At 74.0% G+C, this 49,593-nt stretch carries 43 protein-coding genes (1 of these 43 running past the window's edge); 34 read left to right on the top strand and 9 right to left on the bottom strand.

Features of this window, described 5'->3' with window-relative positions:
• The first annotated feature begins 402 nt into the window (after nucleotides 1–402).
• The 7 genes from gatC (at nucleotide 403) to pucL (ending at nucleotide 6,409) form a co-directional block, all read left to right on the top strand.
• Nucleotides 403–699, top strand: coding sequence for an Asp-tRNA(Asn)/Glu-tRNA(Gln) amidotransferase subunit GatC (gatC, locus tag B9L22_RS16905; RefSeq protein ID WP_034652217.1), 297 nt, complete (start codon nucleotides 403–405; stop codon nucleotides 697–699).
• Between the two features lies 1 nt (nucleotide 700).
• Nucleotides 701–2,239, top strand: coding sequence for an Asp-tRNA(Asn)/Glu-tRNA(Gln) amidotransferase subunit GatA (gatA, locus tag B9L22_RS16900; RefSeq protein WP_086151234.1), 1,539 nt, complete (start codon nucleotides 701–703; stop codon nucleotides 2,237–2,239).
• Nucleotides 2,236–3,741: an Asp-tRNA(Asn)/Glu-tRNA(Gln) amidotransferase subunit GatB gene (gene gatB, locus B9L22_RS16895; protein ID WP_086151233.1), complete on the top strand. Its 1,506-nt coding sequence runs from the start codon at nucleotides 2,236–2,238 to the stop codon at nucleotides 3,739–3,741. The genes gatA and gatB overlap by 4 nt, the downstream gene beginning before the upstream one ends.
• 5 nt (nucleotides 3,742–3,746) lie before the next feature.
• The gene (locus B9L22_RS16890; protein WP_043654210.1) at nucleotides 3,747–4,352 is read left to right on the top strand and encodes a GNAT family N-acetyltransferase; all 606 of its coding nucleotides are present in this window, start codon (nucleotides 3,747–3,749) and stop codon (nucleotides 4,350–4,352) included.
• Nucleotides 4,353–4,606: 254 nt separating this feature from the next.
• Entirely contained in the window at nucleotides 4,607–5,104 is a 498-nt protein-coding gene (uraD, locus tag B9L22_RS16885) for a 2-oxo-4-hydroxy-4-carboxy-5-ureidoimidazoline decarboxylase (RefSeq protein ID WP_085387603.1), read from the top strand.
• Nucleotides 5,101–5,469 (top strand): hydroxyisourate hydrolase, encoded by a 369-nt coding sequence (gene uraH, locus B9L22_RS16880; protein ID WP_021480424.1) that lies wholly within the window; start codon nucleotides 5,101–5,103, stop codon nucleotides 5,467–5,469. Before uraD ends, uraH begins: the two co-directional genes overlap by 4 nt.
• A gap of 1 nt (nucleotide 5,470) precedes the next feature.
• On the top strand, nucleotides 5,471–6,409 hold the full coding sequence (gene pucL, locus B9L22_RS16875; RefSeq protein ID WP_021480425.1) for a factor-independent urate hydroxylase: 939 nt from the start codon (nucleotides 5,471–5,473) through the stop codon (nucleotides 6,407–6,409).
• 69 nt (nucleotides 6,410–6,478) lie between these two features.
• On the opposite strand, the gene B9L22_RS16870 is transcribed toward pucL, so the two are convergent.
• Nucleotides 6,479–7,291 carry an IclR family transcriptional regulator gene (locus B9L22_RS16870; protein ID WP_021480426.1) on the bottom strand — a complete coding sequence of 271 codons (813 nt, stop codon included), beginning with the start codon at nucleotides 7,289–7,291 and terminating at the stop codon, nucleotides 6,479–6,481.
• 129 nt (nucleotides 7,292–7,420) lie between these two features.
• On the opposite strand from B9L22_RS16870, the gene B9L22_RS16865 reads away from it, so the two are divergent.
• From B9L22_RS16865 to allB, 8 genes are all read left to right on the top strand, one after another.
• A complete protein-coding gene (locus B9L22_RS16865; RefSeq protein WP_086151232.1) occupies nucleotides 7,421–8,917 on the top strand; it encodes an NAD-dependent malic enzyme in 1,497 nt (498 codons plus the stop codon).
• A gap of 44 nt (nucleotides 8,918–8,961) precedes the next feature.
• Nucleotides 8,962–10,608: a malate synthase A gene (aceB, locus tag B9L22_RS16860; RefSeq protein ID WP_085387606.1), complete on the top strand. Its 1,647-nt coding sequence runs from the start codon at nucleotides 8,962–8,964 to the stop codon at nucleotides 10,606–10,608.
• Entirely contained in the window at nucleotides 10,608–11,957 is a 1,350-nt protein-coding gene (locus B9L22_RS16855; protein ID WP_086151231.1) for an aldolase/citrate lyase family protein, read from the top strand. The genes aceB and B9L22_RS16855 overlap by 1 nt, the downstream gene beginning before the upstream one ends.
• A 78-nt stretch (nucleotides 11,958–12,035) precedes the next feature.
• Nucleotides 12,036–12,866, top strand: a complete 831-nt coding sequence (locus B9L22_RS16850) for a bifunctional allantoicase/(S)-ureidoglycine aminohydrolase (RefSeq protein WP_021481128.1) — start codon at nucleotides 12,036–12,038, stop codon at nucleotides 12,864–12,866.
• 211 nt (nucleotides 12,867–13,077) lie between these two features.
• Complete coding sequence (locus B9L22_RS16845; protein WP_086151230.1) at nucleotides 13,078–13,884, top strand: hydroxypyruvate isomerase family protein; 807 nt, start codon at nucleotides 13,078–13,080, stop codon at nucleotides 13,882–13,884.
• Nucleotides 13,885–13,967: 83 nt separating this feature from the next.
• Entirely contained in the window at nucleotides 13,968–14,852 is an 885-nt protein-coding gene (locus B9L22_RS16840) for a 2-hydroxy-3-oxopropionate reductase (protein ID WP_086151229.1), read from the top strand.
• Between the two features lie 43 nt (nucleotides 14,853–14,895).
• On the top strand, nucleotides 14,896–16,671 hold the full coding sequence (gcl, locus tag B9L22_RS16835) for a glyoxylate carboligase (RefSeq protein ID WP_086151228.1): 1,776 nt from the start codon (nucleotides 14,896–14,898) through the stop codon (nucleotides 16,669–16,671).
• A gap of 28 nt (nucleotides 16,672–16,699) precedes the next feature.
• A complete protein-coding gene (allB, locus tag B9L22_RS16830; protein WP_086151227.1) occupies nucleotides 16,700–18,079 on the top strand; it encodes an allantoinase AllB in 1,380 nt (459 codons plus the stop codon).
• 128 nt (nucleotides 18,080–18,207) lie between these two features.
• On the opposite strand, the gene B9L22_RS16825 is transcribed toward allB, so the two are convergent.
• The 3 genes from B9L22_RS16825 to B9L22_RS16815 all read right to left on the bottom strand — a co-directional run bounded on the left by B9L22_RS16825 (nucleotide 18,208) and on the right by B9L22_RS16815 (nucleotide 20,553).
• Nucleotides 18,208–18,696: an SRPBCC family protein gene (locus B9L22_RS16825; RefSeq protein WP_074809869.1), complete on the bottom strand. Its 489-nt coding sequence runs from the start codon at nucleotides 18,694–18,696 to the stop codon at nucleotides 18,208–18,210.
• Complete coding sequence (locus B9L22_RS16820; protein ID WP_086151226.1) at nucleotides 18,693–19,061, bottom strand: helix-turn-helix transcriptional regulator; 369 nt, start codon at nucleotides 19,059–19,061, stop codon at nucleotides 18,693–18,695. The genes B9L22_RS16825 and B9L22_RS16820 overlap by 4 nt, the downstream gene beginning before the upstream one ends.
• 112 nt (nucleotides 19,062–19,173) lie before the next feature.
• Nucleotides 19,174–20,553 carry a deoxyribodipyrimidine photo-lyase gene (locus tag B9L22_RS16815; RefSeq protein WP_086151225.1) on the bottom strand — a complete coding sequence of 460 codons (1,380 nt, stop codon included), beginning with the start codon at nucleotides 20,551–20,553 and terminating at the stop codon, nucleotides 19,174–19,176.
• 51 nt (nucleotides 20,554–20,604) lie between these two features.
• Between B9L22_RS16815 and B9L22_RS16810 the strand changes: the two genes are divergently transcribed.
• On the top strand, nucleotides 20,605–22,236 hold the full coding sequence (locus tag B9L22_RS16810) for a peptide MFS transporter (RefSeq protein ID WP_086151224.1): 1,632 nt from the start codon (nucleotides 20,605–20,607) through the stop codon (nucleotides 22,234–22,236).
• A gap of 86 nt (nucleotides 22,237–22,322) precedes the next feature.
• Here B9L22_RS16810 and B9L22_RS16805 read toward each other — a convergent pair whose 3' ends face one another.
• Nucleotides 22,323–22,907 (bottom strand): DoxX family protein, encoded by a 585-nt coding sequence (locus tag B9L22_RS16805; RefSeq protein WP_086151223.1) that lies wholly within the window; start codon nucleotides 22,905–22,907, stop codon nucleotides 22,323–22,325.
• A gap of 320 nt (nucleotides 22,908–23,227) precedes the next feature.
• On the opposite strand from B9L22_RS16805, the gene ilvD (B9L22_RS16800) reads away from it, so the two are divergent.
• On the top strand, nucleotides 23,228–25,090 hold the full coding sequence (ilvD, locus tag B9L22_RS16800; protein ID WP_086151222.1) for a dihydroxy-acid dehydratase: 1,863 nt from the start codon (nucleotides 23,228–23,230) through the stop codon (nucleotides 25,088–25,090).
• Between the two features lie 78 nt (nucleotides 25,091–25,168).
• Here ilvD (B9L22_RS16800) and B9L22_RS16795 read toward each other — a convergent pair whose 3' ends face one another.
• Entirely contained in the window at nucleotides 25,169–25,729 is a 561-nt protein-coding gene (locus B9L22_RS16795) for a hypothetical protein (protein ID WP_143317359.1), read from the bottom strand.
• Between the two features lie 135 nt (nucleotides 25,730–25,864).
• On the opposite strand from B9L22_RS16795, the gene ilvD (B9L22_RS16790) reads away from it, so the two are divergent.
• The 3 genes from ilvD (B9L22_RS16790) to B9L22_RS16780 all read left to right on the top strand — a co-directional run bounded on the left by ilvD (B9L22_RS16790) (nucleotide 25,865) and on the right by B9L22_RS16780 (nucleotide 29,219).
• A complete protein-coding gene (gene ilvD / locus B9L22_RS16790; RefSeq protein WP_021482630.1) occupies nucleotides 25,865–27,583 on the top strand; it encodes a dihydroxy-acid dehydratase in 1,719 nt (572 codons plus the stop codon).
• Between the two features lie 80 nt (nucleotides 27,584–27,663).
• Nucleotides 27,664–28,338: a 4a-hydroxytetrahydrobiopterin dehydratase gene (locus B9L22_RS16785; protein ID WP_086151220.1), complete on the top strand. Its 675-nt coding sequence runs from the start codon at nucleotides 27,664–27,666 to the stop codon at nucleotides 28,336–28,338.
• A gap of 68 nt (nucleotides 28,339–28,406) precedes the next feature.
• Complete coding sequence (locus B9L22_RS16780; protein WP_143317357.1) at nucleotides 28,407–29,219, top strand: hypothetical protein; 813 nt, start codon at nucleotides 28,407–28,409, stop codon at nucleotides 29,217–29,219.
• Between the two features lie 36 nt (nucleotides 29,220–29,255).
• Here B9L22_RS16780 and B9L22_RS16775 read toward each other — a convergent pair whose 3' ends face one another.
• Nucleotides 29,256–30,596 carry a cytochrome P450 gene (locus B9L22_RS16775; RefSeq protein WP_233140203.1) on the bottom strand — a complete coding sequence of 447 codons (1,341 nt, stop codon included), beginning with the start codon at nucleotides 30,594–30,596 and terminating at the stop codon, nucleotides 29,256–29,258.
• A 128-nt stretch (nucleotides 30,597–30,724) separates the two neighbouring features.
• Between B9L22_RS16775 and B9L22_RS16770 the strand changes: the two genes are divergently transcribed.
• From B9L22_RS16770 to B9L22_RS16720, 11 genes are all read left to right on the top strand, one after another.
• A complete protein-coding gene (locus tag B9L22_RS16770) occupies nucleotides 30,725–31,819 on the top strand; it encodes a 3-oxoacyl-ACP synthase III family protein (protein WP_233140202.1) in 1,095 nt (364 codons plus the stop codon).
• On the top strand, nucleotides 31,816–32,328 hold the full coding sequence (locus B9L22_RS16765) for a diadenosine tetraphosphate hydrolase (RefSeq protein ID WP_086151217.1): 513 nt from the start codon (nucleotides 31,816–31,818) through the stop codon (nucleotides 32,326–32,328). Before B9L22_RS16770 ends, B9L22_RS16765 begins: the two co-directional genes overlap by 4 nt.
• A complete protein-coding gene (locus B9L22_RS16760; protein ID WP_233140201.1) occupies nucleotides 32,325–33,116 on the top strand; it encodes a glycosyltransferase family 2 protein in 792 nt (263 codons plus the stop codon). Before B9L22_RS16765 ends, B9L22_RS16760 begins: the two co-directional genes overlap by 4 nt.
• On the top strand, nucleotides 33,113–34,405 hold the full coding sequence (locus tag B9L22_RS16755) for a cytochrome P450 (protein ID WP_198947327.1): 1,293 nt from the start codon (nucleotides 33,113–33,115) through the stop codon (nucleotides 34,403–34,405). The genes B9L22_RS16760 and B9L22_RS16755 overlap by 4 nt, the downstream gene beginning before the upstream one ends.
• Nucleotides 34,402–36,255, top strand: a complete 1,854-nt coding sequence (locus B9L22_RS16750; RefSeq protein WP_086151215.1) for a class I adenylate-forming enzyme family protein — start codon at nucleotides 34,402–34,404, stop codon at nucleotides 36,253–36,255. Before B9L22_RS16755 ends, B9L22_RS16750 begins: the two co-directional genes overlap by 4 nt.
• Nucleotides 36,252–37,232 carry an NAD(P)-dependent oxidoreductase gene (locus B9L22_RS16745; RefSeq protein WP_086151214.1) on the top strand — a complete coding sequence of 327 codons (981 nt, stop codon included), beginning with the start codon at nucleotides 36,252–36,254 and terminating at the stop codon, nucleotides 37,230–37,232. Before B9L22_RS16750 ends, B9L22_RS16745 begins: the two co-directional genes overlap by 4 nt.
• A gap of 129 nt (nucleotides 37,233–37,361) precedes the next feature.
• On the top strand, nucleotides 37,362–39,233 hold the full coding sequence (locus B9L22_RS16740) for an alpha-glucosidase (protein WP_086151213.1): 1,872 nt from the start codon (nucleotides 37,362–37,364) through the stop codon (nucleotides 39,231–39,233).
• Nucleotides 39,234–39,609: 376 nt separating this feature from the next.
• On the top strand, nucleotides 39,610–41,523 hold the full coding sequence (locus tag B9L22_RS16735; RefSeq protein WP_034654410.1) for an acetolactate synthase large subunit: 1,914 nt from the start codon (nucleotides 39,610–39,612) through the stop codon (nucleotides 41,521–41,523).
• A gap of 98 nt (nucleotides 41,524–41,621) precedes the next feature.
• A complete protein-coding gene (gene ilvN, locus B9L22_RS16730) occupies nucleotides 41,622–42,146 on the top strand; it encodes an acetolactate synthase small subunit (RefSeq protein ID WP_021481958.1) in 525 nt (174 codons plus the stop codon).
• Nucleotides 42,147–42,260: 114 nt separating this feature from the next.
• Nucleotides 42,261–43,286, top strand: a complete 1,026-nt coding sequence (gene ilvC / locus B9L22_RS16725; RefSeq protein WP_021481959.1) for a ketol-acid reductoisomerase — start codon at nucleotides 42,261–42,263, stop codon at nucleotides 43,284–43,286.
• A gap of 272 nt (nucleotides 43,287–43,558) precedes the next feature.
• Nucleotides 43,559–44,098: an ASCH domain-containing protein gene (locus tag B9L22_RS16720; RefSeq protein ID WP_086151212.1), complete on the top strand. Its 540-nt coding sequence runs from the start codon at nucleotides 43,559–43,561 to the stop codon at nucleotides 44,096–44,098.
• A 73-nt stretch (nucleotides 44,099–44,171) separates the two neighbouring features.
• Here B9L22_RS16720 and B9L22_RS16715 read toward each other — a convergent pair whose 3' ends face one another.
• On the bottom strand, nucleotides 44,172–45,392 hold the full coding sequence (locus B9L22_RS16715) for an ROK family transcriptional regulator (protein ID WP_086151211.1): 1,221 nt from the start codon (nucleotides 45,390–45,392) through the stop codon (nucleotides 44,172–44,174).
• 132 nt (nucleotides 45,393–45,524) lie between these two features.
• On the opposite strand from B9L22_RS16715, the gene B9L22_RS16710 reads away from it, so the two are divergent.
• Both B9L22_RS16710 and B9L22_RS16705 read left to right on the top strand, forming a co-directional pair.
• The gene (locus tag B9L22_RS16710) at nucleotides 45,525–46,568 is read left to right on the top strand and encodes a 3-isopropylmalate dehydrogenase (RefSeq protein WP_034654425.1); all 1,044 of its coding nucleotides are present in this window, start codon (nucleotides 45,525–45,527) and stop codon (nucleotides 46,566–46,568) included.
• Between the two features lie 207 nt (nucleotides 46,569–46,775).
• Nucleotides 46,776–47,909: a branched-chain amino acid aminotransferase gene (locus tag B9L22_RS16705; protein ID WP_031317075.1), complete on the top strand. Its 1,134-nt coding sequence runs from the start codon at nucleotides 46,776–46,778 to the stop codon at nucleotides 47,907–47,909.
• 120 nt (nucleotides 47,910–48,029) lie between these two features.
• Here B9L22_RS16705 and B9L22_RS16700 read toward each other — a convergent pair whose 3' ends face one another.
• Entirely contained in the window at nucleotides 48,030–48,623 is a 594-nt protein-coding gene (locus tag B9L22_RS16700; RefSeq protein WP_051028087.1) for a hypothetical protein, read from the bottom strand.
• A 335-nt stretch (nucleotides 48,624–48,958) separates the two neighbouring features.
• Here B9L22_RS16700 and cimA point away from each other — a divergent pair, with 335 nt between their 5' ends.
• On the top strand, nucleotides 48,959–49,593 hold the 5' portion of the coding sequence (gene cimA / locus B9L22_RS16695) for a citramalate synthase (RefSeq protein ID WP_076405729.1). Its footprint extends 1,024 nt past the window's final position; only the first 635 of its 1,659 coding nucleotides appear in the window; it begins with the start codon at nucleotides 48,959–48,961; the stop codon falls past the right edge of the window.

Below are 49,593 nucleotides of genomic sequence, written 5' to 3'. Positions count from 1 at the left end.
ATACCGAACCCGGAAGCTAAGCCCTTCAGCGCCGATGGTACTGCCCTGGAGACGGGGTGGGAGAGTAGGACGCCGCCGGACAACCCTTCACCGAAGGCCCACCCCACACGGGGTGGGCCTTCGGCATATCCGCATACCCCCACACGACGCGACGGCGAACCCGTCGTGGCTGATGCCCCGCGTTGGCGTCGGTGCTGCCGCCGGCGGGCCCGGGCGGGCCGCAGAGCGGGGGGTGTGCCGCTGTCGGGCCGGAGCGGAGGCAGCGCCCCCGGGCGCGCACCTCGCACCACGCTTCTCCGGACGCCGCGCAGAGCGGCGAGCCTGCGGCACCGAGCGCAGGCTGATCAGGCTGCGGGCCGGCCGGAGGCGGGCCACGGCGCGTGTCCCCACTAGAATGGGGGCATGTCCACCATCTCCCGTGACGAGGTCGCGCGCGTCGCCGCGCTGGCCCGCATCGATCTGCGACCCGAGGAGCTGGACCGGCTCTCCGGCGAGCTCGACGTGATTGTCGACGCCATCGCCAAGGTCAGCGAGGTCGCGACGCCCGACGTCCCCGCGACGAGCCACCCGATCCCGATGTCGAACGTCTTCCGTGACGACATCCCCGAGCCGCCGCTGCCTGTCGAGGACGTCCTCGCGGCCGCGCCCGCGGCGGAGGACGGTCGGTTCTCCGTACCGCAGATCCTCGGGGAGGAGTGAGATGACGGACCTGACACGGCTCTCCGCGGCCGAGCTCGCCGAAGGGCTCGAGGCGCGCGACTTCTCGAGCGTCGAGGCCACCCAGGCGCACCTCGACCGGATCGGCGCGGTCGACGGCGCGGTCAACGCGTTCCTCCACGTCAACACCGACGAGGCGCTGGCGACGGCCCGCTCGGTCGACGACCGCCGCGTCGCGGGCGAGCCGGTGCACCGGCTCGCCGGTGTGCCGATCGCGGTCAAGGACGTCGTCGTGACCAAGGGCATGCCGACGACGGCCGGCTCCAAGATCCTCGAGGGCTGGGTGCCGCCGTACGACGCGACGCTCGTCGAGAAGATCCGCGCCGCCGGGCTGCCGATCCTCGGCAAGACGAACATGGACGAGTTCGCCATGGGCTCGTCGACCGAGCACTCCGCGTACGGCAACACCCGCAACCCGTGGGACCTCGACCGGATCCCCGGCGGGTCGGGCGGCGGCTCCGCCGCGGCGGTGGCGGCGTTCGAGGCCCCCCTCGCGATCGGCACGGACACGGGCGGCTCGATCCGTCAGCCCGGGGCCGTCACCGGCACCGTCGGCGTCAAGCCGACGTACGGCGGCGTCTCCCGGTACGGGCTCATCGCGATGGCGTCCTCGCTCGACCAGGCGGGCCCCGTCACGCGCACGGTGCTCGACGCCGCGCTGCTGCACGAGCTCATCGGCGGCTACGACCCGCGCGACTCCACGTCGATCCCCGGCCGCGGGCCGGCGCTCGTCGACGCCGCGGTCCAGGGCGCCACGGGCGACCTCTCGGGCCTGCGTGTCGGCGTCGTCAAGGAGCTCACGGGCGAGGGCTACCAGGAGGGCGTGAGCGCGCGCTTCGCGCAGTCGCTCGACCTCCTGCGCGGGCTCGGCGCCGAGATCGTCGAGGTCTCCTGCCCGCACTTCGAGTACGCGCTCGGCGCGTACTACCTGATCATGCCGTCGGAGGCGTCGAGCAACCTCGCGAAGTTCGACGGCATGCGCTTCGGCCTGCGCGTGGAGCCTGAGGAGGGCCCCGTGACCGCGGAGCGCGTCATGGCCGCCACGCGCGGCGCGGGCTTCGGCGACGAGGTGAAGCGTCGCATCATCCTCGGCACCTACGCGCTCTCGGCCGGCTACTACGACGCCTACTACGGCAGCGCGCAGAAGGTCCGCACGCTCATCCAGCGGGACTTCGCCGCCGCCTTCGAGCAGGCGGACGTCCTCGTCTCGCCGACGGCGCCGACCACGGCGTTCCGGTTCGGCGAGAAGCTCGACGACCCGCTCGCCATGTACCTCAACGACGTCGCGACGATCCCCGCGAACCTCGCGGGGGTCCCCGGCATGTCGGTGCCGTCGGGCCTGTCGGACGACGGCCTGCCCGTCGGGTTCCAGATCCTCGCGCCGGCCAAGGCCGACGACCGCATGTACCGGGTGGGCGCCGCGCTCGAGGCCGCCCTGGTCGGCTCGTGGGGCGGACCGCTGCTCGACCGCGCGCCCGCGCTGCCCACGGCCACGAACGCACAGGAGGGCCAGGTCGGATGACCGCCACGACCGTCGACCTCGTCGACTACGCCGACGCCACGCGCCGCTACGACCCCGTCATCGGGATCGAGGTGCACGTCGAGCTCGGCACGCTGACCAAGATGTTCTGCCCGGCCGAGGTGAGCTTCGGCGCCGCGCCGAACACCCAGGTGACCCCGGTCTCGCTCGGGCTCCCGGGCGCCCTGCCGGTCGTCAACGGCAAGGCCGTCGAGTACGCGATCCGCATCGGCCTCGCGCTCAACTGCCAGATCGCCGAGACGTGCCGGTTCGCGCGCAAGAACTACTTCTACCCGGACGTCCCGAAGAACTTCCAGACGTCCCAGTACGACGAGCCCATCGCCTACGACGGGTGGATCGACGTCGAGCTCGAGGACGGGACCGTGTTCCGCGTCGAGATCGAGCGCGCGCACATGGAGGAGGACGCCGGCAAGAACACCCACGTGGGTGGGGCGACCGGTCGCATCCACGGTGCCGAGTACTCGCTCGTCGACTACAACCGCGCCGGCATCCCGCTCGTCGAGATCGTCACGCGGCCGATCACGGGCGCGGGCGACCGCGCCCCCGAGGTCGCGCGCGCGTACGTGCAGACGCTGCGCGACATCTTCCGGGCGCTCGACGTGTCCGAGGCGCGCATGGAGCGCGGCAACGTCCGCGCCGACGTGAACCTCTCGCTGCGCCCGACGCCCGAGTCGCCGCTCGGCACGCGCACCGAGACGAAGAACGTCAACTCGTTCCGGTCCGTCGAGCGGGCCGTGCGCTACGAGGTCTCGCGCCAGGCCGCCGTGCTCGACGCGGGCGGCACGGTGATCCAGGAGACCCGGCACTGGCACGAGGACACCGGCATCACGACGTCGGGCCGCGTGAAGTCGGACGCCGAGGACTACCGGTACTTCCCGGAGCCCGACCTCGTCCCGATCGCGCCGCCGCGCGAGTGGATCGAGGAGATCCGTGCCGGGCTCCCCGAGCTCCCGGTCGCGCGCCGCCGTCGGCTCCAGGGCGAGTGGGGCTACGCGGACGCCGAGATGCGCGACGTCGTGAACGCGGGCGCGCTCGACCTCATCGAGGCCACCGTCGCGGCGGGCACCAGCCCGGCCGGTGCGCGCAAGTGGTGGATGGGCGAGCTCGCGCGCCGCGCCAAGCAGGACGAGGTGGCGCTCGAGGCGCTGTCCGTCACGCCCGCGCAGATCGCCGCCCTGCAGGGTCTCGTCGACGCGGGCCGGATCAACGACAAGCTCGCGCGCCAGGTGCTCGACGGCGTGCTCGCCGGCGAGGGGGACCCGGAGGCGGTCGTCACCGCCCGGGGCCTCGAGGTCGTCTCCGACGACGGTGCGCTGCTGGCCGCGATCGACGAGGCGCTCGCCGCGCAGCCGGACATCGTGGAGAAGGTCCGGGGCGGGAACCTCGGGCCCGTCGGGGCGATCATCGGCGCCGTGATGAAGGCGACCCGCGGTCAGGCGGACGCGGGCCGCGTGCGCGAGCTCGTCCTCGAGCGGATCGGCTGACCGCCGTGACGCGCGGACCGGTCGTCCTGGGGGAGATGGTGCGTCTGCGCCCGATCGAGGCGCGGGACGCGGACCGCATGTGGGAGTCGTTGCAGGACCCGGAGGCCAACCGGCTCACGGGGACGACGGCGACCTTCACGCGCGACCAGATCGACGAGTGGGTGGCGACCGTCAGCGACCGGGACGGCCGGTACGACTGGGCCATCACGCCGGGTGCGGTGCGTGACGGGCAGCCGGTGAGCGACGAGCTGATCGGCGAGATCGTGCTCAACGACCTCGACGAGCACGCGCGCTCGGCGAACCTGCGGCTCGCGCTGCTCCCGAACTACCGCGGGCGCGGCTATGGTCGCGAGGCCATCTTCGAGGTGCTGCGGTTCGCTTTCGACGGGTCGACGGACGTCGACGGCGTCCGGCACGAGGGACCGCGCCTGCACCGCGTGAGCCTCGACGTGCTGAGCATCAACCCCCGCGCCCGGATGCTCTACGAGTCGTTGGGCTTCCGCGAGGAGGGCCGGCTGCGCGACGTCTACCGCGACGGCGACGGGTGGGCGGACGCGACGGTCATGAGCATCCTCGAGGACGAGTTCCGGGCGGGCCTCGGCGCTTCCTGAGCCGTCCGCGGGCACGACCGCACGACCGCACGAAGGGCCCGGCAGCATCCGCTGCCGGGCCCTTCGTCGTCCTCCGTGGCCGGGGTGCTGGGGCGCGACGCTCGCCGCCCGAGCCCTGGAGCCGTGCCGTGGTTGACATCACCCCACCCGCGACGTACATTCATAAGACGGAAACAAAGTTCCGAGATGTGGAATCCACTCCGAAGGTTGGGCGGTCGTGCCGCCCGGCCCGGTCGTCGAGAGGGAACGCAGCGATGACGCTGGACGAGTTCAACCGGTGGTCGCCGGACGAGGCGCGGGACGCGCTCCTCGCGTGCGCCCACGTGGACCGCTGGGCCGAGGAGGTCGCGGCCGGGCGCCCGTACGCGACCGTGGAGGACGCCGTCGAGGCGGCGCTCACCACCGCCGACCCGTGGACGGACGACGAGGTCGACTCCGCGCTGGCGCGCCACCCCCGGATCGGCGAGCGTGCCGAGGGGGAGGCCGCGGACGCGAGCATGTCGCGCTCCGAGCAGGCCGGTGTCGACACCTCCGACGACGACGTGACGCGCCGGCTCGCCGAGGGGAACCGCGCGTACGAGCAGCGGTTCGGCCACGTGTTCCTCGTCCGGGCCGCCGGGCGCAGCGCCGAGGAGATCCTCGAGCAGCTCACCGAGCGGCTCGGCAACGACGCCGAGACCGAGCGGGCGAACGCCGCCCGCAACCTGCGCGAGATCGCCGCGCTGCGGCTGAAGGGAATGCTGACGGCATGAGCACCCACGCCAGCCACATCACCACGCACGTACTCGACGCGGCCAGCGGTAGGCCCGCCGAGGGGATCACCGTCCGCCTGGAGGCGGCTCCGGAGATCGCGGAGGGGACGACGGGGCAGGGCTGGTCCCTGGTGGCGTCCTCCCGCACGAACGACGACGGTCGCGTGCCCCAGCTCGGGCCCGAGACCCTCGTCCCCGGTACGTACCGGCTCGTGTTCGACACGGCCGAGTACTTCGACCGGCGAGACACCGTGTCCTTCTACCCGGAGGTCGTCATCGTCTTCCGGGTGGCGAGCGCTGAGCAGCACTACCACGTCCCCGTCCTGCTCAGCCCGTTCGCCTACTCGACCTATCGAGGGAGCTGACATGAGCACCACCACGACTGCCGAGCAGTCGGCGGCCACGCAGAGCAGCGGGGCCATCGTCCTGGGCGACAACCAGTGGGGCAAGGCCGAGGTGCGCCTCGTGCGCGTCGACCGCTCCACGCCCCGCCACGAGATCACTGACGTCAACGTCTCCTCACAGCTGAGGGGCGGGCAGGAGGCCACGCACCGCGAAGGGGACAACTCCCGCTGCGTCGCGACGGACACGCAGAAGAACACGATCTACGCGTTCGCCCGTGACGGCGTGGGCGCGATCGAGGACTTCGCGATCCGCCTCGGGCAGCACTTCGTCGAGGACTTCGAGTGGATCGAGGGCGGGCGCTGGGAGATCGAGCAGTACTCCTGGAACCGCATCGAGACCTCGGACGGCGAGCACGACCACGCGTTCGTCCGCAACAACCAGGAGACGCGCACCACGGTCGTGCAGCGCGACGGCGACGAGGTCTTCGTCGTCTCGGGCCTCACGGACCTCGTCGTCCTCAAGTCGACGGGCTCGGAGTTCCACGGGTTCCCGCGCGACCGCTACACGACGCTCGTCGAGACGGACGACCGCATCCTCGCGACGTCGGTCACCTCGCGCTGGCGCTACACGACCACCGACGTCGACTTCGACGCGGTGTACGCGAAGGTCCGCGCGATCCAGCTCGAGGCGTTCGCGACGACCCACTCGCTCGCGCTCCAGCAGACGCTCTTCGCGATGGGCAAGGCCGTCCTGGAGGCCGTCCCGGAGATCGCGGAGATCAAGTTCTCGATGCCGAACAAGCACCACTTCCTCGTGGACCTGGCGCCGTTCGGCCTCGACAACCCGAACGAGGTCTTCTACGCGGCCGACCGCCCGTACGGCCTCATCGAGGCGACCGTCCTGCGTGAGGACGTCCCGGCCGAGCCGCGTGCCTGGGCGACCGTCACCGGGTTCTGCTGAGCCGTCATGACGGACGGACGCGCCCTGCCCGGCCGCGGAGCCCCCGCGGCCCGGCAGGGCGCGCCCGCCTCAGGGCGCCGCGGTGATGAGCTCGCGCGTGAGCTCGCTCGCGACGCGGTGCAGCACCGGGACCGCGTGCTCGCCGAACTCGTACGTCACGCGGGCCGCGGGCCCGGAGACGGACAGCGCGGTGGGGGTCGGGGCGTCGGGCACCGCGACGGCGAAGCAGCGCACACCGAGCTCCTGCTCGCCGTCGTCGATCGCGTACCCGCGCTCGCGGGTCGCGGCGAGCTCCGCGAGGAGCGCGTCGACGTCGGTGATCGACTGGTCCGTCGCGGGCGGCATGCCGACGCGGCCCATGATCTCGCGCACCGTCTGGTCGGGGAGCTGGGCGAGGACCGCCTTGCCGACGCCCGTGCAGTGCGTGTAGACGCGCCGTCCGACCTCGGTGAACATGCGCATCGAGTGGCTCGACGACGCCTGGGCGACGTAGACCGCCATGTCGCGGTCGATCATCGCGAGGTTGGCCGACTCGCCGAGGTCGTGGGCGAGGCGCTCCAGGTAGGGGCGCGCGCCGGCGCCGAGCTGGCGGCCCGCCGACTCGCCGAGCCGGATGAGGCGCGGGCCGAGGGTGTACCGCCGCGACGGCGTCTGGCGCACGTAGCCCTGGGCGAGCAGCGTGCGCAGCAGGCGGTGGATCGTGGGCAGGGGGAGCCCCGCGTGCTGCGCGAGCTCGCTCAGGCCGGACTCGCCGCCGAAGTCGGCGAGCAGCTCGAGCAGCTCGATCGCGCGGTCCACGGACTGCACGCCCCCGGCCGGCTTCGCCGCCCGCGTGCCCGGCGCGGTCTCCGTCGGCTCCGTCGCCGCCGGTGTCTCGGCCATCTCACCATCTCCTGTCCACCAGGTGCCGCCCGACGGCGGGCGCACCTCGCCTGAGCAGTGCGGGAACCTCCCGCACTCCCTTCCGCATCACGGAAGACACGCATCAGCATACGAGAAGAAGGAACGAACATGACGTCCGAGACGAAGGCCCCGGAGACGCAGGCCGCGACGGCGAAGAACGCCGCGACCAGCCCGAGCTACTCCATCACGCTGCGCGTCGAGGCCCCCAGCGGTCACCGCACGGCGAGCGACCTCGTCGCGGCCGTGAGCGCGACGGGTGCGGCGATCACGGGCGTCGACGTCTCGGAGTCGGGCGCCGACCGCCTCGTCGTCGACATCACGGCCGACACCGTCGACGCCGCGCACGTGGAGCAGATCCGGGACGCGCTGAGCGCGCTCGACGGCCTCACCGTGCGGCACGTGAGCGACGCGACGTTCCTCATGCACCTCGGCGGCAAGCTCGAGGTCAACCCCAAGGTGCCGCTGCGCCACCGCGCCGACCTGGCCCGCGCCTACACGCCGGGCGTGGCGCGCGTGTGCCTCGCCATCGCGGAGCGGCCCGAGGACGCGCGCCGTCTGACGGTCAAGCGCAACACGGTCGCGGTCGTGACCGACGGCACCGCCGTCCTCGGCCTGGGCGACATCGGTCCCGCCGCGGCCCTCCCCGTCATGGAGGGCAAGGCCGCGCTGTTCAAGCAGTTCGCGGGCGTCGACGCCTGGCCGGTGTGCCTCGACACGACCGACACCGAGGAGATCATCCGCACGGTGAAGGCCATCGCACCCGTGTACGGCGGGATCAACCTCGAGGACATCTCGGCGCCGCGCTGCTTCGAGATCGAGCGCCGCCTGCGCGAGGAGCTCGACATCCCCGTGTTCCACGACGACCAGCACGGCACGGCGATCGTCGTGCTCGCGGCGCTGACGAACGCGCTGCGCGTGGTGGGCAAGGCCATCGAGGACGTGCGCATCGTCGTCTCCGGCGTCGGCGCGGCGGGCAACGCGATCATCGCGCTGCTCCAGGGCCAGGGCGCGGGCAACATCGTCGCGTTCGACCGCCAGGGCGCGATCCACCCCGGCGCGAGCCTCACCGACGAGCACCGCCGCCGCCTGGCGGAGACGACCAACCCCGACGGCTTCACGGGCACGCTGCGCGAGGGCCTGGCCGGGGCCGACGTCTTCATCGGCGTCTCCGGGCCGAACATCCTCACGGGCGACGACGTGGCCACCATGGCCGACGACGCGATCGTCTTCGCGCTGGCGAACCCCACGCCGGAGGTCGACCCGATCGCCGCGGCGCAGCACGCGACGGTCGTCGCCACGGGCCGGAGCGACTACCCGAACCAGATCAACAACGTGCTCGCCTTCCCGGGCCTATTTCGCGGCCTGCTGGACGTCGGCGCGAGCGAGATCACCGACGAGATGCTGCGCGCCGCGGCCGTCGCGATCGCCGACGCCGTCGCGCCCGAGGAGCTCAGCGCGAGCTACATCGTCCCGAGCGTCTTCGAGCCGGCCGTCTCGACGGCCGTCGCGCGCGCCGTCGCCGAGGTCGCGGAGCGCGACCGTGCGGGCCAGGCTCAGGGGAGCACCACGTCGGGCCACCACGTCGGGTCGGCAGCCCGGTCCTGACGCACGCTCGTCAGCCCGGCCCGCCCCGCAGAAAGGACACCACCATGACCACCACCACGGCCGTCGCCGTCCACGGACCCGCCGTCGAGCGGTCCGACGAGATCCTCACGCCCGACGCGCTCGACTTCGTCGCCGACCTGCAGCGCCGGTTCGGCGCCCGCCGCGACGAGCTGCTCGCCGCCCGGGCCGCGCGGCGCGAGCAGGTCGCCCGCACGGGTCGCCTCGACTTCCTGCCCGAGACCGCCGACGTGCGCGCGGGGGACTGGACGGTCGCCGGTGCGCCCGCCGACCTCCGGGACCGCCGCGTCGAGATCACCGGCCCCCCGACGCCCAAGATGGCGATCAACGCCCTCAACTCGGGCGCGAAGGTCTGGCTCGCCGACCTCGAGGACGCGTCGACGCCGCACTGGAGCAACGTCGTCGGGGGGCAGGTCGCCCTGCACGACGCGACGCGCCGCACGCTCGCGTTCACGTCGCCCGAGGGCAAGCAGTACGCGCTGCGCCCCGAGACCGACGGCGACCCGCTCGCCGTCATGGTCGTGCGGCCCCGCGGCTGGCACTTCGACGAGGTGCACCTCACCGTGGACGGGACGCCCGCCGTCGGCGCGCTCGTGGACTTCGGGCTGCACTTCTTCCACAACGCCGCGGAGCTCGTCGCGCGCGGGTCCGGGCCGTACTACTACCTGCCGAAGATGGAGTCCCACCTCGAGGCGCGCCTGTGGGACGAGGTCTTCACGCACGCGGAGCAGGCGCTGGGCATCCCGCACGGGACGATCCGGGCGACGGTCCTCATCGAGACGATCCCGGCCGCGTTCGAGATGGACGAGATCCTCTACGAGCTGCGCGACCACGCGTCCGGGCTCAACGCGGGCCGCTGGGACTACCTGTTCTCCGTGATCAAGTACTTCCGCGACTCCGGGCCGTCGTTCACGCTGCCCGACCGCGGGTCCATCACGATGACCGCGCCGTTCATGCGCGCGTACACCGAGCTCCTGGTGCAGACGTGCCACCGGCGCGGCGCGTTCGCGATGGGCGGCATGGCGGCCGTCATCCCGAACCGCCGCGAGCCCGAGGTCACCGCCCAGGCGTTCGAGAAGGTGCGTGCCGACAAGCAGCGCGAGGCCGGCGACGGCTTCGACGGGTCGTGGGTCGCGCACCCGGACCTCGTGCCGGTGTGCCGCGAGGTGTTCGACGGGGTGCTCGGCGAGCGCCCGAACCAGCTCGACCGGCAGCGCCCCGACGTCCACGTCACCGCCGACCAGCTCCTCGACGTGGCGTCCGCGCAGGGAGACGTCACCGAGGCGGGGCTGCGCAACAACCTCTACGTGTCCGTCGCCTACGTCGCGGCGTGGCTCGCGGGCAACGGCGCGGTCGCGATCCACAACCTCATGGAGGACGCCGCGACCGCGGAGATCTCCCGCTCGCAGGTGTGGCAGTGGGTGCGCTCGGGCGCGTCGTTCACCGCGGGCGAGAGCGCGGGCACGACCGTCACCGCGGACCTGGTCCGCACGCTCCTGCGCGAGGAGACCGCGCGGTTGCGGGACGACGTCGGGCACGAGGCCTACGACGCCGGGCCGTACGACCGGGCGGCGGCGCTCGTCGAGGACATCGCGCTCAACGAGCACTACGTCGACTTCCTCACGCTGCCCGCGTACGAGGACGTCGTCGCGCACGAGCAGGACGCGTCCTGATGCCGGCCGGTCCCGAGGCGGGCTCGGTCAGCGGCTTCAGCGAGGAGGGCGTCGCGGCGCTGCACGCGTCGCTCGACGGGCTGCTCGCGCCCTGGGACGCGGAGCTCGCGGCCCGCTACCCGGGCGACGACGGCTCGCGCCAGCCCGTGCACACCGTCTACGTGCCGGGCGACCGGTACGCGGCCGGCCTCGCGCCGGAGTGGGCGGCCCGGGCGCGCGAGGCGGTCGACGGCGCGGGCGGCGTCCGTCGGCTCGTGGACCTGCTGGGCGTCGGGGAGGGGGCCGGGGGCGACCTCGCGGACGCCGTCGCGGAGCGCGTGAGCGCGAAGCTCGCGGTCGAGGCGATCGAGGACCTCCGCATCGACTTCGAGGACGGGTTCGGCGACCGCGGCGACGCGGCGGAGGACGCCGCGGTGATCGCGGCGGCGCGCGAGCTCGTCCGGGCCGAGGCGCAGGGCACCGCGACGCCGTTCGCGGGCATCCGCATCAAGTGCCTCGAGGAGGCGACGCGTCGACGCGGCGTGCGCACCCTCGCGCTGTTCGTCGCGGAGCTCGTCGCGGGTCGCGCCGCGGCCGGCGAGGCCCGCGCCCTGCCGGACGGGTTCGTCGTGACGCTCGCCAAGGTCACCGCGCCCCAGCAGGTCGAGGCGATGGCGCGCGCGTGCGAGCACGTCGAGGAGGCGAACGGCCTCGAACCGGGCACCCTGCGGTTCGAGGTCCAGGTCGAGACGCCGCAGGCGCTGCTCGCGGCCGACGGCACGGCGACGGTCGCCCGCCTCGTGCACGCCGCGCCGGGTCGTGTCACGGCGCTGCACTACGGCACGTACGACTACTCGGCGTCGCTCGGCATCGCCGCTGCGTACCAGTCGATGGAGCACCCCGCGGCCGACCACGCGAAGTCGGTCATGCAGCTCGCCGTCGCGGGCACGGGCGTGCGCCTGTCGGACGGGTCGACGAACGTCCTGCCCGTCGGCGACCCCCAGGCCGTCGACGCGGCGTGGCGACTGCACGGGCGGCTCGTGCGCCGCTCGCTCGAGCGCGGGTACTACCAGGGCTGGGACCTGCACCCCGCGCAGATCCCGAGCAGGTTCGCCGCGACGTACGCGTTCTACCGCGAGGGCGCGGCGTCGGCGCTCGCGCGCCTCGCGGCGTACGTCGGGTTCGTGCCCGACGCCGGGGGCGTCCTCGACGAGCCGGCGACCGCCAAGGCGATGGCCTGGTTCCTCGGGCGCGGCGTCGACTGCGGCGCGCTCACCGAGGCCGAGGTCCGCACCGCGACCGGCCTCGACCGTGCCGGGCTCGACGCGGTCCGCGTCTCCGGACGCGCGCCGCAGCCCGTCGCGGGCTGAGCGCCCGCCCTCCCATCCTTCCCGCCGGCCGCCGTGGCACCGCCACCGGCACGGCCACGACCTCCGAGGAGTGACCCCATGACCCAGACCACCCCCTACTACACCCCGCAGGGTGGCCTGCCCGGCCAGACCGAGCTGCTCACCGACCGCGCGATCGTCACCGAGGCGTACACGGTGATCCCGCGCGGCGTGCTGCGCGACATCGTCACGAGCAACCTGCCCGGCTGGGACAAGACCCGGCTGTGGGTGCTCGCCCGGCCGATCGAGGGCTTCGCGACGACGTTCGCGCAGTACGTCATGGAGGTCTCGCCCGGCGGCGGGTCGGACCAGGGCGAGGACGAGGAGACCGTGCAGTCCGTCGTCTTCGTCACCGAGGGCACGCTCGTGCTCACGCTCGCCGGGGTCGAGCACGTGCTCGAGCCGGGCGGGTACGCGTACCTGGCGGCGGGGGAGCGGTGGGCGCTGCACAACCGCTCGGACGCGAAGGCCGCGTTCCAGTGGATCCGCAAGGTGTACGAGCCGATCCCGGGCCACACCGCGACGTCGTTCGTCACGCGCGAGCAGGACGTCGAGCCGCGCGCGATGCCGGACACGGACGGCGTGTGGGTGACGACCCGGTTCGTCGACCCCGACGACCTCGCGCACGACATGCACGTCAACATCGTGACGTTCCAGCCCGGCGGGTCCATCCCGTTCGCGGAGACGCACATCATGGAGCACGGCCTCTACGTGCTCGAGGGCAAGGCGGTCTACCGCCTCAACGGCGACTGGGTCGAGGTCCAGGAGGGCGACTTCATGTGGCTCCGCGCGTTCTGCCCGCAGGCCTGCTACGCGGGCGGCCCCAAGCCGTTCCGCTACCTGCTCTACAAGGACGTGAACCGACAGGTCAAGCTCGACCGCCGGCGCTGACGACCGTCAATCGGTCGTCAGCGATGACCTGCGAAGGGCCCGGTCCCCCTGGAGGGACCAGGCCCTTCGTCGTCCGTGGGCTCCGGGTCGACGGCGGTGGCGCTGTTGACGCCCGGCGACGCGCGTGCCTACACTTCCATACAGCAGAAGAAAAGTTCCGCAGAACGGAATCGCAACGCAGCGAGACGCGGACGGACCCAGGGAGACGACGATGAGCCCCGCACCGACGTACACCGTCAACTGCTCGATCCTGCTCACGGACCTGCCGCTGCTCGAGCGGCCGGCCGCCGCCGCGGCGGCGGGGTTCCGGGGCGTCGAGTTCTGGTGGCCGTTCGCGTCGCCCACGCCCGCCCGCGACGAGGTGGACGCGTTCGTCGGCGCGATCGAGACGGCGGGCGTGCAGCTCACGGGCCTGAACTTCGACGCCGGGAACATGCCCGGCGGCGACCGCGGGCTCGTGTCGTGGCCCGCGCGCTCGGCCGACCTGCGCGCGAACCTGGACGTCGTCACCGCGATCGGGGAGCGCACCGGCTGCCGCGCGTTCAACGCCCTCTACGGCAACCGCCAGGAGGGCGAGACGCCCGAGGTGCAGGACGAGCTCGGTGCCGAGAACCTCGCGCTCGCGGCGCGGGCCGTCGGGCGCATCGGCGGCACGGTGCTCGTCGAGCCCGTGAGCGGCGCGCCGGCCTACCCGCTGAAGACCGCGGCCGACGCCGTGCGCGTCATCGACCGGGTCGCCGCCGACCACGGCGAGACGAACCTGGGCCTCCTGTTCGACGTCTACCACCTGGCCGTCAACGGCGACGACGTCGACGCGGCCCTGTCGACCTACCGCGGCCGCATCGCGCACGTGCAGGTCGCGGACGCGCCCGGTCGCGGCGAGCCCGGCACGGGCGACCTGCCGATCGAGCGCTGGACCAAGGACCTGCGCGCCGGCGGCTACGACGGCTGGATCGGCCTCGAGTACAAGACCGCGGCGGCCGACCCGTTCGCGTGGCTCCCCGCCGCCGAGCGCTGACGCGACCCCCGGCCGCCCGCCGTCCGCGCGCCGGCCGTCCGGCCGCCCCGACCCCCGACCTGAACCACCCAGAGGAGCACACCATGGCCTCCATCGCCTTCATCGGACTCGGCATCATGGGCAGCCCCATGGCCGTCCACCTGCAGAACGCCGGGCACGACGTCGCGGGCTACAACCGCACCCCCGAGAAGACCGCGCCGCTCGTCGAGGCGGGCGGTCGCGCGGCCGGGTCGGTCGCCGACGCGGTCTCGGGCGCCGACGTCGTCGCGATCATGGTCCCGGACTCGCCCGACGTGGAGGCGGTGCTCACCGGCGACGACGGCGTCCTCGCGAACGCGAAGCCCGGCGCGCTCGTCGTCGACTTCTCCTCGATCCGCCCGGACGTCACGGTCGCGCTCGCGCAGCAGGCGAAGGACGCGGGCCTGCGGATCGTCGACGCCCCCGTCTCGGGCGGCGAGCCGGGCGCGATCAACGCCGCGCTGTCGATCATGGTCGGCGGCACGCCCGAGGACTTCGAGGCGGCCAAGCCGTTCCTCGACGTCGTGGGCAAGACGGTCGTGCACGTGGGCCCGAACGGCTCCGGCCAGACCGTCAAGGCCGCGAACCAGCTCATCGTCGCCGCGAACATCCAGGCGCTCGCCGAGGCGGTCGTCTTCCTCGAGGCCTACGGCGTCGACACCGAGGCCGCGATCGAGGTCCTCGGCGGCGGCCTCGCGGGCTCGGCGGTGCTGAACCAGAAGGCGCGCAAGATGCTCGACCGCGACTTCGGTCCCGGCTTCCGGATCGAGCTCCACCACAAGGACCTCGGCATCGTCACCGCCGCGGCCCGCGAGGCGGGCGTCGTCGCGCCGCTCGGCGGCCTCGTCGCCCAGCTCATGGCCTCCGCCCGCGCGAACGGCGACGGCGGCCTCGACCACTCCGGCCTGTTCCGCGGCGTCGAGCGCCTGTCCGGCCGCGACGGCTCCTGACCTTCCCCTGACGACGACGTCACCTCCAGCAAGGAGAGAAACCATGCCTCGTATGCGTGCGGTGGACGCCGCAGTGGCGATCCTCGAGATCGAGGGCGCGACCCAGGCCTTCGGCCTGCCCGGCGCCGCCATCAACCCCTTCTACTCCGCGATGCGCGCGCACGGCGGCATCGGCCACGTGCTCGCGCGCCACGTCGAGGGCGCGTCGCACATGGCCGACGGCTACTCCCGCGCGAAGCCGGGGAACATCGGCATCTGCATCGGCACGTCGGGCCCCGCGGGCACCGACATGATCACCGGCCTCTACGCCGCGTGGGCCGACTCGATCCCGATGCTCTGCATCACGGGCCAGGCGCCGGTCGCCAAGCTCGACAAGGAGGACTTCCAGGCCGTCGACATCGCGAGCATCGCCGCTCCGGTGACGAAGATGGCCAAGACCGTCCTCGAGGCCGGGCAGGTGCCGCAGGTCTTCCAGCAGGCGTTCCACCTCATGCGCTCGGGGCGCCCGGGCCCGGTGCTCGTCGACCTGCCGATCGACGTGCAGCTCACGGAGATCGAGTTCGACCCGGCGACCTACGAGCCGCTGCCCGTGCACCGCCCGACGGCGACGCGCGCCCAGGCCGAGAAGGCGATCGACCTGCTGCTCGCGGCGGAGCGCCCGCTGCTGGTCGCGGGCGGCGGCATCGTCAACGCGGGCGGCGAGGACCTGCTCGTCGAGCTCGCCGAGACGCTCGGCGTCCCCGTCATCCCGACGCTCATGGGCTGGGGCGTCATCCCGGACGACCACGCGCTCATGGCCGGCATGGCCGGTCTCCAGACGTCGCACCGCTACGGCAACGCGAACCTGCTCGCGTCCGACTTCGTGCTCGGCATCGGCAACCGCTGGGCCAACCGCCACACGGGCGGCCTCGACACGTACCGCGCGGGCCGCACGTTCGTCCACGTCGACATCGAGCCGACGCAGATCGGTCGCGTGTTCGCGCCCGACTACGGCATCGTCTCGGACGCGAAGGCGGCCCTCGAGCTGTTCGTCGAGGTGGCGCGCGAGCGCCGCGACGCCGGCCGCGCGCGCGACTACGCGGGCTGGGCGGCCGAGTGCGCCGAGCGCAAGCGGACGCTGCAGCGCAAGACGCACTTCACCGAGATCCCCATCAAGCCGCAGCGCGTGTACGAGGAGATGAACAAGGCCTTCGGCCCCGAGACGCGCTACGTCACGACCATCGGGCTCTCGCAGATCGCCGGTGCGCAGTTCCTCCACGTGTACCAGCCGCGGCACTGGATCAACGCGGGCCAGGCCGGGCCCCTCGGCTGGACGGGCCCCGCGGCGCTCGGCGTCGCGAAGGCCGTGCCGGACGAGCCGGTCGTCGCGCTCTCGGGCGACTACGACTTCCAGTTCATGATCGAGGAGCTCGCGGTCGGCGCGCAGTTCAACCTGCCGTACGTGCACGTCGTCGTGAACAACTCCTACCTGGGCCTGATCCGCCAGGCGCAGCGGGCCTTCGACATGGACTACCACGTCCAGCTCTCGTTCGAGAACGTCAACTCGCCCGAGCTGGGCGGCTACGGCGTCGACCACGTCAAGGTGGCCGAGGGCCTGGGCTGCAAGGCGATCCGCGTGACCGACCCCGAGGGGCTCGGCGAGGCGTTCGCGAAGGCGCAGGCCATGGCGGCAGAGTTCCGCGTGCCGGTCGTGGTCGAGGTCATCCTCGAGCGCGTCACGAACATCGCCATGGGCGTCGAGATCACGGGCGTCAACGAGTTCGAGGACCTCGCGATCTCGGCCGAGGACGCCCCCACCGCCACCGCGCTGCTCGACTGAGCGCGCCGCACCCCAGGGAGCAGGAGACATGACGGAGGGCGCGATGGGCACGGGTGAGGTGAGCGGTCGCGAGCACGAGTACGACCTCGTCGTGCGCGGCGAGCGCGTGCTCGTCGCCGGTGGGGAGCACCCGCGCGAGGTGGGTGTCGTCGGGGGAGTGGTCCGCGCGATCGAGCCGCTCGGCGCCGGGCTCGACGGCGCGCGCGTCGTCGAGCTGGGGCCGCACCAGGTGCTGGTGCCCGGGCTCGTCGACACGCACGTGCACGTGAACGAGCCGGGGCGCACCGAGTGGGAGGGGTTCGCGTCCGCGACGCGGGCCGCCGCCGCGGGCGGGGTGACGACGATCGTCGACATGCCGCTCAACTCGATCCCCCCGACGGTCGACGTCGAGGCGCTCGAGACCAAGCAGAAGGTCGCGCGCGACCAGGCGTTCGTCGACGTCGGGTTCTGGGGCGGCGCCGTGCCCGGCAACGCGGACGAGCTGCGGCCCCTGTGGGACGCGGGCGTGTTCGGGTTCAAGTGCTTCCTGCTGCACTCGGGGGTCGAGGAGTTCGGGTACCTCGAGCCGGACGAGCTGGAGGCCGACCTGCGCCTGCTCGCGGACTTCGACGGGCTCATGCTCGTGCACGCCGAGGACTCGCGTGCGATCGAGCGGGCACCCACCCCGCACGGCGACCACTACGACACGTTCCTCGCGTCCCGCCCGCGCGGCGCGGAGAACGTCGCGATCGCGGCGGTGATCGAGGCGGCGCGCTGGACCGGGGCGCGCGCGCACGTGCTGCACCTGTCGAGCTCGGACGCGCTGCCGATGATCCGCAGCGCGAAGCGCGAGGGCGTGCGCCTCACGGTCGAGACGTGCCCGCACTACCTGGCGCTCGCGGCCGAGGAGATCCCCGACGGTGCGACGCAGTTCAAGTGCTGCCCGCCCATCCGGGAGATCGACAACCGCGAGCTGCTCTGGGAGGGGCTGCTCGACGGCACGATCGACTGCATCGTCTCGGACCACTCGCCGAGCACGCCCGACCTCAAGGAGCTCGACACGGGCGACTTCGGGACGGCGTGGGGCGGCGTGTCGTCGCTCCAGCTCGGGCTCGCGATCGTGTGGACCGAGGCGCGGACGCGCGGCGTGCCGTTCGCGCGCGTCGTCGAGTGGATGTCGGCTCGCCCGGCGGCCGTCGCGGGCCTGCGGCGCAAGGGCTCGATCGCGCTGGGCTTCGACGCGGACCTCGCGGTGGTCGAGCCGGACACGGCGTTCGTCGTCGACCCCAAGGCCCTGCACCACAAGAACCCCATCACGCCCTACGCCGACCGCGCGCTCTCGGGCGCCGTCGTCGCGACGTATCTGCGGGGCGAGGAGATCACCCTCGACCGCCCCACGGGCCGCCTGCTCGCGCGCGGCGACGCGTGAGGGGCTGAGACTCCCGTGCCCGGCCGCGGGGGCCGGGCACGGGGAACCACCTGACCCGCGCACGACGAGGGGCGGCACCGCTGGTGGGTGCCGCCCCTCGTCGAGCGCGAGGTAGAGCAGAGGGCGGGTCAGGACCCCGCGAGGAGCTCGTCGAGCTGCTCGTAGCCCTCGCGCACGCCGACCTCCATGCCGCTCGCGACGAAGCCGTCGCGGCCCTCGAACGAGTCGACGAGCGACGTCGCGGTGAGCCGGCTGCGGCCGTCGGGCAGGTCCTCGAACACGAGGCGGTCGAGCGAGACGCCGTCGGGGAAGCCCTCGAACGTGAACGTCTGGACGATGAGCTCGTCCGGGCGCACCTCGTGGACGCTGCCGAAGAACGCGTACTCGTTGCCGTCCGGGTCGACCTGGACGTACCGGTACGCGCCGCCCGTGCGCACGTCCCAGAGCTCGTTGCGCTGGGTGAGGTAGCGCGGGCCGTTCCAGCGCGCGAAGAGCTCCGGGTCGAGGTGGGCGCGGAAGACCTTCGCGGCGGGCGCGTCGAACTCGCGCACGATGCGGACGATCGGGAGGTCCGTGGGGACGACGATCTCGGTCTCGTGGGTGCCGGTGGTGGTCATGGTGCTGCTCCTGTCGTCGGGTCGTTCTCGGTGGTGCCCGGTCGGTCGGGCAGGTCGCGCAGGACGTCGTCGAGGCGGCGGTAGCGGTCCTCGGCCTCGCGCCGGTAGCGCGCGATCCACTTCGTCATGAGGTCCAGCACCTCCGCCTCGAGGTGCACGGGGGCGCGCCGGGCGTCCGTCGTGCGGGTCACCAGGCCGGAGTCCTCGAGCACGCGCAGGTGCTTGGACACCGCCTGGACGGACATGTCGTACGGCCGGGCGAGCTCGCCGACGCTGGCGTCTCCCGACGCGAGCCGGGCCACCATGTCGCGGCGCGTGGGGTCGGCGAGCGCCGAGAACACGCGGGAGAGCGGGTCGGCCGTCACGGGACCTCCTCGTGGGGCGCCGGGGTGCGGCGTCCGGTCGTCAACTCATTGGTTGACAACGACGCTACGCCGCACCCGGAGAGTCGTCAACCCTCTGGTTGAGAAAGATGCGTCAGGCGCGCCGGGCCCGCTCGAAGTCGTCGAGCGAGACCTTCCGCTCGACGGCGTGGTCGACGATCCGCTCCGGGTACCCGGCCGGCTGCTCGCGCAGCGTCCACGGCTCGTGGACCGCCCGGCCCTCGACCTCCCGCAGCTCCGGCACCCAGCGGCGCACGTAGGTGCCGTCGGGGTCGAACTTCTTCGCCTGGGTGACGGGGTTGAAGATGCGGAAGTACGGCGCGGCGTCGCGGCCCGTCCCGGCGACCCACTGCCAGTTCAGCTGGTTCTGCGAGACGTCGCCGTCCGCGAGGTGCGCCATGAAGTGCTCCGCGCCGCGCTGCCACCGCACGTGCAGGTCCTTGACGAGGAAGGACGCCACGACCATCCGCACGCGGTTGTGCATCCACCCCTCGCCGAGGAGCTGGCGCATCCCGGCGTCGACGAGCGGGTAGCCGGTGCGGCCCTCGGCCCACGCGGCGAGGTACGCGTCCTCGGCGGCGCCCTCCGCCCACGCGTCCTCGGGCACGACGTCCCGGAGCGACCGCTGCGCCGCCCCCGGGTGGTGGAACAGGACGTCGGCGTGGAACTCGCGCCAGGCGAGCTCGGAGCGGTAGGCGAGCGCGTCGTCGGACGGCGCGAGCCCGTCGTGCAGGGCGCTCCGCACGTCGGCGAGGAGCGTGCGCGGGTGCAGCTCGCCCCACTTCAGCGGCACGGACATGCCCGACGTCGCGGGCCGGTCCGGGCGGTCGCGCTCCGTCGCGTAGCCCGCGAGGTGGTCCGCGAGGAAGTCGCGCCATCGGCGCCGCGCCGCGGCCTCGCCTGCGGCGGGGAGCCGGGCGTCGGTACCGGGGTCGGCGGGGACGCCGTCCGACCGGAGCGTGGCCCACGGCACGTCGCGCGGTCGCGGCGCCGGGTCGCGCCAGCCGTGCTCGACCCACGCGTCGCGGAACGGCGTGAAGACCTGGAACGGGGTCCCGGTGCGCGTGCGCAGGCGTCCCGGCGCGACGGCGTAGGGCGAGCCGGTGCGCACGAGGTGCGCGCCGGCGTCGGGCAGCGCCTCCTCGACCGCGACGTCGCGGGCCACGCCGTAGGGCTCGAACGACGCCGCGACGTGCACCTCGCGCGCCTCGACCTCGTGCGCGACGGCGGGCACGACGGCGCTCGGGTCGCCGTGCCGGACGACGAGCCGGCCGCCGGTCGCCTCGTCGAGGGCGGCGAGGCTCCGCGCGAGGTAGGCACGGCGCGGGTCGCCCGCGGAGCCCCACAGGCGCGGGTCGAGCACGTAGAGCGCGACGACCTCGTCGTCCGCGTCCCGGGCGGCCTGCACCGCCGCGACGAGGGCCGGGTTGTCGGCGAGGCGGAGGTCGCGGCGGCACCACCAGAGCGTCGGCATCCGGCCACGCTAACGGTCGCAGGCGGTGCACGCCGGTGGGAGCATCGCAGGATGGGTGGCGACGACCGACGAGAGCAGGACGACGCGCGACGCCCCGCGCTCGGGCGCGAGGCGCGCACCGAGCCGGAGGCCGGAGCTCCGCCCCTCGGGCCGGGTACCGCGGCCGGAGTGGGGGCGGCCGAGGGGCCCGCCGCGGGGGCCATCGTCGGGGACCACGCGTTCTTCGGGCACCCGCGCGGGCTGCTGACGCTCTTCACCACCGAGCTGTGGGAGCGGTTCAGCTACTACGGGATGCGCGCGATCCTGCTGTTCTACCTCACGGACACCGTGGCGAACGGCGGCCTGGGCATCGGGGAGACGACGGGCCTCGCGCTCGTGTCGATCTACGGCACGAGCGTGTACCTGCTGTCCGTCGTGGGCGGCTGGCTCGCGGACCGCGTGATCGGGTCCCGGCGCTCGGTCCTGTACGGCGGCATCATCATCGCGGCCGGGCACGTGAGCCTCACGATCCCCGGCACGGGCTTCTCCATGGTGGGCATCGCGCTCGTCGCGCTCGGCACCGGCCTGCTCAAGCCCAACGTGTCGTCGATGGTCGGCGAGCTGTACGCGCGCGACGACCCGCGCCGCGACTCGGGCTTCTCGATCTTCTACATGGGCATCAACCTCGGCTCGTTCGTCGCGCCGTTCCTCGTGGGCGCGGCGCGGGCCTGGGGCGGGTACCACGCGGGCTTCGCCGTGGCCGCGGTGGGCATGGCGGTCGCGCTCGTGTTCTTCGTCGCGGGCCGGCGGTACCTCGGCGAGGCGGGCGCGCACGTGCCCAACCCCGTCCGCCCCGAGGAGCGCGCCAAGATCGCGCGGATCTTCCTCCTCATCGCGGGCGGCGTGGTGCTGGTCGGTCTGGTCGCCGTCCTCGTCGCGGGCGGGTTCGAGATCTCGACCTTCATCGACACGATGTCCTACCTGGCGTTCCTCGCGCCGATCGCGTACTTCATCGTCATGTACCGCTCGCCGCGCGTGACGGACGCCGAGCGGCCGCGCGTCATCGCGTACATCCCGCTGTTCGTCGCGGCGATGCTCTTCTGGATGATCTTCGAGCAGGCGGCCACGACGCTCTCGGCGTTCGCGAAGGACCGCACCGACCTGACGTTCTTCGGCGTGGGCATCAGCCCCGAGTTCTTCCAGTCGGTGAACCCGCTGTCGATCATCGTCCTCGCGCCCGTGTTCGCGTGGATCTGGCTCAAGACGGGCGACCGCCCGACGACGGCCAACAAGTTCGCGATCGGCCTCACCCTCGCGTCGGTGTCGTTCCTCTTCCTCGCGGCCGCGTCGGCCGTCGTCGGCGACGGCAAGGCGCCGTCGTGGGTGCTCGTGCTCGTCTACGTGATCCAGACGCTCGGCGAGCTGTGCCTGTCGCCGGTCGGCCTCGCCGCGACGACGCTGCTCGCGCCCAAGGCGTTCCGGTCCCAGGCGATGGCCCTGTGGTTCCTCGCGCCCGCCGCCGGGCAGGCCATCACGGCGCAGGTCGTGCAGGTCACCGAGGGCGCCTCCGACACCGCGTACTTCGGCGGCATCGGCGCCATCACCCTCGTGTTCGCGCTCGCGCTGTTCGCGCTCGCGCCGTGGGTCACGCGGCACATCCGCCACGCCGACGAGCTCGAGGGCGCGCACACCGCCGGGGCCTGAGGGCGGCGTCGGACGACGGAGCGGGGCCGCGACGTCGCGGCCCCGCCCCGGTGCTGCACCCGTGGGGGCGCCGGTCCCTCGGTGCGTCAGCGCAGCCAGGCCGCCCGGCGCACGAGGGGGAGGGCCGCCCAGCGGCGGCCGAGGCCCCACGTGTCGCCCGCGAGCGTCGTCGCGAGGACGGCGAGGAGCAGGATCACGAGGACGTGGTCGTCGACGACCGGGTTGTTCGAACCGGCGGCGAGCGGCCACTGCGAGAGCCACAGCATCGCGAACAGGACCGTGCCGCTCACCGCGGCGACCCGCAGGCCGATCCCCAGCAGGAGCGCGAGGCCGACGCCCAGCAGCCCGAGCATGAAGAGCCAGTCGGTGACGGGGCTCGCCATCGCGGCGAACGTGCTCGCGAGCGGGCCCTGGGCGCCGTTCTCCAGGTAGCCCTGCGTGGGCGCGCCGCCCGCGAGCCACGCGCGCTCGCGCGGGGTCGCGTAGCCGAGGCCGACGAGCTTGTCGGTGAACGGCCACAGGAAGACGACGGCCGTGCCGATCCGCGTGAGCGCGAGGGCGTGACGGGCCGACGAGCGCGTGACGACGTCGTCCTGGGTGACGGGGTCGGTGGCGCGCGCTGCGGCCCCCGGGGTGGCGCCGGGCGGCGCGGACGTGGTGGACGTGGACATGGAGGTGCCCCCTCGGGGAGAGAAGTGGTCGGGTCGGGGCCGGCGAGGACCTGCCCCGACCCGAGCGGTGTGCCGCTCCCCGTCGAGGCGTCGCGGTGGTCGTCCGGCCGTGACGTGCTCGCCCACGGTGGCAGGGGTACGGGAGGCGGTTCAACCCTTACGTCCGGATCGCGTGGACATCCCGTAGGTCCGCCGGGGCTACGTACGTAGGCCGCACGACCACGAGACGGACGCCTCGGCCGGACCGCCCCGACGAGGCGTAATGTGACCCGGCGGCCGGAGGATCGGTCGCAGCACCCCGTCGAAGGAGCTGTCCCGGAATGAGCCGCCCCCTGCGCTCTCGGACGTCCACCCACGGCCGCAACATGGCCGGCGCCCGCGCCCTCTGGCGCGCGACCGGCATGGGCGCGGAGGACTTCGGCAAGCCGATCATCGCGATCGCCAACTCGTACACGCAGTTCGTCCCCGGCCACGTCCACCTCAAGGACATGGGCGACCTCGTCGCGTCCGCGATCCGCGAGGCCGGCGGCGTCTCCAAGGAGTTCAACACCATCGCCGTCGACGACGGCATCGCCATGGGCCACGGCGGCATGCTCTACTCGCTCCCGAGCCGCGACCTCATCGCCGACTCGGTCGAGTACATGGTCAACGCGCACTGCGCCGACGCCCTCGTGTGTATCTCGAACTGCGACAAGATCACGCCCGGCATGCTCAACGCCGCGCTGCGGCTCAACATCCCCGTGATCTTCGTGTCCGGCGGGCCCATGGAGGCGGGCAAGGCGGTCGTCGCCGACGGCGTCGCGAAGACCCCGCTCAACCTCGTCAACGCGATCAACTACTCGGCCGACGACGCGGTGTCCGACGCCGCGCTCGCCCAGGTCGAGGAGAGCGCGTGCCCCACGTGCGGGTCGTGCTCCGGCATGTTCACCGCGAACTCGATGAACTGCCTCACCGAGGCGCTCGGCCTGTCGCTCCCCGGCAACGGCTCGACCCTCGCGACGCACGCCGCGCGCAAGGAGCTCTTCCTCGAGGCCGGGCGCACGATCGTCGGGCTCGCGAAGCGCTACTACGAGGACGAGGACGACTCCGTCGCGCCCCGCTCGATCGCGACCAAGGCCGCGTTCTCGAACGCCATGGCGCTCGACGTCGCGATGGGCGGCTCGACGAACACCGTGCTGCACATCCTCGCCGCTGCGCAGGAGGGGGGCGTCGACTTCGACCTCACCGACATCGAGCGCATCAGCCGCCAGGTGCCGTGTCTGTCCAAGGTCGCGCCGAACCACCCGAACTTCCACATGGAGGACGTGCACCGCGCCGGCGGCATCCCCGCCCTCCTGGGCGAGCTCGACCGCGCGGGCCTGCTCGACCACGACGTCACGAGCGTCCACACGCCGACGCTGCGCGAGTGGCTCGACGACTGGGACGTCCGGGGCGGCAAGGCGACCGAGCGGGCCGTCGAGCTGTTCCACGCGGCGCCCGGGGGAGTGCGCACCACGCAGGCGTTCTCGACGTCGAACCGCTGGGAGTCGCTCGACACCGACGCGGCCGAGGGCTGCATCCGCGACCTCGAGCACGCGTACACCGTCGAGGGCGGGCTCGCCGTGCTGCGCGGCAACCTCGCCGAGGACGGCGCCGTGTTCAAGACCGCCGGCGTCGACCCGGACGTCTTCCACTTCGTCGGCACGGCGCTCGTCTGCGAGTCGCAGGACGAGGCCGTCGAGAAGATCCTCACCAAGCAGGTCCAGCCCGGCCACGTCGTCGTCGTGCGCTACGAGGGGCCCGCGGGCGGCCCCGGCATGCAGGAGATGCTGTACCCGACGTCGTTCATCAAGGGCCGCGGCCTCGGCAAGGTCACCGCGCTCATCACCGACGGCCGCTTCTCCGGCGGGTCCTCGGGCATCTCCGTCGGCCACGTCTCGCCCGAGGCCGCCGCGGGCGGCGTCATCGGCCTCGTCGAGGACGGCGACGAGATCGAGATCGACGTCGACACCCGCCTCATCCGCCTCAACGTGCCCGACGACGTGCTCGCCGAGCGCCGCGCCAAGATGGAGGCGCGCGAGAACCCGTGGCAGCCGGTCGACCGCGACCGCTACGTCTCGCCCGCTCTCCAGGCCTACGCCGCCATGGCGACGTCCGCCGACCGCGGCGCCGTCCGCGACGTGTCGCTCATCAAGCGCCGCTGACCCGACGACGACGGGCCCGCACCTCCCGAGGTGCGGGCCCGTCGTCGTGCCCGGGCGCGAAGCCCTACGCGGCGAGGGTCAGCACTCCTCCTCGGACTGCTCGGTGACGACCCACCGCGTGCCCTGCGGCACCATGACGGCGGTCCCGCAGTCGCCGCCGTCGTAGACGACGGACAGCACCGTCGCGTCCGCGCGCTCCTCGCGGACGCCGACCTCGACCTCCGGCACGTCGCCCACGGCCGCGTAGAGACCGGCGGTGGTCGTGGTCATCGACGCGCAGTCCGTGATGCCCGGCCACCCCTGTGCCGTCATCTCGGCGACCATCCGGTCGACGAGCTCCGGTGCGAGGTAGCCGCACGCGACCTCGACGTCCGGCGCGCGGCTCGCGGCCAGCCACGCGCGGAACGACTCCTCGGGCGTCTCGACCTGCCCCTCGGGAGCCTCCTCGGCGCTCGCGGTCTCCGTCGCGGTCGCGGCGTCGTCGGGCGTCCCGGTCGTCGCGTCCGGTGCGGGGGCGGACGTCGCGGAGGTGGGAGAGCCGGGGCTCGTGCCCGACGGCGCGGGAGCCGCGCACGCGGCGGTCGCGGCCAGGGCGAGGACGGGCAAGAGGGCTCGGACGGCTCCGGGGCGTGTGTGCACGGCCCCATGATGCCGTGCGCCTCGCACCGCGGTCGGCCCGTCTCGGGCCTGCACGGGCCGGGCGGGCCTCCGTGCCGCAGCGCGTCCGGCGCGTCCCGCCGCGCCCCGCGCCGGTGCCGTTCCTAGAGTGGGGTCATGACTGGGCACACCTCGGGGTCCGACGCCGGACCCGACCTCAAGCCGCGCTCCCGCCAGGTCACCGACGGCCTGGAGGCGACGGCGTCGCGCGGCATGCTGCGCGCCGTCGGCATGGGCGACGAGGACTTCGCCAAGCCGCAGATCGGCATCGCGAGCTCGTGGAACGAGATCACGCCGTGCAACCTGTCGCTCGACCGGCTCGCGCAGGGCGCGAAGGAGGGCGTGCACGCGGGCGGCGGGTACCCGCTGCAGTTCGGGACGATCTCCGTCTCCGACGGCATCTCCATGGGCCACGAGGGGATGCACTTCTCGCTCGTGAGCCGCGACATCATCGCGGACTCGGTCGAGACGGTCGTCCAGGCGGAGCGCCTCGACGGGACGGTCCTCCTCGCCGGGTGCGACAAGTCCCTGCCGGGGATGCTCATGGCGGCCGCGCGGCTGGACCTGGCGAGCGTGTTCCTCTACGCGGGCTCGATCATGCCCGGCTGGGTCAAGCTCTCCGACGGCACGGAGAAGGACGTCACGCTCATCGACGCGTTCGAGGCGGTCGGCGCGTGCGCGCGCGGGCTCATGAGCCGCGAGGACGTGGACCGCATCGAGCGCGCCATCTGCCCCGGCGAGGGCGCGTGCGGCGGCATGTACACGGCGAACACGATGGCGTCGGTCGCCGAGGCGATGGGCATGTCGCTGCCCGGCTCGGCGGCGCCGCCGTCGGCGGACCGGCGCCGGGACGCGTTCGCGCACCGCTCCGGCGAGGCCGTCGTCAACCTGCTGCGGCTCGGCATCACGGCGCGCGACATCATGACGAAGGAGGCGTTCGAGAACGCGATCGCCGTCGTCATGGCCTTCGGCGGGTCCACCAACGCGGTGCTGCACCTGCTCGCCATCGCGCACGAGGCCGAGGTCGACCTCACGCTCGCCGACTTCGACCGCGTCGCGAGCCGCGTGCCGCACCTCGGCGACCTCAAGCCGTTCGGGCGCTACGTGATGAACGACGTCGACCGCATCGGCGGCGTGCCCGTCGTCATGAAGGCCCTGCTCGACGCCGGCCTGCTGCACGGCGACGCGCTCACCGTCACGGGCCGCACCGTCGCGGAGAACCTCGCCGAGATCGACCCGCCCGACCCGGACGGCAAGATCCTGCGCGCGCTCGACGACCCGATCCACCACACCGGGGGCATCACGATCCTGCACGGGTCGCTCGCGCCCGAGGGCGCCGTCGTGAAGTCCGCCGGGTTCGACGAGGACGTGTTCGAGGGCACCGCGCGCGTCTTCGAGCGCGAGCGCGCGGCGCTCGACGCTCTGGAGGACGGCACGATCACGGACGGCGACGTCGTCGTCATCCGGTACGAGGGGCCCAAGGGCGGCCCGGGGATGCGCGAGATGCTCGCCATCACGGGCGCGATCAAGGGCGCGGGGCTCGGCAAGACGGTCCTGCTGCTCACGGACGGCCGCTTCTCCGGCGGGACGACCGGCCTGTGCGTCGGGCACGTCGCGCCCGAGGCGGTCGACGGCGGCCCCATCGCGTTCGTGCGCGACGGCGACCCGATCCGGCTCGACGTCGCGAACAAGACGCTCGACCTGCTCGTCGACGCCGACACGCTCGCCGCGCGCCGCGACGGGTGGGCGCCGCTGCCCCCGACGTTCACGCGCGGGGTGCTCGCCAAGTACGCCAAGCTGGTCCAGTCGGCGTCGCGCGGCGCGATCCTCGAGTGACCGCGGAGCGCGCGGGCGTCGGAGGCGCGCACTAGCGTGGTGTCGCACCTCGCCGCAGCGACGCACCCCGGAGGACGGCCATGACCCAGACGGCGGACGACCGCATCACCGCGCGCCAGTTCCACGACAGCGACGGCGTCGAGGACTGGCGGTTCATCCTGAGGACGGTGCAGACGCTGTTCCGCACGGGGTCGTTCACCGCGGGGGTGGAGCTGGTCGACGCGATCGGCGAGCTCGCCGAGGCGGCGAACCACCACCCCGAGGTGGACCTGCGGTACGGGACGGTGACGGTCCGGCTGACGTCGCACGACGTGGGCGGCGTGAGCACGCGCGACGTCGAACTCGCCCGGCAGATCTCCGCGGCGGCGCGCGAGCTCGACCTCGTCGCGGACCCGACGGCGGTGCAGGACCTCGAGATCGCGATCGACACGCTCGTCGGCACGGCGGTGCAGCCGTTCTGGCGCGCCGTCCTCGGGTTCGACGAAGGCGCGCCCGAGCTGCCCGCGCCCGAGCTCCGCGACCCGAGCGGGCGCGCCCCCGCGTTCTGGTTCCAGCAGATGGACGCGCCGCGCGAGCAGCGCAACCGCATCCACGTGGACGTCACGGTCCCGCACGACGTCGCGGAGGCGCGCGTCACCGCCGCCATCGCCGCGGGCGGCCACCTCGTGTCCGACCGTCGCGCGCCCGCGTTCTGGGTCCTGGCCGACGCCGAGGGCAACGAGGCGTGCGTGTGCACCTGGCAGGCGCGCGACTGACCGCGCCCGGTGGCGCCGGGGGTGAGCCGAGCGCGCAGGAACCGTCCGGTCTCTGCGAGGCTGGTCCCGTGAGCGCCCGTCCGGAGAGACCGCCGCGCCGTCGCCGGGCCGTGTCCGCCGTCGTCCCTCTGGCCATCGTGACGGTCGCGGTCGTCGCGCTCGGAGGGTGCACGGCGACCGGGGAGCCGGAGGTCGCTCCGGGGTCCTCCGCCCCGAGCCCGACGGCCACCGAGGACCCGCCGGGCACGCGCGAGGAGCCGTCGGAGGAGACGACGCCCGAGGCGGTCGACCCGCTCGCCGACCGTCCCTCCGCGCCACCCGCTCAGGCGGTGGACGCGGGAACGGTCGCCGCCGGTGCACCCGCCGCGGCGAGCGGGACGGGGAGCGCCGCCGTGACGTTCGCGCGCGACGGCGACTTCGCCGTCGTCGTGCACCTGGACTGCGGCGACTGTGCCGGGACGCGCGCGTTCATGGCGCCGACGGACGTCACGCCGTACCCGGGCGCGCTCGGTGAGACGACCGGGTCGTACCTCATGGACGTCTTCGAGGACTCCGCGCCGCAGCAGTCGATCTGGCTCGAAGCGTCGGGGGAGTGGTCCCTGCGGTTCGAGAGCTGGAACGACCTGCCGCCCGTCGCAGGGCCGCAGTCGGGCACGGGGCCGACCGTCCTGCGGCTCGACGGCAGCACGACGAGCGCGGAGGTGTCGTGGACGCCGGCGGGCCCCGAGGACTCGTTCCAGGGCCGGTACTTCGGGGTCACGCGCGAGGCGTCGCGCATGTTCGGCGACTCCGAGGCGTTCACCGAGACGTACGACCTCGCGCTGCCAGGCGTCCTCGCCGTGAAGACCGCCGGCACGTGGAGCGTCACCCCGCAGGGCTGACGCCCGGTGTGCCGCTGACGAGACCCGGCCTGCAGGTCAGGCGCGCGCGACGACGAGCTCGTCGTAGCCGGGCACCAGCACCCGCCGCTTGGCGCGGCGCGACACGACGCGCAGGGGTGCGCCGTCGTCGTACAGCGCGTGCAGGAGCGCGGCGATCTCGGCGCGGGCGAGCGCGGCGCCGAGGCACAGGTGGCGCCCCGCGCCGAACCAGAGCTGGCGCGTCTCGCGCACGTACGGGCGGTCGGCGCGGAACGACCCGGCCGCCGCGTTCGCCGCCCACGTGAGGATCATGACGCGCTCCCCGGCCCGCAGGGTGCGGCCCGCGACCTCGACGTCGGCCGACACGCCCCGGCCGATCACCGACGCCGGGCTCGTCACGCGCAGACCCTCGCGCACGGCGTTCTCGACGGCGTCCGGCTCGCCGGCGGCCCGCTCGACGGGGTGGGCGCGCTCGTCGGCCAGGAGCCGGAGCAGGCGGTGCTGCTCGCCCGTGTCGATCAGGAGCGCCGTGGTGCGGGCCATCGCGGACGCCGACGTCTCGGTGCCCGCGACCATGAGCAGGCTCGCGAGCCCCGTCGTCTCCTCCAGCCCGAGGCCGAGCTCGCGGCACCGGCCGAGCAGGCGGTCGGCCGGCGCGTGCCGCCACCCGTCCGGGACGCCCTGGGTGAGCTCGGCGACGATCTCCCGCGCCGCGGCGACCTGGCCCGGCGCGAGGTACGTCGAGCCGGCGCTGCCGAGCGCGATCGACGCGAGCCGCTCGCCCGTCGCGAAGGCCGCGAGCGCGTCGTCGTCCGTCGGGACGGCCTCCGGCGTCACGCCGGTCCCGGCGTCCGGCGCTGAGCCCGCCCCGGTGGCCGCGGGGGACGGGATGCCGAGCAGCGAGATCATCATCCGGCCGACGAGCACGCGCGCGAGCCGGCCGACGTCGACCGACCCGCCCGCGGCGAGCGCGCGGCGCGCGTCGTCGAGCGCGAGCGACCACGCGCCGTCGACCAGCGCCGCGGCGCTCGCCTCGGTGAAGAGCTCGCGCGAGCGGGTGCGCAGGTCGTGGTGGCCTGGGCCGTCGAACAGGTCGAGGACCCAGTCGCCGAGGATCTGGGCCCAGAGGTGCCCGACCCCGCCCTCGCCGACGATCGTGAAGTGCCGGTGGTCGGTGAGGATGCGGCGACCCACGGTCGGGTCGGCCGTCACCCACCCGAGGCCCGGGACCCGGCGCAGCCCTCCGCCCGGACGCGGCCCGGTGAGCGCGCCGCCCACGAGCAGCACGCCGGCCATCGCGGGGCGCGCGGCGGTGAGGACCTGCAGCTCGTGCCGGGTCGTGGGCAGGGCGCGACGTCGTTCGCGGGCGGGCACGGGGCCGGTCGTGGTCGCAGTCACGGGGTCAGTGTGGCGCACCGGGGAGGCCACGTGGCGGCCGCGCCGCCGTCCGGGGATGGGCACTTCACCCCATCGGAACCTGTGGACGACCGCCGTCCGAGGGGGTCTGCTTGGCTACTGTGTCGCGCGTGCCAGAGAACCCACCCCGCCCGGGAGCACCCGGGTCCGCACCCGTGCGTCCCGCGGCGGTGATCGCCGCCGTCGGGGTGCACCTGCCCGAGCGCGTGGTCGACGTGCGCGAGGCGGAGCGCGCGCTCGCGGCGCGCAACCCGGGCGCGGCGCCGCGCGTGCCGATGGTCTCGCGCCTCACGGGCGTGCGGCAGGTCCACGTGCTCCCCGACGACTGGGACGCCTCCGACCTCGCCGTCGCGGCCGCGGAGAAGCTGCTGGCGACCGAGGGGCTCGCGCCCGACGACGTCGACCTGCTGCTCTTCGCGTCGGCGAGCCAGGACATGGTCGAGCCCGCGACGAGCCACATCGTCGCCGCGAAGCTCGGGGTCCGGGCGCCCGTCATGGACGTCAAGAACGCGTGCAACTCCGTGCTCAACGCGATCGAGGTCGCCGAGGCGCTCGTCGCGACGGGCCGGTACGGGACGGTCCTCGTCGCGTGCGGGGAGGCCCCCTCGCGCGCCGTGCGCTGGGACGTCCCCGACCGCGCGACGTACCTGCTCTCCGCCCCGGGCTACACCATGTCCGACGCCGGGGCCGCCGTCCTCGTGCGCCGCGCCACCGCGGCGGAGGCCGACGCGCGCGACGGCTCCGGCGCCCCCGCGCCCCGCGGGATCCTCGCGAGCGCGTTCGGCGCCGAGTCGACGCACTGGGACGTCGGCATGCTCCCCGGGGGCGGCACCGCGCACCCCCGCGACCTCGAGCGCACCTACTTCGAGATCGACGGGTCGCGGCTGCGGGACGCGTTCCTGGCGCTCGGGCCGGGGGTCGTCCTCGACGCGCTCGGCCGTGCGGGGCTCACGTGGGACGACGTCGCGCTCGTCGCCGTGCACCAGGTCGCCGTCGCCTACCTCGACGACGTGCACGCCGCGCTCGGTCTGCCGACCGGCCGCACGCTCGTCACCGTCGCCGACCACGGCAACGTCGCCTCCGCGACGCTCCCGCTCCAGCTCGCGACCGCGCTCGAGACGGGTCGGGTCGGGCCGGGCGACGTCGTCGTGCTCGTCGGCCTCGCGGGCGGCATCAGCATCGGCGCGACGGTGGTGCGGCTGTGACGGGCGCGTCGGGTCCGGCCGAGGCGCGCTGGCGCACGGATCGCGTACGGAGCGCGCTCGACGGGACCAACCCGACCCTCCTCGCCCGGCTCGACGCCGCCTTCGTCGTCGTCGGCGACGTCCAGTTCCTTCCCGGGTACTGCGTCGCCCTCACGGACACCCCTGGTGTCGACAGGTTGAGCGACCTGCCGCGTCCCCGCCGTCGGCGGTTCCTCGCGGACACCGAGCTGCTCGCCGAGGCCGTCGAGATCGTGTGCGCCGGGCGCGACACCGCGTTCCTCCGCGTCAACATCGAGATCCTGGGCAACAGGGACGCCTTCCTCCATGCGCACGTGTGGCCGCGGTACGCGTGGGAGCCGGCCGAGGTGGTCGTCCGCCCGGTCTGGGACCACCCGTCGGCACGCTGGGACGACCCGGGCACGGCACTGGGCCCGCAGCACGACGAGTTGCGTCGTCAGCTGGCGACGGAGCTGGGACGGTTGCGTGCGCTCGACGGGGGTGATTCGTGAGCACCCGGCGGTTCACGCGAGGAGTGGCGAGCACGCAGCGGCTCGCCGTCGTGGTGCCCGCGCGCGACGAGGCGCACGGGATCGTCGCGACGCTGGAGGCGCTGCGCGACCAGCAGGACACGGACTTCGACCTCGTCGTCGTCGACAACGGGTCGTCGGACGGCACGGGCGACCTGGTGCGCGCGACCGCGGCGGCGTGGGGCATGACGCGGTGGCGCGTCGTCGACGAGCCGCAGAAGGGCACGGGCGCGGCGGCCGACACGGGGATGCGGGCGGCGATCGCGCAGGGTGCGACGCACCTCGCGCGCACCGACGCCGACTGCCTGCCGCTGCCCGACTGGACCCGGCGCGTGCGCGCCGCGTTCGCGAGCGGGCACGACCTCGTCGCGGGACGGCTCGTGCCGCGCACCGACGACCGCACGGTCTCGCGCGTCCAGCAGGGCGTGCTCTCCGCGGCGGTGAGCGTCGCGAGCACGTTCGGGCGCTTCCGCCCCGGCAACCAGGACCCGTCCTACCTCGGGCCCTACGTCATGGCGCCGGGCTGCAACATGGCGATCACGGCGGCGCTGTACGAGGCGGCGGGCGGGTTCCCGCGCACCGCGATCGAGGACGTCCACGAGGACCGGGCGCTCGTCAACGCGGTGCGCCGCCTCACGCGGCGGTACGGCGCGCACCGCGACGTCGTCGTGCGGGCCTCCACGCGCCGGGCGCACGCGTGGGGCCTCGTCCGCACGCTCGGCTGGTACGCCGACCACCGCTACCGGCCCGAGCTCGTGGACATCCGATGACCGGCACGGCGCTGGCCCCCGCGCCCGCCGGGCTCGCCGCGGCGATGCGCTGGGAGGAGCGGGTCCAGCGCGGGGCGCACCCGCTCGTCTACCCGGCGATCCGGGCCCTGCGGCACCGCGGCCCGGTCGTGCGCGTCCCCGGGATCGGGGTGGTCGTGTCCGACGCCGCGACGGCGCGCGCCGTGCTGCTCGACACCGAGCACTTCTCCAAGGTGGGCCCGGGGTCGCCGTCGGACCTGTGGACGCCCGTGCTCGGCCCGTCCGTGCTCCTCAACATGGAGGGCGCCGACCACGCGCGCCTGCGCCGGGCGCTGTCGGGTCTCTTCACGCCCCGCGCGGTGCGCGACCTCGTCGCGGTGAGCGTGCCCGACGTCCTCGCGGGCCTCGCCCCGCGGCTGCTCGCGGGCGAGCGCGTCGACCTCGTGGCGGAGACGGCGACCATGGCAGGGACGGTCGTCTGCGCGATGACCGGGCTGCCCCCGACGGACGCCGCCGTCCGCGAGGCGATGACCGCCGCGCAGTCCGTGGTCGGGCTCGTGCGCCTGCACCGGCGCAGCCTCACCGCCGGCCAGGTGCGGCACGCGCGCGCCGTCCTCGCGCGGCTGTCCGCACCGGCGCGCGACGCGTACCGCGCGGGGGACCCCGCGACCGTCCCCGGGCGCATGCGCGAGCTCGGGCTCTCGGAGGACGAGGCGCTCGGCGCCGTCGGCGCGTTCGTCCTCACGGGCACCGAGACCATCCAGTCGTTCGTGCCGCGGCTCGTCGCACTCGCTGCCGACACCGGCTGGCTCGACCGGCTCCTCGCGGCCGACCCCGGCGCCGGGCCGGAGGCCGCCGCGCTGCGCGGCCGCGTCGTCGAGGAGGCGCTGCGCGTCACGGCACCGACCCCCGCGATGCTGCGCTCGGTGCGCGCCGACGCGACCGTGGGCGACGTCCGCGTCCGCGCGGGCGACCGGGTCGTGATCGCGACGATCTCCTGCTGCAAGGACGCCGGCCCCTTCGACCCGGACGCCCCCGTCGACCCGGCGGTGCGGCACCTGTGGTTCGGCGCCGGACCGCACTTCTGCCTCGGGATGCCGCTCGCGACGGCCCAGGTCGATGCCGTCCTGGACGCCCTGCGCCCGGTCGCCGCGGCGGGTCGGAGCCTCCAGGTCACCGACCGCGCCGTCGCCCGCGGTGTGCTCATCCCGGCGTACCGCTCGCTCGTCGTGCGGGCCGTCGGCGGTGAGGTGCGCGCGTCGGGCCCGGTCGCGGGATCGGCCGCGTCGTCGGCGGGGGAGGCGGCGTGACCGCGCCCGACGCCGTATCCCGCCATCTGCTCGCCCCGATCCTCGCCCGCGGGGCCGCCGGGCACGCGTCCGCCGACGCGGTCGCGCTCCGGCGCTGGACGCGGCCGGGCCGCCGCGGCGCGCGCGTGCGCGAGGAGGTCACGTACGCCGACCTCGCGCGGCGCGTCGAGGCGACCGCGACGGCGCTCGCGGCCGACGGCCTCGCGCCGGGCGACCGCGCCCTGTTCTCGGTGCGGCCGCGGCCGGAGGGCGTCGTGCTCGCGTTCGGGGTCGTCCGGGCGGGCGGGACCGTCGTCTTCGTCGACCCCGGCTCGACGCCCGAGCTCTTCGCCGCGCGCGTCGGTGCGGCCGGGCCGTCGCTCGCGACGACCGAGTCGCTGCTCTACGCCGTCTCGCGCGGGCCGCTGCGCCGTCTGGCCCGGTCACGGGGCCTGCTCCTGCCCGACTACGCGAGCCTTCCGCTGCGGCACGTGCACGCCGGCCCGTGGCTCCCCGGGGTGCCGCGCGGCTCGCGCGCCGCCCGCCGCCTCGCCGCGAGCCCGGTCGACCGCGCGGCGCTGCCGCCGCTCGACCCGGACCGTGAGGCGCTCACCGTCTTCACGTCCGGCACGACGGCGCAGCCGAAGGCCGTCGTGCACACGGCCGGGTCGCTGCTCGCCGGGTGCGACCTGCTGCGCGACGTGTTCGCGCTCGCGCCGGGCGACGTCGTGCACACCGACCAGATGCTGCTCGGCGTCCCGGCGCTGCTCGCGGGCGCCACGTGGTCCGTGCCGGCCGACCCGCCGGGCCGCGACATCGCGACCTTCGCGCGCCAGCTCGACGACGCCGCAGGCACGTACCTCGTGCCCGCGGACGTCACGGCGCTGCTCGACGCGATCGAGGCCGGGACGGTGCCCGCGTACGGGCCACGCGTCGCGCTCGTCGGCGGTGCGCCCGTGACCCGCGCGCTCCTGGAGCGCGCGACGCGCGTGCTGCCCGGCACGCGGTGGGTCGCGGTGTACGGGATGACCGAGATCCTGCCGGTCGCGGTGGTCGAGGCCCGCGAGAAGCTCGCGTACGCGGGCGACGGCGACCTCGTCGGCGTCCCGCTGCCCGGCACGGTCGTGCGGCTCGACCCGGTCGAAGAGGAGGAGCCCGAGGGCGGCCGGGACGTCGTCGGCGAGCCCGGCCGCGACGACGTCGTCGGTGAGCTCGTGCTGTCCGGGCCGTCGCTCATGGCGGGCTACCTGCACGACCTCGACGCCCCCGCCCGCGGCGCGGGCGCACGGGCCGCGGAGCACCGCACCGGCGACCTCGCGCGCCGCGACGACGCGGGACGGCTCGTCCTCGTCGGCCGCACGCGGGACATGATCATCCGCGGCACGACGAACATCTACCCCGGCCTCTACGAGCCGCGCGTCGCGGCGCTCGACGGCGTCGGCGAGGCGCTGCTCGTGGGGGTGCCCCAGGTCGACGGCGACGAGCGGGTCGCGCTCGTCGTCACCTCGGCGTCGGGAGACTCTCGGCCGGACGCGGCCACCCGGACCGATCCTCGGCCCGACGCCGGTGCGGCGGGGCGTCTGGACCCGCACCACCCGCTCGTCGACCGGGTGCGCACCGCGCTGCCGAGCGTGCTCGACCACGACGCGCTGCCCGACGTCGTGCTGCACGCCGACCACGTGCCGCTCGCCGGTCGCTCGCGCAAGCCCGACCGGGCCGCGCTCTCGCGCGCCGCCGCGCCGCTGGTGCCCGCCGCGCCGACCGTGCCCGCCGCACCGACCGTGCCCGCCGCACCGACCGGGCCCGCCGAGCCGTTGGCGGCCGCCGCACCCACCGCCGTCGGCCGAGACATCCCCGGCACCCGCGCGTGAGGGTCGTCGTCACCGGGGCGTCGGGGTTTGTCGGGGGAGCGGTCGCGCGCGGGCTGGTCGCCGACGGCCACGAGGTCTGGACATCCTCCCGCCGCGACCCGGCGGTCGACGGCGCCCGGCACCTCGCCTGGGACCTCACCACCGGTCCGCTCGCCGACCCGCCCCCGGTGGACGCCGTCGTGCACGCGGGCGCCGCCGTGTCCGACTGGTGCGCGCTCGACGTCGCGCGCGCCACGAACGTCGCCGGGACGCTCGCGGTCCGCGACACGTTCCCCGGCGCGCGGTTCGTGCACGTCTCGTCCGGCAGCGTGTACGACCCGTACCGCCCGAGCGTCCGCGCCCGCGAGCACGAGGCGCCGGTCGCCCGGTACCTCGACGCCTACGGCGCGACGAAGGCGGAGGCCGAGCGCGCGCTGGCCCGCGACGTCGCGCGCCACCCCGACCGAGGCGCTGTCGTCGTGCTGCGCCCGCACGCCGTCTACGGGCCGGGCGACACGACGCTCCTGCCCCGCGTCGAGGCCGCCGTGCGGCGCGGACGCCTCGTCCTGCCCGGCGGCGGGCGCGTGCTCCAGTCCCTGACCCACGTGGACACGCTGCTCGCCGCGGTGCGCGCCGCCGTCGTGCTGCCCGACGAGACGGTCCGAGCGCCCGGCGGCGGGGGAGGACGCACCCCGGGGTGGCTCGTCGCGAACGTCGCCGACGCCGAGCCGGTGGTGCTGCGCGACGCGCTCGCCGACGCGCTGCGCCGCCGCGGTACCGCCGTGCGGGTCGTCGCCGTCCCGGTGCGCCCCGCCTGGGCGCTCGCGGGCGCGGTCGAGGCCGTCGCCCGGCGGCTGCGTCGCGCTGAGCCGCCGCGCCTCACCCGGTACGCGCTGAGCCACCTCGCGATGGAACGCACCTACGACCTCACGGTCCTGCGCGATGTGCTGGGCGTCGACCCGCCCCCGACGTCGTTCGCCGGGGCGCACGCGTGGTGAGCGCCGCACCGGTGCTCGCCCCGTCCTTCGACCCGGTCGTGGGGGACGTCCACCCGGCGTGCCGGACGCGCGCCCCGCGGCGCGGTCGGGCAGGGTGAGGGACGAGACCTGGAGCAGAGAGGACCGACGATGTCGCAGCACGCCCGGACCGAGGCCGAGGACGCACGCCGCGGGGGGTGGCCCGGCGCCGAGACGCCGGCGGAGGCCCCCTGGTGGACGCGCTCGGTCGTCTACCAGGTGTACCCGCGCTCGTTCCAGGACACCGACGGCGACGGCATCGGGGACCTCCCGGGGATCACGCGACGCCTCGACCACCTGGAGCGGCTGGGCGTCGACGTCGTGTGGCTGTCCCCGGTGTACCGGTCGCCGCAGGCGGACAACGGCTACGACATCAGCGACTACGAGGACGTCGACCCGCTGTTCGGGTCGCTCGCGGACCTCGACGCCCTGATCGAGGGCCTGCACGCGCGCGGGATGAAGCTCGTCATGGACCTCGTCGTCAACCACACGAGCGACGAGCACCCGTGGTTCGTCGAGTCGCGCTCGTCCGCGCAGAGCCCGCGGCGCGACTGGTACTGGTGGCGCCCCGCGCGTGAGGGCATGGAGCCCGGCGCCCCGGGTGCCGAGCCGACGAACTGGCGCTCGTTCTTCGGGGGCAGCGCGTGGCGGTTCGACGAGGCCTCGGGCGAGTACTACCTGCACCTGTTCGACACCAAGCAGCCGGACCTCAACTGGGAGAACCCCGACGTCCGCGAGGCGGTCTACGCGATGATGCGGCGGTGGCTCGACCGCGGCGTCGACGGCTTCCGCATGGACGTCATCAACCTCATCTCCAAGGACGTCGCGCCCGACGGCTCGCTGCCCGACGGCGAGGTGCACTGGGGCACGTACGGGGACGGGAGCCCGCACTACACGGACGGCCCGCGCGTGCACGAGTTCCTCGCCGAGATGCACCGCGAGGTGTTCGCGCCCTACCTCGCCCGGGGCCGGGAGATCCTCACGGTGGGGGAGACGCCGGGGGTGACGGTCGAGCACGGCGTGCGATACACCGACCCGGACCGTCGCGAGGTCGACATGGTGTTCCAGTTCGAGCACATGGGCATCGACCACGGCGCGACCCGCTACGACCCGGTCCGGTGGGACCTCGCCGACCTCAAGGCGACCCTCGGCCGGTGGCAGGCGGGCCTCGCCCACCGGGGCTGGAACGCCCTCTACTGGGACAACCACGACCAGCCGCGCGTCGTCTCGCGGTTCGGCGACGACTCCCCGGAGCACCGCGTCGCCTCGGCGAAGGCGCTCGCCCTCCTGCTGCACCTGCACCGCGGCACGCCCTACGTCTACCAGGGCGAGGAGCTCGCCATGACGAACGCGCCGTTCACGCGGATCGAGCAGTACCAGGACGTCGAGTCGCTCGGGTACTTCCGCGAGCTCACCGGTCGTACGGGCGCCCCGCGCCTGCGGACCGACGGCGAGATGCTCGCCGTGCTCGCGCACGCGAGCCGCGACCACGCCCGCACGCCCGTGCAGTGGGACGCGAGCGCGAACGCCGGCTTCACGACGGGGACGCCGTGGCTCGAGGTCAACCCGAACCACACGACGATCAACGCGGAGGCCGCCTGGGCCGACGAGGACTCCGTGCTGCACTTCTACCGGCGGCTCGTCGCGCTGCGCCGGGAGGAGCCGGTCGTCGCGCTCGGCGACTTCCGCATGCTGCTGCCCGACCACGAGGCGGTCTACGCGTTCACGCGCGCCCTCGACGCGCCCGGGCCCGACGGCACGACCGTCCGGGACGAGCTCCTCGTGCTCGTCAACGTCGGTGGCGTCCCGCAGGACGTCCCGGCCGGGACGCTCACGGGCTGGGAGGAGGCGTCGGTCCTCGTGACCACGCTCCCCGGGCGGGCCGACGACGGCACCCGGCCGGGCGCCGTCGGGCACCTGGAGCCGTGGGAGGGACGGGTGCTCCGGCGCACCGGACCGCGCCCCCCACGTCCCAGTGCGTGAGACGGCCGCCTCGACACGTGACATCACCGGGACATGGGCGTACAGTCCCAGACGTGCAGACGATCCTCCTTGTAGTACTTCCTGAGCGCGCCGGCTGAGGCCACGCCACCAGGCTTCGTCAGCGCGCTCACCCCTCGTCCAGCCCGGCATCCCGGGTCCGAGGGGTTTTTTGTTGCCACCACAACGCCATCAGCACGGCAGACAGACCGCGGCAGGCCTACCCGGCCACCGCGAGCGCCGCACCCGCGAGACCCGCGAGGACCGGCACCCGCACACCGCGACCAGCACGACCGCACCACCACGGTCGGCTCCGGCTCCCGGCGGAGCGCCCCACGGGGCGCCCGCCGGGCCGAGGCCACGACACGCAGGAGACACCATGGCCCAGGGTCCCACCCCGGCACCTCCGCGACAGGGCGCCCCGGCGCCCGCCGCCGCGGCGCCGAAGCCCGCCCCGACACCCGCGTCGGTCGCCCCGCGCGGCGACGTCCGGCGCGCAGCCACGGCTCGCCCGGCCGGCGCCTCGAACGGCGCCCCGACGGGCGAGGAGATGACGGGCGCGCAGTCGATCGTCCGCTCGCTCGAGGAGGCCGGTGCCGAGGTCGTCTTCGGCATCCCGGGTGGTGCGATCCTCCCGACGTACGACCCGCTCATGGACTCCCAGCGTCTGCGGCACATCCTCGTGCGCCACGAGCAGGGCGGCGGCCACGCGGCGCAGGGCTACGCCCACGCGACCGGCCGCGTCGGCGTGACGATGGCGACGTCGGGCCCGGGCGCGACGAACCTCGTGACCCCGATCGCCGACGCGAACATGGACTCGATCCCGCTCGTCGCGATCACGGGCCAGGTCGCCGAGTCGATGATCGGCACCGACGGCTTCCAGGAGGCGGACATCGTCGGCATCACGATGCCGATCACCAAGCACTCCTACCTGGTCACCGACCCGGACGACATCCCGCGCACCATCGCCGAGGCGTTCCACATCGCCTCGACCGGCCGCCCGGGCCCGGTGCTCGTGGACATCGCGAAGTCGGCGATGCAGTCCCGCACCACGTTCTCCTGGCCGCAGGACGTGCAGCTGCCCGGCTACCACCCGGTGACGAAGCCGCACAGCAAGCAGATCAAGGAGGCCGCGCGCCTGCTCGCGACGGCCCGGCGCCCGGTCCTGTACGTGGGCGGCGGCGTGATCCGCGCGAACGCGTCGGCCGAGCTGCGCCGCCTCGTCGACCTGTCGGGCGCGCCCGTCGTGACGACGCTCATGGCGCGCGGCGCGGTGCCCGACACGCACCCCCAGAACCTCGGCATGCCCGGAATGCACGGCACCGTGCCAGCCGTGGCGGCACTGCAGAAGGCCGACCTCGTGGTTTCGCTCGGCGCCCGCTTCGACGACCGCGTCACCGGCGCGCTGTCGAGCTTCGCCCCGCACGCGCAGGTGGTGCACGCCGACATCGACCCCGCGGAGATCGGCAAGAACCGCGACGTGGACGTGCCGATCGTCGGCGACCTCAAGGAGGTCATCACCGACCTGCTGCCGGAGCTCGAGCGCGAGCACGAGGCCAAGGGCAAGCCGGACGTCGAGGCCTGGTGGCGCCAGATCGACGACTGGCGCGAGACGTACCCGCTCGGCTACACGGAGCCCGACGACGGCCACCTCGCCCCGCAGCACGTCATCTCCCGCCTGGGCGAGATCTCGGGCCCCGAGTCGATCTACGTCGCGGGCGTCGGGCAGCACCAGATGTGGGCGGCCCAGTTCATCCGGTACGAGCACCCCCGGACGTGGCTCAACTCCGGCGGCCTCGGCACCATGGGCTTCTCGATCCCGGCGGCCATGGGCGCGAAGGTCGGCCGCCCCGACGCCACGGTGTGGGCGATCGACGGCGACGGGTGCTTCCAGATGACCAACCAGGAGCTCGCCACCTGCACGATCAACGAGATCCCCATCAAGGTCGCGCTGATCAACAACAGCTCGCTCGGCATGGTGCGCCAGTGGCAGACGCTGTTCTACGACCAGCGCTACTCGAACACGGACCTGCACACCGGCCACGGCACGGCGCGCGTGCCCGACTTCGTCAAGCTCGCCGACGCGTACGGGTGCGAGGGCATCCGCGTCGAGTCGATGGGCGAGGTGGACGCCGCGATCAAGCGCGCGATGGAGATCGACGACCGCCCGGTCGTCATCGACTTCAACGTCTCGCGCGACGCGATGGTGTGGCCGATGGTCGCCGCCGGCGTGAGCAACGACGACATCCAGTACGCGCGGGGCATCTCGCCCGCCTGGGACCGGGAGGACTGAGCGGAATGCAGCGGAGGTTGAGGGCCGCAGCGAAGCAAGGCACTCGGCTGCAGCGCGATGCAGCCTCGATCCGACCCCTGTCCCTGGAGGACTGACCGATGTCCCGCCACACCCTCTCCGTGCTCGTCGAGAACAAGCCCGGCGTGCTGACGCGCGTCGCGGGCCTGTTCGCCCGCCGCGCCTTCAACATCCACTCGCTCGCCGTCGGCCCCACGGAGCACGAGGAGATCTCGCGCATCACCGTGGTCGTCGACGTGGAGGAGCGCCCGCTCGAGCAGGTGACGAAGCAGCTCAACAAGCTGGTCAACGTCATCAAGATCGTCGAGCTCGACTCGTCCGCGTCGGTCCAGCGCGAGCTCCTGCTCGTCAAGGTGCGTGCCGACGGCGCCCACCGCACCGGCGTGCTCGAGGTCGTCAACCTGTTCCGCGCGAAGGTGGTCGACGTCGTCCCCGACGCCGTGACCATCGAGGCGACGGGCACGGGGGAGAAGCTCGACGCGCTGCTCGGGGCCCTCGAGCCCTACGGCGTGCGCGAGATCGTGAAGTCGGGGACCGTCGCCGTCGGGCGCGGGTCCCGCTCCATCACGGACCGCGCGCTGGAACGCGTCGTCCGCTCCGCCTGACCATCGCCTACCCTCGCACCGAGACCCCCGTGGGCGTCGGCGCGCACCGGTCGCCGTTCCGCGCGACACCGCAACAGACCCCTGCACCGCAACGAAGAACCGAGGAGATCCATCGTGGCTGAGCTGTTCTACGACGACGACGCCGACCTGTCCATCATCCAGAGCAAGAAGGTCGCGATCGTCGGCTACGGGAGCCAGGGCCACGCGCACGCCCAGAACCTGCGCGACTCGGGCGTCGAGGTCGTCGTCGCCCTGCGCGAGGGCTCCAAGTCCGTCGCGAAGGCCCAGGACGAGGGCTTCGAGGTCAAGTCCGTGGCGGACGCCGCCGCGTGGGCCGACCTGATCATGATCCTCGCGCCGGACCAGCACCAGCGCTCGATCTACAACGACGAGATCAAGCCGAACCTCGCCACGGGCAAGACGCTCGCGTTCGCGCACGGGTTCAACATCCGCTTCGGCTACATCGAGGCCCCCGAGGGCGTCGACGTCATCCTCGTCGCCCCGAAGGCGCCGGGCCACACGGTGCGCCGCGAGTTCGTCGCGGGCCGTGGCATCCCGGACATCATCGCCGTCGAGAAGGACGCGTCGGGCCAGGCCTGGGACGTCGCGCTGTCGTACGCGAAGGCGATCGGCGGCACGCGCGCGGGCGTCATCAAGACGACGTTCACCGAGGAGACCGAGACCGACCTGTTCGGCGAGCAGGCCGTGCTCTGCGGAGGTGTGTCGCAGCTCGTCCAGTACGGCTTCGAGACGCTGACCGAGGCCGGCTACCAGCCGGAGATCGCGTACTTCGAGGTGCTGCACGAGCTCAAGCTCATCGTCGACCTCATGTGGGAGGGCGGCATCGCCAAGCAGCGCTGGTCCGTCTCCGACACCGCCGAGTACGGCGACTACGTCTCCGGCCCGCGCGTCATCGACGCCCGCGTCAAGGAGAACATGCAGGGCGTCCTCGCCGACATCCAGTCCGGCGCGTTCGCCAAGCGCTTCATCGACGACCAGGACGCCGGCGCGCCGGAGTTCACGGCGCTCCGCGAGAAGGCCGCGCAGCACCCGATCGAGAAGGTCGGCAAGGAGCTGCGGTCGCTGTTCGCGTGGAAGCAGCAGGACGCCGACTACACCGAGGGCAGCGCCGCACGCTGACGCAGGCAGGGCGACGGAGGAGCTCTTGCCGGAGTCGGCGGGAGGTGTCTGCCCGACCGGAGGTACCGAGGGCAGCGCCGCACGCTGATCCTCGACTTCTGAGCTCGGCTCACCTCTGGGGGTGGGTGACCCCTGTCGCGCGACAGGGGTCACCCACCCCTTCGTCGTCCCACTGGCCCGGGCCGGCCGTTCGTCGTCGCGTCGCGACCGGCCGACGACCGGTGGGCGGGCGGTGCAGGTGGTGCGCGGCCCCATGCGCCAGGATGGGGGGCATGACCCGACAGGCGGACGAGGGAGACCCGGTGACGGACGACGTGACGGTGGACGAGCGGGCGGCGGAGATCCTGGCGTTCTGGGAGCTGGCGCGGCCCAGCGCGGGCATGGCGCGGCTCGGCGTCGTCACGGGCACCACGGTGTCCGAGAGCGTGCCGCCTCCGGCGTGGTCGTTCGGGGACAACCCGGCGCTGGCGGACGACCTGCTCATGGCGGTGCTCACGGGGGAGAAGACGGCGACGTCGTCGGCCCTGTGGGAGTACGAGGAGACGGGCGAGGCGGTGCCGCGCGTCGGCGAGCTGTCGATCCTGCTCGACGGCGCGGGCCACCCGCGCGCGCTGATCCGCACGACGTCGGTCGAGGTGGTCGCGTTCGAGGACGTCGACGCGGACTTCGCGCACGCGGAGGGCGAGGACGACCGATCGCTGGAGTCGTGGCGCGTCGAGCACGAGAAGTACTTCCGTCGCGTCCTGTCGCGCGTGTTCGCGCCGGACATGCCGCTGGTGTGCGAGCGGTTCGAGCTGCGCTACCCGCGCTGAGCGCGGCGAGGATGAGCGGTGGCCGGCCGTGCCACGGTCGGCCGGCCACCGCTCGCGAGGTAGGTGAAGAGGACTACCCCGGGACGGAGGGCGCGACGACCGGGTGGTCCGGTCGTCCCGCGGCGGCGAGCAGGAGGGCGCGCACGTCCTCGGCGACGACGGAGCGCGCGCCGCGCAGGACGGCGAGCTCGGGGACCGCGCTCGCGACGACCGCTCCCGTCCGCTGGTCGGTGCCGCGCAGGACGGCGGCGGTCGCCTCGGCGAGCGGGGCACCGCACGCGACGCCCGTGGGCCCGCCGAGCACGACGGCGTCCGGCTCGAGGATGGCGACGACGGGCTGGAGGACGACGGCGACGCGGAGCGCGAGGTCCTGCACGAGATCGTGCACCGCGGTGCTGTCGCGGTGCGCGGCGAGGGCGGCGACGGCGTCGCCGTAGGAGGAGCCCCCCTCGGTGATGCCGGGGACCCCCGCGCGGGCGCACAGCTCGACGAGGCGGAGACCGCCGACGAGGTCCTGCACGTTGACCGAGTCGTCGATGCCGGCGGCGGGCACGGGGAGGTAGCCGATCTCACCGGCGCCACCCGCGGTGCCGTGGTGCACGCGGCCCTCGAGCCACGCGCCCATGCCGATGCCCTCGCCCAGCCACAGCAGCGCGAAGCTCGCCTCGTCGCGGCCGGCGTCGCGCTCGGCGATCGCGGCGAGGTTGACGTCGTTCTCGACGCGGACGTCGATGCCGAGCACGTCCTCGAGGTGTGCGCGCAGCCCGCGGCGCGGCCAGCCGGGGAGCTCCCCGACGAGGGCGATGTCGCCGGTGCGCGGCGCGACGGCGGCCTGCACGCCGACGACCGCGGTCGCGACGCGGGAGACGGGGATGCCGGCGTCGGCGCAGGCCTCGTCGCGCGCGGCGAGGACGTCGGCGGCCGCCGAGCGCTCGGGACCGGCGGCGACGGTCGTCTCGCCGAGCGTGCGGCCGAGCGCGTCGACGACGCTCGCGCGCACCCCGCCGGGCACGACGTCGAGCGCGAGCCCCACGACGACGTCGGTCCGGGCGGCGTACTGCGTGGCCTGGGGGCCGCGCGCGCCCTGCACGGAGCCGGTGGGCTCGATGAGTCCCGACTGCTCGAGCCGTGCGACGATCTGGGAGGCGGTCGGTCGCGAGACGCCGGTGCGGTCACCGATCTGGGACCGGGTCAGCGGCCCGACGTCGAGGAGGAGCTCCAGGGCCGCGCGGTCGTTGATGGTGCGCAGGAGCCCCGGGGTGCCGGGAACCCTCGACGTGGCGGGCGCGGTCATGGTCGGTCCTTCGACGGGCTTTAGGAAAGTTTACTAATAGTGGACCGGCTGCGCGCGGAACGCAACTCGACGCCCGTCCGAGACGTGAGACCACCGTCCCGAAGGGTGGCGGCGCGGCGTAGGCTCGCCGGCATGACGCGCACCATTGATCTGGCAGTCGTGGCCGGCGACGGCATCGGGACCGAGGTCGTCGAGCAGGGGCTCGCCGTGCTCGAGGCCGCCGTGGCCGGCTCGGACGTGAAGGTCTCCACGACGCCGTTCGACCTGGGTGCGCGGCGCTGGCACGCCACGGGGGAGACGCTCACCGACGCTGACCTGGACGCGATCCGCGGGCACGACGCGATCCTCCTGGGCGCGATCGGCGACCCGAGCGTCCCGTCCGGCGTCCTCGAGCGCGGCCTGCTGCTCAAGCTGCGCTTCGCGCTCGACCACTACGTCAACCTCCGCCCGGGCAAGCTGTACCCGGGCGTCACGTCGCCGCTCGCCGACCCGGGCGAGATCGACTTCGTCGTCGTGCGCGAGGGCACCGAGGGCCCGTACGTCGGCAACGGCGGCTCGCTGCGCACCGGCACGCCGCACGAGATCGCGACCGAGGTCTCCCTCAACACGGCGTTCGGCGTCGAGCGGGTCGTGCGCGACGCGTTCGCCCGCGCCCAGGCGCGTCCGCGCAAGCACCTCACGCTCGTGCACAAGCACAACGTCCTCGTGCACGCGGGCCACCTGTGGCGCCGCACGGTGGAGGCCGTCAACGCGGAGTTCCCCGACGTCACGACCGACTACCTGCACGTCGACGCCGCGACGATCTTCCTCACGACGAAGCCCTCGCGCTTCGACGTGATCGTCACCGACAACCTGTTCGGCGACATCCTCACCGACCAGGCCGCCGCGATCACGGGCGGGATCGGCCTCGCCGCGTCCGCGAACATCAACCCCGACCGCACCGCGCCGTCGATGTTCGAGCCCGTGCACGGCTCGGCACCGGACATCGCCGGGCAGGGCAAGGCCGACCCGACCGCCACGGTGCTGTCGGTCGCGCTGCTCCTCGACCACCTGGGCCTCGGCGACGAGGCGCAGCGCGTCGAGGCGGCCGTCGCCGCCGACCTCGCCGAGCGGGGGAGCCGAGTACGCTCGACGGCCGAGGTGGGCCGCGAGCTCGCCGCTCGCGTCGCCGGCTGACACGCCGTCACGGGCCCCTCGCGGGCCCGGGCACCGGTTCGTCGCAGTCCCCGCACCTCGGTCGTCATCGCCCCAGGACCGGATCCCTCCCGTTCTGACCCGGTGGCGCCCCGCGTCGTCGTGCCCTCGCGCGGACCTCCGCACGAGCCGCACCGGCGTGGAAAACTAGGCGGAGACCACCCGGGTCGCCAGGTGAAAGGCCTCATGATGAGCACCCTCGCAGCGCAGCACCAGCCGTCCTCCTCGGCGGAGGACCTCGTCGCCCTGTTCGACGTCCGCCCCACGGACTCCCCGACGCCACCCGCCGAGCGCGAGGCCGCCATCGCGGCCCCGAAGTTCGGCACCGTCTTCACGGACCACATGGCGCGGATCAGCTGGAACTCGACCGACGGGTGGGTCGACCGCCGCATCGAGAGGTACGGCCCGCTCCTCCTGGACCCGGCGACCGCCGTCCTGCACTACGCGCAGGAGATCTTCGAGGGCATGAAGGCGTACCGCCACGCCGACGGGTCGGTGTGGACGTTCCGGCCCGAGGCCAACGCCGCGCGCTTCGCCCGCTCGGCGCACCGCCTCGCGCTGCCCGCGCTGTCGGTGGACGACTTCGTCGGCTCGATCACGGCGCTCGTGCGCACGGACGTCGACTGGGTCCCGTCGGGCGAGGAGGCGAGCCTCTATCTGCGCCCGTTCATGTACGCCTCGGAGGCGTTCCTCGGCGTGCGCCCGTCGCTCGAGGCGGAGTACCTCGTCATCGCGTCGCCCGTCGGCCCGTACTTCTCGGGCGGCGTGAAGCCCGTGTCCATCTGGGTGGACCGCGAGTACAGCCGCGCCGGCGCGGGCGGCACCGGCGACGCGAAGTGCGGCGGCAACTACGCCTCGAGCCTCCTCCCGCAGGTGGTCGCGCAGCAGCACGGGTGCGAGCAGGTGTGCTTCCTCGACTCCGCGACGCGCACGTTCCTCGAGGAGCTCGGCGGCATGAACGTGTTCGTCGTCAAGGCGGACGGCTCGGTCGAGACTCCGGAGCTCAGCGGCTCGATCCTCGAGGGCGTGACGCGCTCGTCGATCATCCGCCTCCTCACCGACCGCGGGCACGAGGTCGTCGAGCGCCGCATCCCGTTGACCGACGTCCTCGCCGGGATCCGGGACGGCTCCGTCACGGAGGTCTTCGCGTGCGGCACGGCCGCCGTGATCACGCCGATCGGCCGGCTCGCCGGCTCGGACTTCGACCACACGATCGGCACCGGCGAGGCGGGCTCGCTGACCATGACGATCCGCACCGAGCTCACGGACATCCAGACCGGTCGCGCCGCCGACCGCCACGGCTGGCTGCGCCGGCTCGCCTGAGCGCCGGCTGCGCCGGCTCGCCCGAACCGGCCCGCACGACACGGGGCGCCCCTCCCGCGGGAGGGGCGCCCCGTCGTCGTCCGGCGGGCGGGTGCGGCGGGTCCGCCCGGGTGCTCCGGGTCAGACGACGGGCGCGGGCCGCGCGACGATCGTCCGCCCCGCGACGCCCGCGAGCAGCGACCACACCGCGACGCCGATGAGCAGGTTGATGAGCCCGGAGAGCGCCGCCGCGGTGACGTCGCTCGACCACGCGAACGGCAGGACGGCGATCGCCACCACGACGAGCGCCATGATCCAGCCGAAGAACGCGCGCGGCCGGGGCGTGCTGAGGATGAGCAGGTGCAGCACCCCGGCGGCGAGCAGCGCGAGGATCGCGCCGTCGATCGCCCACGCCGCCTGGCGCGACCCCGTGGCGAAGAGGTCGGGCGGCGGGACGAGGGTGATCGCGAAGATGCGCTCGAAGATGATCACGCCGAGCAGCCCGATGAGGGCGGCGACGAGCGCGGTCGCGGCGGCGCCCGCCCAGAACCGGCCGGCCTCGACCGTGAGGCGCGGGTCCGCCGGGCTCACCGGGGTGCGGGGCTCGGGGAACTGGGCCTGCGGGTCCGTCGGGCGGATCGCCGGGGGCGGGGACTGCGGGGGGACCGGCGGCTGGCCGTAGCGCCGCGTCGGAGGGTTCTGCGGGTCGTAACCGCCCGGGGTCGGGTCGCTCATCGTCACTCCTCGCTCGGTCGCCGTCGCGCCGACGGGCGGCGGGCGGCTCAGTGGATGGACGCTCTTGTCCATCCTGGCGGAACCTGTGGCACCATGTGCCCTGTGACACACCTCGTCTCCCAGCTCATTATCGAGTAGCGCGCCCGGTAGCACCCACCGGACGCGCAGACCTCCCGCACCCTCGGGGGGTTTTTTTGTTGCTGGGCACCACCTCCGCCCGGCGGCACGGACGCCGGGCCCACCGCCTCACGAGGGCCCCGCCCGGCGTCGGGAGACGCACCGCAGGGGCGGGCGCAGCGACGCCCGCGACACGACGAACGGCAGGAAGAGGCACCATGACCTCGGCGACGACCCCCGGGACCGGTCCCCACGAGCCCCGGGTCTTCCACGTCTACGACACGACCCTGCGCGACGGCGCGCAGCAGGAGGGCATGAACCTCTCCGTCGCCGACAAGCTCGCCATCGCCCCGCTGCTCGACGAGCTCGGCGTCGGCTTCATCGAGGGCGGCTGGCCGGGCGCCGTGCCCAAGGACACCGAGTTCTTCCGCCGCGCGGCCAAGGAGCTCGACCTGCGCCGGGCGGTGCTCGCGGCGTTCGGCGCGACGCGCAAGGCCGGGCTGCGGGCCTGGGACGACCCGCAGGTGCGGGCGCTCGTCGACTCCGAGGCGCCGGTGGTCACGCTGGTCGCGAAGTCCGACGTCCGGCACGTCGAGCGCGCGCTGCGCACGACGCCCGACGAGGGCCTCGCGATGATCACCGACACGGTGTCGTTCCTCGTGGGCGAGGGGCGCCGGGTCGTCGTCGACGCGGAGCACTTCTTCGACGGCTACCGGTACGACGCGGCGTTCACGCGCGCGGCCGTGCAGGCCGCGTTCGAGGCGGGCGCCGAGGTCGTCGCGCTGTGCGACACGAACGGCGGCATGCTCCCCACGTGGGTCGCCGAGACCGTCGCGGAGCTGCGCGACGCCGT

Origin of the sequence: Cellulosimicrobium sp. KWT-B (assembly GCF_002127155.1) — a bacterium.
Lineage (GTDB): Bacteria > Actinomycetota > Actinomycetes > Actinomycetales > Cellulomonadaceae > Cellulosimicrobium > Cellulosimicrobium funkei.
The sequence above is the reverse complement of the archived record's forward strand: the minus strand, read 5'-3'. Positions and strand labels throughout refer to the sequence as shown.

What these genes read in the sequence shown, in the direction of transcription:
- ilvN (WP_021481958.1), top strand. Translation starts at nt 41,622, where the DNA reads ATGTCCCGCCACACCCTCTCCGTGCTCGTCGAGAACAAGCCCGGCGTG.
- B9L22_RS16710 (WP_034654425.1), top strand. Translation starts at nt 45,525, where the DNA reads ATGACGCGCACCATTGATCTGGCAGTCGTGGCCGGCGACGGCATCGGG.
- B9L22_RS16785 (WP_086151220.1), top strand. Translation starts at nt 27,664, where the DNA reads ATGACCCAGACGGCGGACGACCGCATCACCGCGCGCCAGTTCCACGAC.
- gcl (WP_086151228.1), top strand. Translation starts at nt 14,896, where the DNA reads ATGCCTCGTATGCGTGCGGTGGACGCCGCAGTGGCGATCCTCGAGATC.
- B9L22_RS16735 (WP_034654410.1), top strand. Translation starts at nt 39,610, where the DNA reads ATGGCCCAGGGTCCCACCCCGGCACCTCCGCGACAGGGCGCCCCGGCG.
- ilvD (WP_086151222.1), top strand. Translation starts at nt 23,228, where the DNA reads ATGAGCCGCCCCCTGCGCTCTCGGACGTCCACCCACGGCCGCAACATG.
- B9L22_RS16865 (WP_086151232.1), top strand. Translation starts at nt 7,421, where the DNA reads ATGACGTCCGAGACGAAGGCCCCGGAGACGCAGGCCGCGACGGCGAAG.
- uraD (WP_085387603.1), top strand. Translation starts at nt 4,607, where the DNA reads ATGACGCTGGACGAGTTCAACCGGTGGTCGCCGGACGAGGCGCGGGAC.
- B9L22_RS16810 (WP_086151224.1), top strand. Translation starts at nt 20,605, where the DNA reads ATGGGTGGCGACGACCGACGAGAGCAGGACGACGCGCGACGCCCCGCG.
- pucL (WP_021480425.1), top strand. Translation starts at nt 5,471, where the DNA reads ATGAGCACCACCACGACTGCCGAGCAGTCGGCGGCCACGCAGAGCAGC.
- B9L22_RS16815 (WP_086151225.1), bottom strand. Translation starts at nt 20,553, where the DNA reads ATGCCGACGCTCTGGTGGTGCCGCCGCGACCTCCGCCTCGCCGACAAC.
- B9L22_RS16705 (WP_031317075.1), top strand. Translation starts at nt 46,776, where the DNA reads ATGAGCACCCTCGCAGCGCAGCACCAGCCGTCCTCCTCGGCGGAGGAC.
- B9L22_RS16755 (WP_198947327.1), top strand. Translation starts at nt 33,113, where the DNA reads ATGACCGGCACGGCGCTGGCCCCCGCGCCCGCCGGGCTCGCCGCGGCG.
- B9L22_RS16850 (WP_021481128.1), top strand. Translation starts at nt 12,036, where the DNA reads ATGACCCAGACCACCCCCTACTACACCCCGCAGGGTGGCCTGCCCGGC.
- B9L22_RS16840 (WP_086151229.1), top strand. Translation starts at nt 13,968, where the DNA reads ATGGCCTCCATCGCCTTCATCGGACTCGGCATCATGGGCAGCCCCATG.
- B9L22_RS16720 (WP_086151212.1), top strand. Translation starts at nt 43,559, where the DNA reads ATGACCCGACAGGCGGACGAGGGAGACCCGGTGACGGACGACGTGACG.
- gatB (WP_086151233.1), top strand. Translation starts at nt 2,236, where the DNA reads ATGACCGCCACGACCGTCGACCTCGTCGACTACGCCGACGCCACGCGC.
- B9L22_RS16740 (WP_086151213.1), top strand. Translation starts at nt 37,362, where the DNA reads ATGTCGCAGCACGCCCGGACCGAGGCCGAGGACGCACGCCGCGGGGGG.
- B9L22_RS16805 (WP_086151223.1), bottom strand. Translation starts at nt 22,907, where the DNA reads ATGTCCACGTCCACCACGTCCGCGCCGCCCGGCGCCACCCCGGGGGCC.
- allB (WP_086151227.1), top strand. Translation starts at nt 16,700, where the DNA reads ATGACGGAGGGCGCGATGGGCACGGGTGAGGTGAGCGGTCGCGAGCAC.
- gatA (WP_086151234.1), top strand. Translation starts at nt 701, where the DNA reads ATGACGGACCTGACACGGCTCTCCGCGGCCGAGCTCGCCGAAGGGCTC.
- B9L22_RS16870 (WP_021480426.1), bottom strand. Translation starts at nt 7,291, where the DNA reads ATGGCCGAGACACCGGCGGCGACGGAGCCGACGGAGACCGCGCCGGGC.
- ilvD (WP_021482630.1), top strand. Translation starts at nt 25,865, where the DNA reads ATGACTGGGCACACCTCGGGGTCCGACGCCGGACCCGACCTCAAGCCG.
- B9L22_RS16845 (WP_086151230.1), top strand. Translation starts at nt 13,078, where the DNA reads ATGAGCCCCGCACCGACGTACACCGTCAACTGCTCGATCCTGCTCACG.
- B9L22_RS16700 (WP_051028087.1), bottom strand. Translation starts at nt 48,623, where the DNA reads ATGAGCGACCCGACCCCGGGCGGTTACGACCCGCAGAACCCTCCGACG.
- uraH (WP_021480424.1), top strand. Translation starts at nt 5,101, where the DNA reads ATGAGCACCCACGCCAGCCACATCACCACGCACGTACTCGACGCGGCC.
- B9L22_RS16855 (WP_086151231.1), top strand. Translation starts at nt 10,608, where the DNA reads ATGCCGGCCGGTCCCGAGGCGGGCTCGGTCAGCGGCTTCAGCGAGGAG.
- B9L22_RS16825 (WP_074809869.1), bottom strand. Translation starts at nt 18,696, where the DNA reads ATGACCACCACCGGCACCCACGAGACCGAGATCGTCGTCCCCACGGAC.
- aceB (WP_085387606.1), top strand. Translation starts at nt 8,962, where the DNA reads ATGACCACCACCACGGCCGTCGCCGTCCACGGACCCGCCGTCGAGCGG.
- gatC (WP_034652217.1), top strand. Translation starts at nt 403, where the DNA reads ATGTCCACCATCTCCCGTGACGAGGTCGCGCGCGTCGCCGCGCTGGCC.
- B9L22_RS16715 (WP_086151211.1), bottom strand. Translation starts at nt 45,392, where the DNA reads ATGACCGCGCCCGCCACGTCGAGGGTTCCCGGCACCCCGGGGCTCCTG.